53 protein-coding genes and 1 other RNA gene (1 of these 54 running past the window's edge) are annotated in these 57,671 nt (G+C 39.9%); 22 read left to right on the plus strand and 32 right to left on the minus strand.

The genetic code is table 11. The features are described 5' to 3' along the window. The 8 genes from G6Q00_RS05245 to flhA all read right to left on the minus strand — a co-directional run. The coding region (locus tag G6Q00_RS05245) for a hypothetical protein (protein WP_163532318.1) at nt 1–221 on the minus strand (221 nt) is incomplete at its 3' end. Between the two features lie 395 nt (nt 222–616). Then, a complete protein-coding gene (locus G6Q00_RS05250; protein ID WP_163532319.1) occupies nt 617–1,441 on the minus strand; it encodes a 4-hydroxy-3-methylbut-2-enyl diphosphate reductase in 825 nt (274 codons plus the stop codon). Then, the gene (aroA, locus tag G6Q00_RS05255; RefSeq protein WP_205426526.1) at nt 1,431–2,750 is read right to left on the minus strand and encodes a 3-phosphoshikimate 1-carboxyvinyltransferase; all 1,320 of its coding nucleotides are present in this window, start codon (nt 2,748–2,750) and stop codon (nt 1,431–1,433) included. The genes G6Q00_RS05250 and aroA overlap by 11 nt, the downstream gene beginning before the upstream one ends. Then, nucleotides 2,747–5,032: a YtpR family tRNA-binding protein gene (gene ytpR, locus G6Q00_RS05260; RefSeq protein ID WP_163532320.1), complete on the minus strand. Its 2,286-nt coding sequence runs from the start codon at nt 5,030–5,032 to the stop codon at nt 2,747–2,749. Before ytpR ends, aroA begins: the two co-directional genes overlap by 4 nt. Continuing rightward, nucleotides 5,033–6,025, minus strand: coding sequence for a phenylalanine--tRNA ligase subunit alpha (gene pheS / locus G6Q00_RS05265; protein WP_163532321.1), 993 nt, complete (start codon nt 6,023–6,025; stop codon nt 5,033–5,035). A gap of 10 nt (nt 6,026–6,035) precedes the next feature. Beyond that, entirely contained in the window at nt 6,036–6,719 is a 684-nt protein-coding gene (locus tag G6Q00_RS05270) for a hypothetical protein (protein ID WP_163532322.1), read from the minus strand. 25 nt (nt 6,720–6,744) lie between these two features. Continuing rightward, nucleotides 6,745–7,836, minus strand: coding sequence for a DHH family phosphoesterase (locus G6Q00_RS05275; protein ID WP_163532323.1), 1,092 nt, complete (start codon nt 7,834–7,836; stop codon nt 6,745–6,747). Between the two features lie 8 nt (nt 7,837–7,844). Continuing rightward, entirely contained in the window at nt 7,845–10,040 is a 2,196-nt protein-coding gene (gene flhA / locus G6Q00_RS05280; RefSeq protein WP_163532324.1) for a flagellar biosynthesis protein FlhA, read from the minus strand. Nucleotides 10,041–10,152: 112 nt separating this feature from the next. On the opposite strand from flhA, the gene rpsO reads away from it, so the two are divergent. Further along, nucleotides 10,153–10,425 (plus strand): 30S ribosomal protein S15, encoded by a 273-nt coding sequence (gene rpsO, locus G6Q00_RS05285; protein WP_034376968.1) that lies wholly within the window; start codon nt 10,153–10,155, stop codon nt 10,423–10,425. Next, nucleotides 10,425–11,696, plus strand: coding sequence for an O-antigen ligase family protein (locus tag G6Q00_RS05290; RefSeq protein ID WP_240331004.1), 1,272 nt, complete (start codon nt 10,425–10,427; stop codon nt 11,694–11,696). The genes rpsO and G6Q00_RS05290 overlap by 1 nt, the downstream gene beginning before the upstream one ends. On the opposite strand, the gene G6Q00_RS05295 is transcribed toward G6Q00_RS05290, so the two are convergent. Genes G6Q00_RS05295 through G6Q00_RS05305 form a run of 3 tightly spaced genes read right to left on the minus strand, consistent with a single transcriptional unit; the run spans nt 11,658 to nt 15,148 of the window. After that, complete coding sequence (locus G6Q00_RS05295) at nt 11,658–12,386, minus strand: fumarate reductase iron-sulfur subunit (protein WP_163499336.1); 729 nt, start codon at nt 12,384–12,386, stop codon at nt 11,658–11,660. The two genes, G6Q00_RS05290 and G6Q00_RS05295, sit on opposite strands and share 39 nt — an antisense overlap. Beyond that, nucleotides 12,383–14,368, minus strand: coding sequence for a fumarate reductase flavoprotein subunit (locus tag G6Q00_RS05300; RefSeq protein ID WP_163532325.1), 1,986 nt, complete (start codon nt 14,366–14,368; stop codon nt 12,383–12,385). Before G6Q00_RS05300 ends, G6Q00_RS05295 begins: the two co-directional genes overlap by 4 nt. 12 nt (nt 14,369–14,380) lie before the next feature. Continuing rightward, a complete protein-coding gene (locus G6Q00_RS05305) occupies nt 14,381–15,148 on the minus strand; it encodes a fumarate reductase cytochrome b subunit (RefSeq protein WP_163499338.1) in 768 nt (255 codons plus the stop codon). Nucleotides 15,149–15,266: 118 nt separating this feature from the next. On the opposite strand from G6Q00_RS05305, the gene G6Q00_RS05310 reads away from it, so the two are divergent. The 7 genes from G6Q00_RS05310 (at nt 15,267) to G6Q00_RS05340 (ending at nt 21,375) form a co-directional block, all read left to right on the plus strand. Then, on the plus strand, nt 15,267–15,995 hold the full coding sequence (locus tag G6Q00_RS05310) for a triose-phosphate isomerase (RefSeq protein WP_163532326.1): 729 nt from the start codon (nt 15,267–15,269) through the stop codon (nt 15,993–15,995). Next, on the plus strand, nt 15,992–17,008 hold the full coding sequence (lpxD, locus tag G6Q00_RS05315) for a UDP-3-O-(3-hydroxymyristoyl)glucosamine N-acyltransferase (RefSeq protein ID WP_163532327.1): 1,017 nt from the start codon (nt 15,992–15,994) through the stop codon (nt 17,006–17,008). Before G6Q00_RS05310 ends, lpxD begins: the two co-directional genes overlap by 4 nt. Then, on the plus strand, nt 17,008–18,264 hold the full coding sequence (locus G6Q00_RS05320; protein WP_205426528.1) for an MFS transporter: 1,257 nt from the start codon (nt 17,008–17,010) through the stop codon (nt 18,262–18,264). The genes lpxD and G6Q00_RS05320 overlap by 1 nt, the downstream gene beginning before the upstream one ends. 24 nt (nt 18,265–18,288) lie before the next feature. Continuing rightward, entirely contained in the window at nt 18,289–19,830 is a 1,542-nt protein-coding gene (locus G6Q00_RS05325) for a phospholipase D family protein (RefSeq protein ID WP_163499341.1), read from the plus strand. Between the two features lie 36 nt (nt 19,831–19,866). Beyond that, nucleotides 19,867–20,189: RNase P RNA component class A (rnpB, locus tag G6Q00_RS05330), an RNA gene on the plus strand. Continuing rightward, nucleotides 20,180–21,058 (plus strand): 16S rRNA (cytosine(1402)-N(4))-methyltransferase RsmH, encoded by an 879-nt coding sequence (rsmH, locus tag G6Q00_RS05335; protein ID WP_163532329.1) that lies wholly within the window; start codon nt 20,180–20,182, stop codon nt 21,056–21,058. The genes rnpB and rsmH overlap by 10 nt, the downstream gene beginning before the upstream one ends. Continuing rightward, nucleotides 21,058–21,375, plus strand: a complete 318-nt coding sequence (locus tag G6Q00_RS05340) for a hypothetical protein (protein ID WP_163532330.1) — start codon at nt 21,058–21,060, stop codon at nt 21,373–21,375. The genes rsmH and G6Q00_RS05340 overlap by 1 nt, the downstream gene beginning before the upstream one ends. On the opposite strand, the gene G6Q00_RS05345 is transcribed toward G6Q00_RS05340, so the two are convergent. From G6Q00_RS05345 to G6Q00_RS05430, 18 genes are all read right to left on the minus strand, one after another. Then, nucleotides 21,372–23,270: a 6-hydroxymethylpterin diphosphokinase MptE-like protein gene (locus G6Q00_RS05345; protein ID WP_163532331.1), complete on the minus strand. Its 1,899-nt coding sequence runs from the start codon at nt 23,268–23,270 to the stop codon at nt 21,372–21,374. The two genes, G6Q00_RS05340 and G6Q00_RS05345, sit on opposite strands and share 4 nt — an antisense overlap. Continuing rightward, the gene (locus G6Q00_RS05350; RefSeq protein WP_163532332.1) at nt 23,267–24,691 is read right to left on the minus strand and encodes a Do family serine endopeptidase; all 1,425 of its coding nucleotides are present in this window, start codon (nt 24,689–24,691) and stop codon (nt 23,267–23,269) included. Before G6Q00_RS05350 ends, G6Q00_RS05345 begins: the two co-directional genes overlap by 4 nt. Before the next feature lie 57 nt (nt 24,692–24,748). Continuing rightward, the gene (locus tag G6Q00_RS05355; protein ID WP_205426529.1) at nt 24,749–26,224 is read right to left on the minus strand and encodes an amino acid permease; all 1,476 of its coding nucleotides are present in this window, start codon (nt 26,222–26,224) and stop codon (nt 24,749–24,751) included. A 74-nt stretch (nt 26,225–26,298) separates the two neighbouring features. Then, nucleotides 26,299–26,736, minus strand: a complete 438-nt coding sequence (locus G6Q00_RS05360) for a CopD family copper resistance protein (protein WP_205426530.1) — start codon at nt 26,734–26,736, stop codon at nt 26,299–26,301. Between the two features lie 177 nt (nt 26,737–26,913). After that, nucleotides 26,914–28,239: a DNA repair protein RadA gene (gene radA, locus G6Q00_RS05365; RefSeq protein WP_163532355.1), complete on the minus strand. Its 1,326-nt coding sequence runs from the start codon at nt 28,237–28,239 to the stop codon at nt 26,914–26,916. Continuing rightward, a complete protein-coding gene (ftsY, locus tag G6Q00_RS05370) occupies nt 28,232–29,110 on the minus strand; it encodes a signal recognition particle-docking protein FtsY (RefSeq protein ID WP_163532334.1) in 879 nt (292 codons plus the stop codon). Before ftsY ends, radA begins: the two co-directional genes overlap by 8 nt. Then, entirely contained in the window at nt 29,110–29,670 is a 561-nt protein-coding gene (locus G6Q00_RS08595) for a hypothetical protein (RefSeq protein WP_240331005.1), read from the minus strand. The genes ftsY and G6Q00_RS08595 overlap by 1 nt, the downstream gene beginning before the upstream one ends. A gap of 1 nt (nt 29,671) precedes the next feature. Continuing rightward, nucleotides 29,672–31,549 carry a methyl-accepting chemotaxis protein gene (locus G6Q00_RS05380; RefSeq protein WP_240331006.1) on the minus strand — a complete coding sequence of 626 codons (1,878 nt, stop codon included), beginning with the start codon at nt 31,547–31,549 and terminating at the stop codon, nt 29,672–29,674. Between the two features lie 85 nt (nt 31,550–31,634). Then, complete coding sequence (gene bioV, locus G6Q00_RS05385) at nt 31,635–32,186, minus strand: pimelyl-ACP methyl ester esterase BioV (RefSeq protein ID WP_163532335.1); 552 nt, start codon at nt 32,184–32,186, stop codon at nt 31,635–31,637. Further along, the gene (locus G6Q00_RS05390) at nt 32,186–33,835 is read right to left on the minus strand and encodes an AAA family ATPase (protein ID WP_205426534.1); all 1,650 of its coding nucleotides are present in this window, start codon (nt 33,833–33,835) and stop codon (nt 32,186–32,188) included. Before G6Q00_RS05390 ends, bioV begins: the two co-directional genes overlap by 1 nt. Then, nucleotides 33,822–35,081 (minus strand): tRNA (N(6)-L-threonylcarbamoyladenosine(37)-C(2))-methylthiotransferase MtaB, encoded by a 1,260-nt coding sequence (gene mtaB / locus G6Q00_RS05395; protein WP_163532336.1) that lies wholly within the window; start codon nt 35,079–35,081, stop codon nt 33,822–33,824. Before mtaB ends, G6Q00_RS05390 begins: the two co-directional genes overlap by 14 nt. Beyond that, nucleotides 35,078–36,631, minus strand: coding sequence for a mechanosensitive ion channel family protein (locus tag G6Q00_RS05400; protein WP_430750790.1), 1,554 nt, complete (start codon nt 36,629–36,631; stop codon nt 35,078–35,080). The genes mtaB and G6Q00_RS05400 overlap by 4 nt, the downstream gene beginning before the upstream one ends. Nucleotides 36,632–36,802: 171 nt before the next feature. Then, entirely contained in the window at nt 36,803–37,381 is a 579-nt protein-coding gene (locus G6Q00_RS05405; RefSeq protein WP_163499351.1) for a hypothetical protein, read from the minus strand. A gap of 79 nt (nt 37,382–37,460) precedes the next feature. Further along, entirely contained in the window at nt 37,461–37,952 is a 492-nt protein-coding gene (locus tag G6Q00_RS05410) for a flavodoxin (RefSeq protein WP_163499352.1), read from the minus strand. Nucleotides 37,953–38,007: 55 nt separating this feature from the next. Next, nucleotides 38,008–38,559 (minus strand): DUF2393 family protein, encoded by a 552-nt coding sequence (locus G6Q00_RS05415; RefSeq protein WP_240331008.1) that lies wholly within the window; start codon nt 38,557–38,559, stop codon nt 38,008–38,010. After that, nucleotides 38,543–39,631, minus strand: coding sequence for a prohibitin family protein (locus G6Q00_RS05420; protein ID WP_163532337.1), 1,089 nt, complete (start codon nt 39,629–39,631; stop codon nt 38,543–38,545). The genes G6Q00_RS05415 and G6Q00_RS05420 overlap by 17 nt, the downstream gene beginning before the upstream one ends. 11 nt (nt 39,632–39,642) lie before the next feature. Next, nucleotides 39,643–40,536: a branched-chain amino acid transaminase gene (locus G6Q00_RS05425; protein WP_163532338.1), complete on the minus strand. Its 894-nt coding sequence runs from the start codon at nt 40,534–40,536 to the stop codon at nt 39,643–39,645. A gap of 8 nt (nt 40,537–40,544) precedes the next feature. Next, a complete protein-coding gene (locus G6Q00_RS05430) occupies nt 40,545–41,936 on the minus strand; it encodes a DEAD/DEAH box helicase (RefSeq protein ID WP_205426531.1) in 1,392 nt (463 codons plus the stop codon). A gap of 81 nt (nt 41,937–42,017) precedes the next feature. Here G6Q00_RS05430 and G6Q00_RS05435 point away from each other — a divergent pair, with 81 nt between their 5' ends. The 12 genes from G6Q00_RS05435 to G6Q00_RS05490 all read left to right on the plus strand — a co-directional run bounded on the left by G6Q00_RS05435 (nt 42,018) and on the right by G6Q00_RS05490 (nt 51,902). Then, nucleotides 42,018–42,749 carry a cytochrome c biogenesis protein CcdA gene (locus G6Q00_RS05435; protein ID WP_163532339.1) on the plus strand — a complete coding sequence of 244 codons (732 nt, stop codon included), beginning with the start codon at nt 42,018–42,020 and terminating at the stop codon, nt 42,747–42,749. A gap of 9 nt (nt 42,750–42,758) precedes the next feature. Next, nucleotides 42,759–44,009, plus strand: a complete 1,251-nt coding sequence (locus G6Q00_RS05440; RefSeq protein ID WP_163532340.1) for an amidohydrolase family protein — start codon at nt 42,759–42,761, stop codon at nt 44,007–44,009. Continuing rightward, nucleotides 43,999–45,255 carry an aminofutalosine deaminase family hydrolase gene (mqnF, locus tag G6Q00_RS05445; protein WP_163532341.1) on the plus strand — a complete coding sequence of 419 codons (1,257 nt, stop codon included), beginning with the start codon at nt 43,999–44,001 and terminating at the stop codon, nt 45,253–45,255. Before G6Q00_RS05440 ends, mqnF begins: the two co-directional genes overlap by 11 nt. Nucleotides 45,256–45,280: 25 nt before the next feature. After that, complete coding sequence (locus G6Q00_RS05450; protein WP_163499358.1) at nt 45,281–45,523, plus strand: HP0268 family nuclease; 243 nt, start codon at nt 45,281–45,283, stop codon at nt 45,521–45,523. 3 nt (nt 45,524–45,526) lie between these two features. Beyond that, nucleotides 45,527–46,834, plus strand: a complete 1,308-nt coding sequence (gene miaB / locus G6Q00_RS05455) for a tRNA (N6-isopentenyl adenosine(37)-C2)-methylthiotransferase MiaB (RefSeq protein WP_163532342.1) — start codon at nt 45,527–45,529, stop codon at nt 46,832–46,834. Continuing rightward, nucleotides 46,828–47,448, plus strand: a complete 621-nt coding sequence (locus G6Q00_RS05460) for a lysophospholipid acyltransferase family protein (RefSeq protein ID WP_163499360.1) — start codon at nt 46,828–46,830, stop codon at nt 47,446–47,448. The genes miaB and G6Q00_RS05460 overlap by 7 nt, the downstream gene beginning before the upstream one ends. Then, a complete protein-coding gene (locus G6Q00_RS05465; RefSeq protein ID WP_163499361.1) occupies nt 47,449–48,456 on the plus strand; it encodes a hypothetical protein in 1,008 nt (335 codons plus the stop codon). After that, the gene (locus tag G6Q00_RS05470) at nt 48,440–48,967 is read left to right on the plus strand and encodes a hypothetical protein (protein ID WP_240331009.1); all 528 of its coding nucleotides are present in this window, start codon (nt 48,440–48,442) and stop codon (nt 48,965–48,967) included. Before G6Q00_RS05465 ends, G6Q00_RS05470 begins: the two co-directional genes overlap by 17 nt. Then, a complete protein-coding gene (locus tag G6Q00_RS05475; RefSeq protein WP_163532343.1) occupies nt 48,967–49,542 on the plus strand; it encodes a hypothetical protein in 576 nt (191 codons plus the stop codon). Before G6Q00_RS05470 ends, G6Q00_RS05475 begins: the two co-directional genes overlap by 1 nt. Then, the gene (locus tag G6Q00_RS05480) at nt 49,539–49,916 is read left to right on the plus strand and encodes a YkgJ family cysteine cluster protein (RefSeq protein WP_163532344.1); all 378 of its coding nucleotides are present in this window, start codon (nt 49,539–49,541) and stop codon (nt 49,914–49,916) included. Before G6Q00_RS05475 ends, G6Q00_RS05480 begins: the two co-directional genes overlap by 4 nt. A gap of 67 nt (nt 49,917–49,983) precedes the next feature. Next, nucleotides 49,984–51,267 (plus strand): ATP-dependent nuclease subunit B, encoded by a 1,284-nt coding sequence (locus G6Q00_RS05485; protein ID WP_163532345.1) that lies wholly within the window; start codon nt 49,984–49,986, stop codon nt 51,265–51,267. Between the two features lie 50 nt (nt 51,268–51,317). Further along, a complete protein-coding gene (locus G6Q00_RS05490; protein ID WP_240331010.1) occupies nt 51,318–51,902 on the plus strand; it encodes an indole-3-glycerol phosphate synthase in 585 nt (194 codons plus the stop codon). 21 nt (nt 51,903–51,923) lie between these two features. On the opposite strand, the gene G6Q00_RS05495 is transcribed toward G6Q00_RS05490, so the two are convergent. After that, nucleotides 51,924–53,573: an alpha-keto acid decarboxylase family protein gene (locus G6Q00_RS05495; protein ID WP_163532346.1), complete on the minus strand. Its 1,650-nt coding sequence runs from the start codon at nt 53,571–53,573 to the stop codon at nt 51,924–51,926. A 175-nt stretch (nt 53,574–53,748) separates the two neighbouring features. Here G6Q00_RS05495 and G6Q00_RS05500 point away from each other — a divergent pair, with 175 nt between their 5' ends. Further along, entirely contained in the window at nt 53,749–54,252 is a 504-nt protein-coding gene (locus G6Q00_RS05500) for a phenolic acid decarboxylase (protein WP_163532347.1), read from the plus strand. Nucleotides 54,253–54,810: 558 nt separating this feature from the next. Here G6Q00_RS05500 and queF read toward each other — a convergent pair. Both queF and ileS read right to left on the minus strand, forming a co-directional pair. Continuing rightward, a complete protein-coding gene (queF, locus tag G6Q00_RS05505; RefSeq protein ID WP_205426532.1) occupies nt 54,811–55,248 on the minus strand; it encodes a preQ(1) synthase in 438 nt (145 codons plus the stop codon). Continuing rightward, nucleotides 55,236–57,671: the 3' portion of an isoleucine--tRNA ligase gene (gene ileS, locus G6Q00_RS05510; protein WP_163532348.1), read on the minus strand. Its footprint extends 390 nt past the window's final position; the window shows 2,436 of its 2,826 coding nt (coding positions 391–2,826); its start codon lies beyond the right edge, outside the window; the stop codon is at nt 55,236–55,238. Before ileS ends, queF begins: the two co-directional genes overlap by 13 nt.

Consider the following 57,671-nt stretch of genomic DNA (forward strand, 5'->3'; position numbering starts at 1 on the left):
CTTTTAGTGATGTCAAAGTTGCCCATATGCTTTAATACATATTGTCTAACCTTGCGCTCCTCTGCTTGGTCTCTCCACTCCCCAGCGTGTTTGCCTTTAAAATAAATGAATGATAATTTTGTTAGGCGGGGGGTATGTTTAGGTGTTGCATTTGAAAATTGCACCGGCTTAGATCGAATTAGATTAGCTAGTTGCTCTTGTGCAAGTTCGGGTATTTCCAAGTGCTCCCCTTAAATACTTAATCTTGGGGAAGAGCACAAAAAATAGCCTTAAAATGCGCTTAGCACCCACTGCACCAACAAAACGATCGCTAGTTTGGCATACTCTTGCTAGGGGCTTTAGGGCGCAAGTTGTAATTAACAAGGCCTACAATGCGGCTATTTTAAGCACCTAACCTTTTGGCTAATGCCTTTTAATGGCTTGGCTAAAGCTAAGTACTTCACAACAAAAGCTACAAAAAGCTACAGGTTGTAAAATACTTAATTAGAGGTAAAGGCTTACACATTATAAACGCGCTACAAATAATTACCACTATTAAAAATTTTAGACTAGCACTCCAACCTAAGTATACCTAGCTTTTAAAAAAGATATAAATCCTTAAAAAGCATAATAGCCCCTAAACCTCCAAAATCTTTTCTCTCACTCCCTCAATGATCCAATCAGGAGTAGATGCCCCTGCACTAATACCACAAAGCTTTTTACCCACAAACCAAGATGGGTTTAAATCTTTAAAGTCCTCTACTAAATAGCTATCTGCACAAAATTCTTTAGCGATGTTAAAAAGCTGTTTGGTGTTTGAAGAGGTTTTACCCCCTACTACAACCATAATATCTACCTCTTGGCTTAGCTCTTTTACAGCTTCTTGGTTTTCAAAGGTGGCATTACAAATCGTATTAAAAATACGCACTTCAGCACAACGGACAATTAAAAAAGAGGCAATTTCTAAGAGCTTAGGGGTTTGTTTGGTGGTTTGAGAAACCAGCGCGACTTTTTTAGAAAGTTTTTGGGTGTAAATCTCTTCTAAAGAATTGATCACTAAAGGCGGGGTGTGTGCATAACTAATCACCCCTTTAACTTCAGGGTGATTCGCATCACCAAAGATCACAATCTGATAGCCTTTAGCACTCATTTTTTCTACAATTTGCTGGGGTTTGATCACATAAGGGCATGTTGCATCAATGATATGCGCGCCCTTTTCTTTAAGCAAAGCCAAATCATTTTTAGGAATGCCATGGGTACGGATAATCACATGGCTATTAGATTCAATAGCGCTTACATTTTCTTGTACCTTGACATTAAAATTTTGCTCAAGTCGTTTAATTTCTTTAGGATTATGAATCAAAGACCCTAGAGTTACACTATTTTTATTCTTTTGGGCAATCTCAATCGCCCGCTTCACGCCAAAACAAAAACCATAATTTTTAGCCATTTTAACTTGCATGTACTGCCTTAATGGGGGTGATTTGGTTTAAAATCTCTTGAAAATTAGGGAAGGAAATAGCCACGCACTCTGTATTTTTAATCTCCCCTCCGCAGACTAAAAGCGCTATTGCAAAACTTAAAGCAATTCTATGATCATTAAAACTCTCTAAGGGTTCTTGAGGGCTTTTTAAACTCCCCCCTTGAATGCTAAAGCCATCTTGTAAGGCTTGGCATTTAATCCCCATTTTTTTTAGATTAGCTAGGGTAGTTGTGATGCGATCGCTCTCTTTAACGCGTAGTTCCTGTGCATTTTTAACCACACTCACCCCCTTAGCCACCGCCATAGCCACCGCTAAAGCGGGCAATTCATCAATTAAAAAGGCAATGTTGCTATCTAAATTAATGGCTTTTAAACTGGCATGTGCAACATAAATATCTCCTATCTGCTCTGCGCCCATGTATTCTGTGGGCATGTAATTTATCTGTGCGCCCATTTTTTCTAAGACTCTAAAGGCTTCTATGCGTGTGGGGTTTAAAAGTACTCCTTTTAAAAGCACTGCACTTTTTGGCACAAGCATAACCGCTAAGGCAAAATAAAAGGCACTAGAAGGATCGTTTGGAATGCGCCAAGAAAAGGATTCTAAGGGTTTATCTAAGGGTTCTAAAAAGATTATCTGTTTACTAATTTTAAGATTAGCCCCTAAAGTTTGTAGCATTAATTCGGTGTGGTTGCGGCTCAAAGATGGCTCGCTTAAGGTGCTAGCACTTTTAGCCTGCAAAGTAGCAAATAAGAGGGCGCTTTTAAGCTGGGCGGAGGCAAGAGGGCTAGTGTAGTTAATCCCTTGCAAAGGCGTACTTAGAATGCTAAGCGGGGCTAAAGTATTCTGTGCTCGCCCCTCTATCTGAGCGCCCATTTGCTTTAAAGGCATAATTACGCGCCCCATAGGCCGCTCACTTAAAGAAACATCGCCTATTAAAATATAATGGTTTTGTTGGGTAGCGCTACTACTTAATAGACCGCTTAAAAGGCGCATGGTTGTACCTGAGTTATGGCAATGGAGCACTTTTTTAGGTTCGTTGAAGTGCAAGAATTGTTTAGGAGGGGTGAGTTTAAGTGTGTTGTGCGCCTCTTTTTGCACTCTAAGCCCTAAGGCCCTCACAATGCTTAATGTACTCAAACAATCCTGCCCCATGAGTAGGTCTTGCACAAAACAAGGTTTACTAGTAAAAAGGGCGCATAAAAACACGCGATGACTCAAAGATTTATCCGGGCTAAGCTCTTTTAACTCTAATTCAAAACTTTTAGCCGGGCTAATCTGCAAGATCATTTAAGTTTAGCCTGAAAGTGTTGTTCAAGTACATACAGAGCATGCCTAACTACTTCTTCTATAGCAACATCGTTTAAAGCCTCTTGAGATTGGATTTTTAGGCGCAAACTTAGGGCTATTTGATTAGCATTTTCAGGATAAATATCTAAAGCAAAAACTTCTTGTAAGTGGGCAATGTTTGCTTCTAAAAGTTTATCTTTAATCTTTGCAAAGATACAACCTTTATCCACTATCACCGTTAAATCCCGTAAACTGGTAGGCATTTTAGAAAACTCTTGAGCTTGATAGGGCTTAGGATAAAGTAGGGTACTATTGATCTCAGCAATAAAGCCCTCTAAAAGATCTTCTTGTTGGATCATTGCCGGGTGAATCGCACCTAAAAAGCCTAAAGAGCGCCCCTCTTTTATAATCTGTGCGCTTTGGTGGGGGTGGTAGGTGGTGTTTAAAAAGGGGTACTCTTGGTACTCTTTTATGCTAAGGGGTTTAAGATCAAAAGGGCCTATGATTTGAGAAAGCGTACGCGCAAAGCTATAAAAATCCCAAGAGAGCCCTCTAGGGTGGGGATAGTGGGGCAAAATCTGTAGCCCACTGGCTAGAAAAGCCAAACTCTGCCCTTCCTCTCTTTGTGCGCTATATACACTACCTAATTCAAAAAGAGCGATGCTTTTAAAGCCCAAATTTTTATTGCGTTTGCTTGCTTCTAAAAGCCCGGGGATTAAAGAAGTGCGCAGGGTGTTAAGATCGCTACTAATAGGATTAAGTAAATCTAAATGTTCTTGTAAAACGGGATAGCCTAGCTTTTCTAAATTTTCTCTTTTAGTAAAAAGATAATGCACCACTTCAACAAATTGCAGAGCTAGGGCTTTGTTAGCTAGTTGGCGCTCAAAGAGAAAACGGGTGTAGTGGGGGTTATTAATTTGCTTTTCAAAGAGAGGCAGGGGAGTAGAGGGGATTTTATCTAGGCCTAAAAGGCGCAGTACTTCCTCTGCAATATCCTCCTCAAGCATAATATCATGGCGATCAAGCGGAATTTGTACAACTAAATTAGAATTTTTATGCTGCACTATAAAGCCCAAAGCCTCTAAGACATTTTGGATTTTCTTACTAGAAAGCCTTAGGCCTAAAATCTTGGCAATTTTTAAAGCGCTTATCTCTAGGGTTTTAGGATTTAGTGGGGGGCTTAAAAAGCGCAAATGCAAAGAAAAGGGGATTTTAAAACGCTTTAAAAGAGTCTGCAAAATTCCAAAGGCTAAACCCACATGGGGGTTGCTCCCACGGGTGGTACGCTGGGTTAGGGCGTTATGTTCTAGGTTGTTTGCGTGTAATCTGGTGGCTATGTAGTTAGGGTCTAAAAAACTCGCCTCTAGTAGGCAATTTAGATCTTCTATCTGGGATGAGGATACAGCGATGTTAGAGAGCTCTTTTTGCGCGTTGAAAACCCGCACAAAACCTAAAGAATCTTTTTGGATATGTAAAGAGACATGCGCAGGGTAGGCATGCACAACAACACCGCTTAAATAGGTGGTGTACTCTAAAAGATTAGAAAGGGGGCTTTTTTGTAGGTTATTTTGTAGGGCTAAAGTGAGCAAAATTTCTAAGGGTAGATGTGGTTTTTCTAACTCAAAAGAAGCATAGCCTAAAGCAAGGGGTAAGTCTTGTGGAAGGTTCAAGGAAAGCGGGTTTTGCAAAGGGGGGTTTTGGGGTAGAGTGAGTTTTAAAGAATACAAAGCTGCGATCTCTTTAGCTAGACCTAGTACACTTAAACAATCCCCGCGATTAGGCGTAATAGCAATATCTAAAAGCGCGCCTTGAAAAAAATCAAGTTGATCAAGAGCTATACCGGGAGTTAGAGGGCTTTTATGCAAACTATCATCTAAGATTAAAATCCCCTCATAAAGGGAAGGCAAACCTAATTCTTTGGCTGAGCAAATCATGCCAAAACTTTTTACCCCGCGAATTGTGCTAGGTTTAATATGCGTATTAATAGCCGGCAGACACGCCCCCTCTAGCGCTAAGGCCACAAATTGCCCCGCCTCTACATTATGCGCCCCGCATACAATTTCTAAAACCTGCGATCCGCTATCAACCTGACAAAGGCTTAATTTCTCGGCATTGGGGTGTTTTTGCTTTGTAAGTATCTTTGCAACGAGCACATTTTGCCAGCTAAAAAAGCGCTTGCTTTCTACCTCTAACCCACGCGCGGCTAAATCCTCGCTAAGTTGCAAAACATCTAGTATCTTTGTATCTAAAAAATAATCTAAGTGGGCGGTGTGTAGCAACATTTAAAAAGCCTTTAAAAAGCGCAAATCTGTTTCAAAAAAACTACGCAGATCATTAATCCCACAAGAGAGCATAGCAAGCCTCTCTATTCCTAGCCCAAAGGCATACCCGCTAACATTCTTTAAACCTACATTTTTAAAAACAGCAGGGTGTACACAGCCTGCCCCTAAAACCTCCAACCAACCGCTTTGTTTGCACACCTTACACCCCTTTTGCTTGCAAAAGACACAGCTAATATCTACCTCAGCGCTAGGTTCTGTAAAGGGAAAAAAGCTTGCACGCCAACGCACTTTAATTTCTCCAAAAAAAGCCTGCAAAAATTCCTCTAAAATGTGCTTGAGATGCCCAAAATGCACCCCTTTATCCACAACTAAGCTTTCCATTTGAGAAAACATAGGCGTGTGGGTGGTGTCGTGATCGCGCCTAAAAGTATGCCCAATGGCAATTATTTTAAGCGGAGGGTTCTGGCTTTGCATGGCATGAATCTGCGCGGGCGAGGTGTGGGTACGCAAAAGCTTAGAATCTTTAAAATAAAAAGTATCTTGCATGGCGCGGGCGGGGTGATGGGGGGGGATATTAAGCGCGCTAAAATTATAAAAATCATCTTCTATAAGCTTTCCTAAATGGAGTTTAAAGCCCCGCTGGGTGAAGTGTGTGATAATGCGATTCTTTGTGTAGTTAAGCGGGTGGCCTAAACTCGCATTAAAATGAGTATTTGCTAGGCTAGGATCAAGCCTTTCAGAGAATAACCTTTGCTCTAACTCTAAGGCCTGTAATTCTTGCTTTCTTTTAGCATGCAGGGTAATAAAGCTCTCTTTAAATTGGTTAAGCTTAGCAGCTTGCTTACTTTTTTCCTCAGAGTTAAGGTTTTTTAGATCGCTAAAAGCCTGAGCCAAGATTCCCTTTTTGCCTAAAATCTTTAAGCGCAAATCCTCAAGGTCTTTAAGAGAATCAACTCTTTTAAGATATTCTAATTGCTCTTTTAAATTTTGCAAAGACTTTCCTTTAGCGTACATCTAGTTTAAAGGTGTGTACTTCCCCCTCTAAAGACACCTTAATCATGACAACTCCGGGCATGATCGCCCTAGGGTTAATCACCACAAAGCCACCCTTTGCCTTCCCATTTACTCTTAGAGTGGAGCGTTTAAGGTAGTTAATTGCCATGATTTTAAAAGCCTGTCTTTCCTCTTGCATAATCTCTTGGGTTTGTACATCATCCATCATCATAAAGGGCCCAAACATCATGTCATAGGCTAAAAAACCCCCTTGTCCATAATAAAACATAGAGGGACCTATGCCACTTGTTGCAATATTGCTATCTGGGGTGGCAATATTATAACTTTGTAAAATGGGTTCAAAATCATAACTGGATTTAAACATTTGTTGGAAAGTTAATACCGGTAACTCCACCCCATTTTCGCTCGCAGAAATATTAGAAGTGTCAAAATCCACCGGGTTACCCCCTATAACTTGCGCCCCCACATATATAACTAAGGGCGGGTTATCTAGCCCTTTGAGTTTCTTTTGTGCAACTTCAATTTGTACCTTAGATTTAGCCTTGCCTGATGTGAGAACTTTAATCCCATTATTATAACTGGTAATGTTCTCTGGCCTAAGCTGATAACTCACACACCCAGTCAAAAAACAAGCCCCTAGCAAAAAAGGCAAAAAAACAGATAAACGCACCATCTCTCCTTTCTAAGGTTTAAAAAGCTCAAAAGTTAAAGCGGTTGGTGAAAAACCCTTTACTCTCTTTTTCTTTGCTAAAAGCCCTTTCTAGTTGCTCCTTAATATCATAGTAACTAAAACTCTCTTTAAAATCCTCAATTTTTCCTCCACTAGCATTTTTATGCCCCCCGCCATTAAAATATTGCTGGCTTAATTGACTCACATCGCATTTCCCATTGGAGCGCAAACTCACCGAACCCTTAAACCCCACATCAATATAAAAATCAAACTCAGGATTTTGGGTTAAAAAGAGATTGGCTAGCACGCTAATACCCCCCATCGCATAACTCATAAACCCTACTTTATCCCCACAAGAGACCTTGCACTCCTCTTTTTTACGCGAAAGTAAAGCCACCTGCGCATTAGAGGCAATATCATCCATGATTTCTTTATCTGGATCGCCCCCTAAAGCCTCTTTTTTTAATTTAAATAGATCGTTATCAAAGAGTACAGCGCCGTTATCTTGATCTAAATAACTAAGCACCTTTTCTAAGAGAATAAATTTATAAACGCGGTGTTCTTGATCAAACATGAAGCGATTAAGTTCATGGGTGCTAGCAATCATGCGCATGCACACCTTGCCTAAATCAAAGCCAAATTCCCCCTCTTTCCAAATATCAATAGAATTAATCATCGCCACCAATAGTTCTAATTTTTCTTTATTACTCCCCTCTTTGAGTGGGTATTGCGCCTTTAAAGTTTCCCAAGTGATCTTAGAAGCGCTGCGCTCTGTGTCTAAAAAATACCACGAATAAGCCTTAGAGGCCTCTAAACCTGTGGCGTGGTGATCAAGTAGTAATACTTGGATTTTTTGATCAGAGAGGCGCAAGGCATCGCTTTGTTCTTGCAAAAACTGCGCCTCATTTAAAGTCAAGTTTAAATCTGTGATTAAAATTAAAATATCTCTCTCCCCTTGAGCGATAGCCTTTTTGGTATCAGCGATGATTTCATGCAACCTAGCCCCTACCTCGCGCCCATAATTAGCGTTATAAAACTTGACTTCACTAAAAAAACAACGGCTAACAAACTGGCAACCATAGCCATCTAAATCAATGTGGGATAAATGAAAAACCTGCATGCCATTCCTTAAAAGTTGATATTAATTGTACCCAATACCTCATACTTAGCGTTGGTGTCTAATTCAGCATGGCTAAGCACCACAATATCAATCTTAAATTGCTCCATTTTAGAAGAGAGTGGGCGGCGCAACTCTGGATCGACAATTAAAATAACTGGGGCAATGCCGCGCTGTAAAATCTTCATGGATTCAGCTGAAACATTTTCTATTAATTGTTGCATTTCTGTTGCGTTTAAAAGCAAGAATTTCCCGGAGGGCTGATCTTTTAGCTTATTGAGTAAAAATTGTTCGGTAGCTGTGCTTAAAGTCAGCAGTTTAAGCGTTCCATCTTCAGATTTAAAAATATTAGTGATCACGCGCGAAAGTCTAGCGCGCACCTGTTCGGTTAAAATGCCAATATCGTTTTGCACACTCGGGGCAATATCGGTAATGGTTTCTAAAATAGTGAGCATGTCTTTAATCGGGATTTTTTCATGCAAGAGTTCTTGCAGGACAGATCGAATCACTCCCGTAGGGACTTTTTTAGCCTCCTCTACAATGGCCGGGTAGTCATTGCTTAAACGATCTAAAAGCGATTTAACCTCATCTTTAGTAATAAATTCCTCCGCGTAATTTTTAACTAGTTCGCTAGTGTGTGTGGCAATCACGGTAGAAGGATCAATAATAGTATAACCCTGAATGATCGCCTCCTCTTTATCCTTAGGCTCGATCCAAAGCGCATCCATTCCAAAGGCCGGCTCTTTAGTAGCAATACCCTCTATTTGCTTGCCTGCAAAACCTGTATTCATTGCAAGAAAGCGATCTGGCATCACGCTCCCATCTCCAATTGTAATTCCTTTAAGTTTGATCTCATAGTGAGTAGGTGGGAGTTGTAAATTATCACGGATACGAATCTGGGGCATTAAAAAGCCATAATCGCTTGCAATTTTCTTTCTAATGCCTCTAATGCGCTCAAGCAAATCTCCGCCTTGCTTGACATCGGCTAAAGAAATGAGTTGATAACCTAAAGCAAGCTCTAAAAATTCAATTTTAAGCACCTCATTAATGGCCTGCTCTTCTTCTTTTTTAATCTCCTCTGCGCTCTTTTGGGTACGCGCGGGGGCTTGATCAAGGGGGGTAGATTCTTTAGGCGCTAAGTCTATGCCTGTTTTTTTACCCAGCCACCTTTCAAACTTAGCAAAAAGATTGTCCTTACCCTCTCTTGAGATGAGCCATGCAATGCATAAAAACAAACTCCCCACAAAGGCCATAGAAAAAGTAGGTAGCCCGGGGATACTAGCAAAAAGCAAAAGAACACAACCCACGATCACTAGGGTTTTGCTTTTATCGGTTAACTGGGTGATAAGCTTACTAGCAAAATTTTCTTCTTCATGCTGGGTGGTACGCGTCGCGACAATACCGGTTGCGGTGGCAATAATAAGGGCAGGAATTTGCCCTACTAGCCCATCGCCAATTGTTAAAATCGTAAAAGTAGAGGCGCTAAAACTCACACTCATATCTCTTTGAAACACCCCCACTAAAAAGCCCCCGATGATATTAATCAGCGTAATAATAATAGAGGCAATTGCATCGCCTTTAACAAATTTACTAGCCCCATCCATTGCGCCGTAAAAATCTGCCTCTTGTGTTAAGCTTGCGCGTCTTCTCTTAGCCTCTTCGCTATCAATTAATCCGGAGTTTAAATCCGCATCAATGGCCATTTGTTTACCCGGCATTGCATCTAAGGCAAAACGCGCGCGTACTTCTGTAACACGGGTTGAGCCATTAGTAACTACTAAAAGATTAACCAGTACCAAAATACTAAAGATGATCGTACCAATGACATAATTCCCGCTAACCGTGAATTCTCCAAAGGCGCTAATAATATCACTCACCGCGCTAGGGCCTTTATAGCCTTGTGTTAAAATCATGCGCGTGGTAGCCACATTAAGAGCAAGGCGGTACAAAGTTACAATTAAAAGCAAAGTAGGAAAGGCGCTAAAATCGGTGGGTTTGGTGATATACAGCCCAATAAGAATAATAAGCACAGAGAGGGCAATAGAAATGGTGAGTAAAAAATCTAATAAAAAAGGGGGTAGGGGCACGATGATGATGCCTAAAATGGCGATCACAAAAGCCACAACCGTTAAATCTTTAGACTGGGTGAGTTGTCTTAAGAAAGGAAAGGTTCTTTTAAGAATGCTCTTTTGCTTATTGCTAGCCACAGACTATCATCACCTCTAATTTTTAAGAAATGAAAGCCATTTTACAATCTTTCATATAAAATTTGACTTTTTAGGTTATAATGGGCGCTTTATTTATTTTTAAGGAGTAGCTATGGCTTTGAGTATGGAGAAAAAACAAGAGATCACTAAACGCTTTGCAAGACAGGAAAATGATACGGGTTCTTGTGAGGTACAAATCGCGCTTTTAAGCCAAAGAATTGCTGATTTAACTACGCATCTAAAAAGTAACCCAAAAGATCATTCCAGCCGTTTAGGTCTTTTAAAAATGGTAGGGCAACGCAAAAGTTTATTAAATTATTTAAAACGCACCCACCACGATCGCTACACCGATCTAACTAGCGCCTTAGGCATTAAAACCCGCTAATGCAGCTATGCGCCCTTAACCGGGTAGCCACCCTCTTTTTTGCTCTCTTTTTTCTCACTTCCTTTAAAAAGCCAATGGCACAGATTTTATTGGTGCTTTTGGCATTAGCATCCTTAATCTATTATCTCAAATACAAACCCCCCTTAGCATTGAACAAACCTCTTAAATGGCTTGTTATTGCCCTTTTGCTTTCTTTTCTTTGTGTTCTACCTAATTTATTTGTACAAAGCGATCTACAAACTTGGCGCTACAATTTGCGTATACTTAACATGCCTTTGATCTATTTACTTGGCGCAATAACTCTTATTTGCTTAAGCGGAATCTCTTTAGATCTTAATTACAAACCTATCTTTTATAGCATGGCCTTTACCTGTGCAATCAATGGTGTTATTGCGCTTATCCAACGGCTTATATTTGCTGTGGCACGCACCGATGGTTTAAGCACTATTGTAGGTTTTGTAACCCTTAGCTCTGTTGCAATCTTGGGCTGTTATATTTATGCTATCTACTATGCTAATAAAAATGAAAAAATCGCCTTCACTTTAGCCATGTTTTTAGGCTTTTTAGTACTGCTTTTTAGCGCGACTAGAAGCGCATGGATTGCTTTTATTTGTACTTTTTTAATCCTCTCTATTTTTATTTTAACCCTGCAAAAATCCTTGCATGCTCTGCCCTATATGTTTAGCCTCACTCTTATTTTTACCGGTATGTTTTTTTGTAACCAAGCCTTAGAAACCAAACATCTTATCCAAGCCCCAAGAGAAATTAGCCAATCTTTTAAACAAGATTTAGAGCTCTATGAGCATAAAAACCCTGATTCTAGCATTGGGGCACGGCTTGCACGCTGGAGGGAGGCCATCGCTATTGTGCGCCTCTCACCTCTCTTTGGCATGAGTTTAAGCACCAAATGCAAGCATTTAGAAGAAATTGTAAAACTAGCCCACTCTTATAGAAAAACAAATACCATTGATTGTACCGAAAAATACGATAACCAGATTTTTAACACCCTTGCGCGCACTGGGCTTTTTGGACTAGGGGTACTTTTGCTACTTTGGGGGGTTATTTTTACTCTATTTTGGCGTGCTTTAAAAACCCAGCCTATCTTTTGCTTACTCATGCTGAGCATGCTTTGTTTTTATATTGTGCTAGGGATCGGCTTTGATCCCTTTTCTTTCTTTATTGAGGGGAGTTTTTTTGTAGGGTTAGTGGTACTGGGGGCTTTGCATGTTAAATCAGCGGCTACGCCCAACTTTAGACATACGGTTGCGTAAATCGGCTAAAGTACCTTGTAAGGGCAATTCTTTAGGGCAAGTGTCATGGCAACCAATCAAACTCATGCACCCAAAAACCCCATCATCATCGCCTACTAATTCATAAAAATCCTCGTCGCTGCGCTCATCATGCGAATCAAGCATAAAGCGCACCGCGCGATTCATTCCTGCTGCCCCAATAAAATTAGGCCGCATAAGTTTAGTCCCACAAGCTGCAATACAACACCCACATTCAATACAGCGATCAAGTTCAAAAACATTCTGCGCTTCATCTGGATCGATGCGCTCCTCTGGGCGGGTAATATCCACCTCTTTTTTATGGTGTGCCCAACTTTGCACGCGTGCATCCATTTGTGCAAACCATTCGCCAGTATTCACGCTTAAATCTTTAATCAGAGGAAAAGAGGGCATGGGCATAAGCGTAATTGTATCCTCGCTAAAATTAGAAGTGAGGGTTTTACAAGCTAGGCGCGGACGGCCATTAATCATCATCGCACAGCTCCCACAAATCCCCGCGCGGCACACAAAATCAAAGCTCAAATCCGGATCCATCTTTTCACGGATTATACCTAGCGCAATAAAAAGCGTCATAGAAGGGATTTCCTCAAGTTTATATTCTTTAAAATGGGGTTTAGACACCGCGCTTTGGGGGTCAAATTTTAAAACTCTAATGGTAATGGTGCGACTCATGACTCTTCTCCTAGTCTGATATTTCTAGCTTTATATTTTTCCTGCAACTCAAAGGGCATTAATGCTTCTTGTAAATCGTAGCGATTCCCCCCCTTAGCCTTGATTTCCTCTGTAATCTGGGCAATTTCTGCATCTCTTTTCTCTTTGAGTGGGTGGGGGATAAAATTACCCTTTGCGCCATAGCCCCTAAAATCTGGGCTAATTTCCATTTTCATAATGTCTAATGGCTCATACTCTAGTGTGGGCAAGGTTTGGTTAGGATCAGGCCAAGAGGCTAAGGTGCGATTAAGCCAGTTAGCATCATCTCTTTTAGGGTGATCAATACGGGTATGCGCCCCGCGGCTTTCGGTGCGATCTAGCGCGCCTTTGGCAATACAAAGCGCGATTTTAAGCATTTTTTGGGTGCGGTAGGTATCCTCTAGCTCGGGGTTATTATGTAGTTTTTTGTTTTTCACTTGGATATTTTTAGAGCGTTTATAGAGATCTTCAAGTTCATTTAAAGCCTCCTCTAAAACTTTACCCTCTCTAAACACGCCCACTTTGTCGTCCATGATTTCGCGCATGCGCTCTCTAATGACATACACATCTTCCTTACCCTCATTGTGCAACAAGCCATGCAAATAATCCTCACTTGCGCGGATAAAATTCTCTACGATGTGGGTACTAATATCTAATTCTGCACTTTTACAGTGCTGGGCAAAATAATCCCCAATGATCATTCCAGCCACCACAGCCTCGCTCACCGAATTACCCCCTAGCCTATTAAACCCGTGTAAATCCCAACATGCCGCCTCACCGGCACAAAAAAGCCCTTTAAGGTGGGTATGCCCCTTACAATCGGTACGCAAACCCCCCATTGAATAGTGCTGCATGGGCTTAACAGGTACCCAACCCTTGCTCCCCTCATCGGCTGGATCGATCCCTGCAAAGGTTTTAGCAATGCCTTGTACATCGCGTAAGTTCTTTTCAATATGCGCACGCCCTAGAATAGAAATATCTAACCATAAATGTTCCCCATAAGGTGAGGGTACGCCTTTACCCTTTTTGATATGCTCTAGCATGCGCCGACTCACCACATCGCGGCTGGCTAATTCTTTTTTCTCTGGTTCATAATCGGGCATAAAACGGTAGCCATCTTTATCGCGCAAAACTCCCCCATCGCCTCTGCACCCCTCAGTCATTAAAATTCCGCTGGGTACAAGTGCTGTAGGGTGAAACTGCACCGCCTCCATGTTACCTAGCTTAGCCACCCCTGTTTCTAAAGCGCTAGCTATCCCGGAGCCATCACAAATTACAGCATTTGTAGTGTGTTTATAAACCCGCCCATAGCCCCCTGTAGCTAGAAGTGTACCTTTGGAGACATAGCCGGCTAACTCCCCAGTGATTAAATCGCGCACCACCGCGCCATAACATTTACCCCCATGGTGGATAAGTGCGATCACCTCTTTACGATCTTCAATTTTGACATTATGATGCAAGGCTTCATTAGCCACAGTATAAAGCATGGTATGGCCGGTGGCATCAGCAGTAAAGCAAGTACGCCACTTTTTAGTCCCCCCAAAATCACGGCTCAAGATATAACCATGGCGATCTTCGCGCTCAGTAATGGTTACATGTTCGCCATTAATCACTGCTGGTCGATCGCCCTTTTTAATGCGAGTCCAAGGCACGCCCCAACTGGCTAACTCGCGGATAGCCTTAGGTGCGGTGGTTACAAACATGCGCGCTACTTGTTGATCACAGCCCCAGTCGCTTCCCTTAACCGTGTCTAAAAAATGCAGATCTTCATTATCCCCCTCACTCATCTTAGCATTGCCTAAGCTTGCCTGCATGCCCCCTTGCGCGGCGGCCGAGTGGCTGCGTCTTACAGGCACTAAACTAAGCACCACCACATCTAAACCTATTTGGCGGCAGGCAATGCTAGCGCGCAAGCCCGCTAAACCGCCCCCCACCACCAACGCATCACAATAAACAATTTTCATTTCAAATCCTTTTTAGTCTTTATGGAGTCTTTCATCGGCTTGTTTGGCTTGTTGCATCGTTGTAATGCCTGCCTCTTTTCCGGCTATGCCTTTTTTGATATAAGCTGCGTAGGTGAGTAAGCCTAGCACAATAAAAAACACACTCATGCCCCATTTGATTTTGCGTAATTGTTCAATGCCTAAATCTTTAAACCACCCCCATTTAATAGCCAAGCGGTAAAGCCCAATAGAGCCATGCAACTCTACAGAAATAAGCAAAAAGATATAAAGCAACCAAAAATGCTGGGTAACAAAACGATAAGAGGAGGCATGCGGGCCAATGCTGCTAGGCTGGGTGAGCATGACAAAAAGATGAATACTAGCTAGGAAAAACATCGCAAAACCCGTTCCTGCTTGCACCATCCATAAACTTGTATCGCCATGGGCCATGAGGTGTTTATGGGTTTTAAAAATCTGGTATTGGCGATAATTAATAGGGAATTTGCGCATGGCTAAAAATGCGTGGGCAACTAAAATCACAATCACCCCCGCGGCTACGATACTTACAATTGCTGGCTCCCCTGCCTTAATTAAAAAGCTCCCCTCAAAAAACTTAGCCACCGTCTCCATTGCCTTATCGCTAATTAAAATACTACTCACTAAAAACATATGCGCGATCATAAAAAGCGCTAAGATAAGCCCGGTGGCGCTTTGTAAAAAATCTAGTTTGGCATAGATTCCGCTTTTTTTGCGCTCTGCACTAACCCCATAATACCCCTCAATGATTTCCTCTTGCTGCATGCCTGCCTCGTATTTTGAAAAATTTTGCCCAAATAGTAGCGCATTTATGATATTTTTGAGTAAACTTTGAATTAGGATTTGTAGGTTAAGATGTTTGAGAAACTTTTTGGAGTGTGGTGTGAAATATGTTTTGGCTAATTTAAAGGCGTATACATTAGATGTTTTGCCCTATGTAGATTATTTGGAGCAAAATTTAGATTCTAAATTAGCCCCCTTTATCACGCTTTTTCCTCCCCTGCTTACACTAGAAAAATTTAGCTCTTCAAAGCACTTCCAACTAGGCGTACAAAATGCTTACCCCGCTTTGGAGGGCGCTTTTACTGGGGAGATCACACTAAAGGCCTTACAAGCACAAAAAATAGAGACTCTTTTAATCGGGCATAGCGAAAGGCGCTTACTTTTACAAGAAAGTTTAGAAATGTGCCGTGCTAAGTTTGATTTTTATAAAGATCAAGGCTTTAAGATCGTCTTTTGTATAGGGGAGTCTTTAGAAGTGCGCCAAAAAGGTTTAAAAACACTTTTAGAGTTTTTAACCAACCAACTAGATGGTATTGATGTGTCTTATCCTAAACTCATTCTAGCCTATGAACCTATTTGGGCCATTGGTACGGGGGTTAGCGCGCAAATTAAAGAGATTAAAGAAACTTTAGAGGGGTTAAAACAAAGCTTAAAACATGTACACGGTAGCATTGCACCTATTGTTTATGGCGGGAGTGTACAACTAAACAATGTAGAGGAAATTTTGAATTTATCCTCTGTAGATGGCGTGCTTGTTGGCAAAGCCTCTTTGAAAGCCAAAGACTTACTTGAAATTATAAAAATCAGTTCTACTAAGGAGTTTGCATGACCTTGCAACATTTACTTAAAACCTATGCGTTAGAAGTTACCCCCCCCTCTAATTTTAAAGATTTTGAGGTGGCTGGGGTTGCGCCTTTAGAATTAGCCACTTCTGAATATATTAGCTATGTGGATCAAAAATCCTATGTTAAAAAACTCAAAGATACTAAGGCTGGGGCTGTTTTTATCCGCGCTGAACATGCAAACAAAGTCCCCTCAATTAGCCAAGCCCTTATCGTAGAAAACCCCCACCTTGCCTTTGCTCTTATCTCAGATGCCTTTAAAACAGAGATGTTTGCAAACCCGCATGCTCAAAATAGCCCAAAACTAGGCGAGGGCGTTATTTTAATGCCAAATGTGGTGGTGGGTGAAGGCGTAGAAATTGGCGATCATAGCGTGATCATGGCTAATGTCGTGCTAGGCGATCATGTCAAAATTGGCGCGCATTGTAAGATTTATCCTAGCGTTACTATCTATCAAAACACCACTATTGGTAATCATGTCTATATCCATGCTAATAGCGTAATTGGTAGCGACGGCTTTGGATATGCCCACACTAAACAAGGCACGCATGTAAAAATTGAGCATACCGGCTGTGTACGCATTGATGATTGGGTAGAAATTGGGGCAAATACCACTATCGATCGCGCTGTCTTTGGCATCACCCACATTAAAGAGGGGGTTAAAATTGATAATCTTGTACAAGTGGGGCATAACTGCGTTTTGGGCGAACATTCTATTATTGTGTCTCAAGTAGGACTCTCAGGTTCTACGACTATGGGGCGCAATGTTGTTTTAGGCGGGCAAGTAGGCACAGGCGGGCATATGCACATTGGCGAGTTTAGCCAAATTGGGGGTAAGGGGGCTGTGGGCAAGGATTTACCCCCCCACACTAACTACGCCGGAGCCATTCCAGCAATGGAAATCCATGAGTGGCATCACTTTTTAGCCACGCTGAGGCGCTTTGTTAAAAGGCAAAAACCTAGCCTGCTTGAGAAGGCTAGAGGGTTGTGGAGACGCTAATGCAAAATCTCAACCGTGCCCAAAAAATCCGATCGATTGTTGCAGCCGCTAGCGGAAATTTAGTTGAATGGTTTGATTTTTATATCTATGCCTTTAGCGCTACTTATTTTGCCCATTCCTTTTCAGAATCAAGTAACCCTATTATCCAACAAATCCAAGTTTTTGGCATTTTTGCAGCCGGCTTTTTTATCCGCCCTATCGGTTCTTGGCTCTTTGGATCGCTAGCTGATAGAATCGGGCGTAAAAAATCCATGATTTTATCTGTATGCTTAATGGCTGCCGGGTCTTTTCTCATCGCGGCTTTGCCCACTAAAGAAAAGGTAGGCGATTTAGCGATTTTGCTTTTATTATTAGCGCGCATGATTCAAGGCTTAAGCGTAGGTGGAGAATATGGCATTGTTGCCACTTATTTATCTGAATTAGGTTCTAAAGGCAAACGCGGGTTTTACTGTTCTTTCCAATATAGCACGCTAATTGGAGGGCAGTTTTTAGCGGTGGCCTCTATTGAACTAGTGTTATTGTTTTTTAGTGTGGAGCAAATGGGGGCTTTTGCGTGGCGCATTCTCTTTGTGCTAGGCGGACTCTTGGCTTTGGGCTCTTTAATCGCGCGGCGGGTAATGGATGAGAGTTCTAGTGAATTAGAAGAGCATAGCGATCGCGGGACTTTAAAGGGTTTATTGCCCTATTGGAATTTATGCTTAATTGTCTTTATCATTAGTGCCGGTGGGTCTCTAGCCTTTTATACTATCACCACTTACGCTAAAACTTACCTAGAAAATGCGGGCATGGCTAAACCTATAGTGAATCAAATTTTTATGGGAGCACTCTTTGTTTTAATGGTTATCCAGCCGCTTTTTGGAATCATAGGGGATAAAATCGGGCATAAAAACGCAATTCTAGTCTTTACTATTCTAGCCTTCTTTGGCATTTACCCCCTCTTTAAACTCTTGCCTACCTACGCGCATAGTCCGGTTTTAGCCTTTTGCATCGTGATCACACTCTTTTTAATCTTGAGTTTTTATACCTCCATTGCGGGTATCTTTAAAGCCTCACTCTTTCCTGAACATGTCCGCGCCTTAGGCACGGGTTTTAGTTTTGCTTTGGGTAATGCGCTATGTGGGGGATCAACCCCTTATGTGGCTTTGCAGTTTAAAAACGCCCATATGGAAAATGGTTTTTTTGTGTATGTGGCGGTTTTAATGGTTTTAATGTTTATTGCGGCGTTGTGTTTGCCTAAAGAGAAGATGCTAGATTAATAGGGGTAAAAATAGGCTAGCTAGTTGTGGCGTTTTTTATGTATCTGTATAAGCCTTTTATTAAGTGGCTGTCTCTCTCTTAAAACATTAAAAGAACCCTACAAAAGCCTAGAAACCTATGACCCTTTGCAAACTCCCTTAGGCCAGATTTATGCAAAGACTTTGCAAAAAGACCCACTTAAAAGCTTAGGCTTTATTTTACAAGAGGGGGATAAAGCCCTTTTGCAGCGCATCGCATTAATTCGTTTAGCCGTGCACAATATAGATATCCAAACTTATTTATATAAAAACGACATCTCTTCGCGGGTGATGATGTCTGAGCTTTACAAGGCGGCTAATAGAGGCGTGAAAGTGCGGCTACTCATTGATGATAATGGATTAGATTCAGACATGTCAGATATTATCATGCTTAATACCCACCCTAATATTGATGTTAAAATCTTTAACCCCTATCATATCCGCAATAGAGGCCTGCGCTATTTTGAGATCATGGCCAATTACGATCAGATTGAAAAACGAATGCACAACAAGATTTTTATTGTGGATAATGTGGCTTTAGTTATCGGGGGGCGTAATATCGCTGATGTTTACTTTGATAATGATTTAGAAGAAAACTTTTTAGACACCGATGCGCTGTTTTTAGGGGCTGTGAGTTTGCAGGCTAAGAAAAGTTTTTTAGACTACTGGAATTTTAAAGATGCTGTCCCTGCTAATATGCTGCCTAGCCATGCCAAATTGAAAAAATACGCCAAGACCTATTACCAGAGCCTTTCTAAATTACTTTTAGGCGAGCAAAATAGCTATGATGAGCAAGTGGAAGCCTTTATAGAAAAACTCATTCATAAGAGAAATAAAGCTTATGAGGGTAAAGCCTCTTTTATTGCTGATAGCCCCTTTAAAATCCACGATCTTAAACCCCATTCACCCATTAATCAAGCCCTCCAAGATATTCTCAAACAAACCACTAATTCTTTATACATCGCCTCCTCCTATCTTATCCCGGGCCCAACTCTTCTAAAACTTCTAACAGAAAAACTTGATCAAGGTTTAGAGGTAAATATCTTAACTAATTCATTAGCCTCCACAGATGCCATTGTGGTTTATGGGGCATGGGAGCGGTATGCTAAAAAACTAGTTAAGGCGGGGGCTAATGTTTATGAGATTAAAAGCGATTTTTTCCACTATGTCAAATACACCCGCAAGGGGCTTAAACCTAAAATAAAGGGCCGTTTTAAAAATTCGTTGCACAGTAAAACCTTGATTTTTGATGGGCAAAAAACTTGGATCGGTAGTTTTAATTTAGACGCGCGCTCGGCTAATATTAACACCGAATCGGTGGTGGTGTTTGATAATAGCGATTTTGCTGCCTATTTAGAGCAGCGCATGCAAGATCAAATGCGCGCTAGTTGGCATTTACTCTTAGAAAAACATGCACTCCATACGCGCTTAGTGTGGGAGGGGGTGGAAGGCGGGCAGGTGGTGCGCCATATCAAGCCTCCGGACACTTCGCCTTTTTTGCGCTTTATTAAAAATTGGTCTAAAATTTTGCCAGAAAGTGAATTATAGGCTTGTTTTCTAAGAAATTTTACTTTATAATGCGCCTTGCATGGGCGGTGGTTGCTTTGGGTCAAACCAAAGAGGAAAGTCCGAGCTACTCAAGACAGGATTCCATTTAACGGATGGCTAGCGTAAGCTAAGGGAAAGTGCCACAGAAAAGAACCGCTCTTTTTAGAGTAAGGGTGAAAAGGTGGGGTAAGAGCCCACCGCACCCCAAGCAATTGGGGCTGGCTTAGGTAAACCCAATCCGTAGCAAGAAGTGCATGGTAGAGTCTTAAATGCGGCACTTCGCAAGAGGTGGGTTGTAAAACCCACCCATAGATAAATAACCACCCACGACAGAACTCGGCTTATGCCCATGCAACCCATAAAAGGAAAGTTTCTGCACCAAAGTGTTTTATTAGAAGAAGTTGTTGCTATTTTCCAAGAAGTGATTAAATCTTATTTAAAGCCTGTTTTAATAGACTGCACCTTAGGTTTAGGCGGGCATACCCTAGCCTTACTCCAAACTTACCCAGATCTGCGTATTATTGGTATAGAAAGAGATAAAGAGGCTAGCAAGCAAGCCTTAGAAAAGCTCACACCCTTTATACGCCGTTTTTCTTTAAAAAGTGGGAATTTTGCAACTATTTTGCCCTCTCTTTTAAAGGAAAATCGCGTTTGTGGGGTTTTAGCAGATTTAGGGGTGAGTTCTTTACAATTAGATCATTTAAATCGGGGGTTTAGCTTTAACGCCCCCACTTTAGATATGCGCATGGATATGAATCAGAGTTTAGACGCCTCTAAAGTGATTAACACCTATAGCGTCTATGCCTTAGAAAAGATTTTACAGGCAGGAGAGGTGTATGCGCCTAAGAAAATGGCTAACTTGATTGTGCAAAATAGACCCTTTTATAGTGCAAAAGATTTTGCAGATTTTATAAGCCAGCATAGCCGCCATAGCAAGCACCACCCTGCAACTTTGATCTTTCAGGCTATTAGAATGGAAGTTAATGCTGAAATGCACAATTTAGATCAGCTTTTGGCGTGTGTGCAGAGTTTAGAGGAAGCGCTTGTATGTATTATCTCTTTTCACTCTTTAGAGGATAGAAAAGTCAAGCACGCCTTTAAAGAGTGGGCACAAAGCAGGGGGGAGTTGCTCTTTAAAAAGCCCATAGTCCCTAGCAAAAAGGCAATTCAAGAAAATAGGCGTGCGCGCAGTGCTAAAATGCGCGCGTTTTATTTTAAGAAGATTTAATGGTAGAGCCGCATTTAGAGGAGATGGAGGAGAGGCGTCTTAGAACTAGTAATAAGGAACGAGAGGCTTTATTTGCACATGAACAAAAAGAGAAACAAGGACTCTCCCCTGCTTCTTTAGCTATGGTTTTGGCTATGTTATTTATTGCTTTGATTCTTTTTACCCCCAAAATTTATTTGACCAATAATATTTATTACACTAGCCGCGTGATTCAAAAATTATCCAGCCAAAAAGAATTACTTCAGGAGGAAAAACACCGCCTTGAGCTTGAGTTAGAAAAACAGCGCTACAAATACAATATTGAAAACATGCCCTAGACCTTGCTTTGGTGTTGCAAAACTTGCCAGCGGTAGCGCCCTATCATTTTTTCTAAAGTGGATAATAAAATTTCTTTAGCCTGCATATAAAAGTTAGGAATATCGCTTTGTTTGAGATGCAAAGAAGAGACTAGCATGTGTAAACACATATGCGATAAAGAGCCCTCTAAAAGAATACCGGCTAAAGGTTCTTCTTGGATACTTTTTACACCCAAAGTACTAATACAATCTATTAAGTGGTATAAGTCTTTTTTACTTGTAATAGAGGTTTGTAGGAGAGTGTTTAGTTTTGTTTGGAAAGTTTCTAGGGGAGTTGTACTAAGAGTGGGGGTTTGATTTTTTTTAAAGGCTTGCTTGATGTGCCGGATAGCTTCTAATTTTTGATAGGGTTTAAAATGTAAATCTTGTGGGCGAGTGGGGATTGTGTGTTTAATAAAAGCCCCACTAGAGAGATTATAAACCCGTGTTTTTTGTTTAGCAAATAGCATAGACATTTGCATTTGAGAGAGCAAAAACAACCCATCGCTAAATACCCTTGTATCTTTAAAATTAGAGAGTACTTCTAGGGTATCAAAAGGGATAGAGGGCTTTTCAACCCCATAATAAGAGCCTTTGGCATGTTTGCTCTGCCCTTCTATATAGCCACAATCTAGCCCGCATAAAATTAAAGTAGAGCTAAATAGGCTAGCTAGCGCTACTCCGGCATTGCCTACAAAGGGGGCGCTATACTCTATACTTAAATGAGGCCAAATATACCCGCTAGCACTACCCCCACGCATGAACATGTAAGATTCTTTAGCCAATAAAAAAGCTTCTGGATTAATCATATTCGCACACATTAAAGGCGTATCACCTAAGGGGGCGTTTAATAACACTTCTTTTAAATAACCAATGCGTTCAATTTCAACTTGAAAATCTACTAAAACCCCATACGATTTAAGTACCTTAAGCGCTGTACCGCAGCTAAAGATCACCATTTCTTTAGCATGCTTTTTTAAAAAGGGGAGTAGATTATTTAAACTAGGCCCATTACCCACAACACAAATAGGCATTTCTATGCGCTTGATTCTTTTTGGGTGGAGTAAAAAAGGGTTGTATTTAAAATTTTCTAAAGTGTTGTTTAAACCTAACATTTCATCTTCAAAGCTACCCCAACCTCTCAAGGCGCTTTTTTTAGCCATGTTAAAGCGGTGGGCTGCTTCTTGGCTTATTTTATTTTTATAAGGGTCAAATTCTAAATGTAAAAAACTATGGGTGATTTTCTTATGGATAAAAATATGTTGTAAAAGGTTTGTATTAAGCTTTTCAAGGCTAATCACGCAACTATTAGGTGGGGTTGCATTAAACAAACATCTATAATCAATAAAGTAACAACTAATGCGCAGTAAATCTATGTGTTCTTCAAAGAGATAGAGCGCATGGAAAAAAGCCCCCTGTTCTAACAATAAGGCCAAAAATAGCCCTCCAGCTAGCCCATAAATAGCTGTAGGCGGGTAAAAATTTTGTCCTAAGCGGTACTCTTGGCTACAAGGGTAAGTACTAACCATTTCAATCATAGCTTGACAAGCCTGATTAGTTAAAGAAAGCGTACTTGAATCTAAACTCACCCCATTATCATGGAGTTGCCATTTTGGGTTATTTAAAATGCGTTTTGCCCAGTCTTTTGAGATGGCTAACATCTGGTGTTTGCCCTCTAAACAGGGGAAGAGTAAAGTAGCATTTGTAAGATTAAGAATATTGATCCCGCCTGCATCATAAAGAAGATTATAAAGAGTGGGCGGGGGTAAAAGTTTGTTATAAAGCTCAGGTAAATGTGCTTTAAAGAAAGTTAAATTATCTCTAAAACACGCCCCTATTTTTTTCTCAGAAATCCCCTCCCTAGCTAAAACACTCACTTAGCCACAATTTGTTTATAGCCTCTATTTGGATCAAAGACTAAGAAGCGTTTGGTTATATTTCTATAGCGTGTGAGCGCGCGGTTGAAATCCTCAATATTTCTAATGCTGACATTTTCAATTTGCATGATCACATCTCCTTGTCTAAAGCCTAATTCTTGGGCTTTAGAATTATCCTTGACATCTTGGATAAACACGCCATGGATATTTTCAGGAATATGCGCTTCTTTGCGCAATCTAGGTGTGAGGGTTTCAACTTTAATACCGCTTAATTGGCCATTTACGCCCTCATGGGTTGTACTGGTTTCTCTTCTATTGGGATTTTTGCGCTCAGCTAATACAAGGCTTGTTGTGTACTCTCTTTTGTTGCGTATGTATTTAAGGGTGATATGCTGGTTAGGTGCAAGAGAGCCAATGAGATTGCGCAATTCAGCCGCATTTTTAACCTTTTTGCCATTGACCTCTGTGATTAAATCCCAGATCATCAAGCCCGCTTTTTTAGCCGGTGAGTCTTTTTCAATGCTAATCACAACAGCCCCCTCTTTACCATTGTAACTATCTTGTAATTCGCTACTCACATCTTGAATCCCTACACCCAAATAACCCCTATGGATAGTGCCGGTTCTAATAAGCTGGGTTGCAATGTGTTTAACGGTGTTAGAAGGAATTGCAAAACCCACACCGTGATTACCCCCCGTGCGAGACAAGATAGCCGTATTAATGCCCACTAATCCCCCGCGGCTATCAATCAAAGCCCCGCCGGAATTACCCGGATTAATCGCTGCATCGGTTTGGATAAAATTTTCATAATTATTAATCCCAATCCCGGTTTTATTCAAAGCTGAGACAATGCCTTGTGTTACAGTTTCACCCACCCCAAAAGGATTACCAATAGCAAAAACTAAATCCCCTACTAAAGTGGTGCTACTATCTGAGAATCGAATCACAGGTAGATCTTCTTTATTGATCTTAATGACGGCTAAATCGCTATCTGCATCTGTACCAACTAAAGTAGCTGAATATTCTTTATTGCTCCCCGGAATGGTTACAGAGATTTTATCCGCCCCATCAATGACATGGTTATTAGTAACGATGTAGCCATTTTTAGAAATGATCACCCCGCTTCCTAAAGCCCTTTCTATGCGATCCTTAGGAATTGCGTTGTATAAATCCCCAAAAAATTGCTGGAAGAAAGGATCGTTAAACATTCCTCCGCCCATAAAATTGCTCTTGATTTTCTTTTGGGTAGAAATATTTACAACAGCCTTAGTTGCCTCTTTTACAGAATCGTGGTAAGAATAGATAGTACTATTCCCACTATCTGCACCTACGCGTTTTTGCACCGGTGGCATGCTTTGGATATTAATCGTAGCAGCCCCTAGTGCTGTGGCTAACGCTACACTTAATGCCATAAACCTCATAGAACTTCCTTTAAGTTATTTTTACACACAAACCGCTCCAGTATAGCTAAACTTTGTTTAATCTAGCCCCATTTGAGGGCAGTATCCCCATTTATTTTTGGTTACATAATAGGCAATATAACAGAAAAACACATAGATTAAAGCTGCATAAGCTCCAATACGCTGTTCAGGGTCTATATAAGCCCCAACCACCCCCACAATACACCCGCTAATCCCTACAAATTGAATCAAGGGTAAAAATGGAGCGCGGTAGGGTAAATCTTTTAAAGATTTGCCTGAAGCGATAAATTGTTTGCGGAAATTATACTGCGCCACACTCACACTAATCCAGACAATAATAACAGTAAAACTAATGAGGTTAATAAGCGCTTCAATGATTTTTTCGGGTGCATAAATTTTAGTGAGCATGCCTAAACAAGTAAATGCCATAGAAAGATAAACCGCATAAACAGGTGTTCCTTTGTTATTGAGTTTGGCAAAAAGAGGGAAAAACATCTTTTTTTGGGCTAAGCCATAAATCATGCGGCTAGAGGCATAAACACCGGAGTTAGCCGTAGAAAGAATAGCAGTAATGATGACAAAATTCATAATATCTGCAGCATAAGGAATACCTGTACCTAAAAAGGGCAAAGGGATACGCTCTAGCGTGCTAACAAAGGGGCTTTGTGAAATACTTGAATCAGTCATGGGTAAAAAAACAGAGATAATAAAAACAGAACCCAAAAAGAAAAAGACAATGCGCCATAAAGTAGCTTTAATTGCCTTTGGCATCACAGAACTTGGATCTTTAGTTTCGCCCACAGCTACGCCAATAATTTCTGTGCCTGTGTAAGCAAAGATCACGGCTAAAACCACCCCAAAAATGGCATAACTCCCTTTAGGAAAAAATCCGGGGCTAAGGTGGCGTGTTGGATTAGCACTAAAATAAAAATTATGTAAAACACTGCTTAAGCCATGCAAATAGGCTTGGTATAAAATCCCGATTATTCCTAAGACAATAAAAATAAAGACGGCTAAAACTTTAATGGAGGCTAAAAAAAACTCCCCTTCGGCAAAAATACGCACAGATAAAGAGTTCAGTACAAAGATGAGTACAAAGCAAACGCCCACCCAGTAATAAACAGGGACATGGGGAAACCATCTTTGCATTAAAAACCCTACCGCGATGTACTCCACAGCTACAGAGATGATCCAACCCACCCAATACACCCAAAATACCATGTAGCCTGTTGCGGGCCCAATAAAACGACTCGCATAATCCCCAAAACTTCCGGTTGAAGGGTAGACACTGGCTAACTCCCCTAAAGATAAAACAATGGAGTAGACAATTATACCCCCTATTAAATAGGCAATTAAAGTCCCTAAAGGTCCAGCATTAGCAATATTGCCCCCCGTCCCTACAAATAAACCCGTTCCAATCGTCCCGCCTAAGGCAATCATGAGTAATTGGCGCAGTTTAATATCGCGCTTTAAAGTTTCATTTTCCACAACTTTCCTTTCACCCTCTCCTCTCACACCGCCACTAAAAACCATTTAAATACAGCGCCTCAAAAACGCGTGGATAGAGAGTTTAAGATATAAGGGGAAAGCTGTGTTAGTAGAGTACATCAAACAAACCACATGAGTTTAGCACAAATGATGATCAAAGCGCCTAGAGTTAAAACCGCTGGGTGGATAATTGAACCTAGAGGATTTGGCTTACCTAGAAATTTGCAGGTAAGGGCGATGCCTACCATGGCAAAAATCAAGCAAGCTAGAAAGATTTTAAGCATCAAAAGTTTTTGAAAGGGAGTATCTAAAAACCCCTTATCCCCACCCATGTACTGACTTACCATCATGCCCCCTGTTATTAAAAGCAATAGCACGCAAATAGGCATGATTTTAATGGCTCGCTGGTTGATTCCTTGATTTGCCTTTTGTGCAATTTCCTCGCCAAAAAGCCGTTTAACATTAGGGAAAATCACCACATCAAAAAACAAATAGCCAATAAAAATAATGGCACAAATTAAATGGACGATCAAGACATAAGGATAGATAGCAGCCATCAATCACCCCTAAAACAAGATCAAATATTATAACTTAATTTAAGCTAATCTGATTTCTCATGCATTTACCAATTGTGCTATAAAGCCACTAAAGGTTTTGTGCTACAACAGAGCCAAGCTTATCAAAGAAAGAGTAAACTAGAAATAAGCGTAGTTTAGGATTAAAGATTTAGACTTTTACATCCATTCAATGATTTTAGAAACATCTTTAGCCTCATAGCAGGCAATGGGGGTTGTGATATTAGGCCTTTTAGGTACAATGGCCTTTAAAAAGCCATAATTTTCCATTTCTTTCAAACGCACATTTAAATTAGGCACTTCTTGTAAGGATCCAGTTAAACCCACTTCCCCAATAAAGGCTGTTTTGTTGCTAATGGGGCGGTTTCTAAAACTAGATAAAATACTTGCAATCACGGCTAAATCCGCGCTTGTTTCGCTAATTTTAATCCCTCCAGAGACATTAATAAAAACATCGTAACGATTAAGCGGGATTTCTAGTTTTTTCTCTAATAAAGCTAAGAGCATATGCAAGCGGTTAGTATCAAAGCTAGTAGCCAAGCGTTTAGGGTTATTCAAAGAGCTTTCGCATACAAGGGCTTGTATTTCCAAGATAAGCGCGCGCGAACCCTCTAAAACAACGCTTAATGCACTCCCTGCTAAACTCTCTTTTTGTGAAAAAAAAAGTTTAGAAGCTTGCTTAGCGCTGATCAAACCCTCTTGGTGCATTTGGAAAATGCCCACCTCACTAGTTGTACCAAAGCGGTTTTTAAAACTGCGTAAAATGCGCAATTCTCTACTTGGATCGCCTTCAAAATACAGCACACTATCTACCATGTGTTCAAGCACCCTAGGCCCAGCAATAGAACCCTCTTTGGTGATGTGTCCGATGATAAAAATTGCGATTTGTTCTTGTTTGGCTAAGCGCATAAGCTCAAAGGTGATTTCGCGTACTTGAGAAATAGAGCCCGGGGCTGCACTAATAGCACTTGAATAGAGGGTTTGAATTGAATCAATCACACAAATAGCATAATTTTCAGCGCATAAACTAGTTTTGATCACATCTAAATTAATTTCATTGAGTAAATACAGCTTTTCTTGCACGCATTGTAAACGCTCCGCTCTTAAACGAATCTGTCCTGCGCTTTCCTCCCCACTCACATACAACACGCGGTAGCCCTTTTTAGCTAGCCCGCCGGCTACTTTTAATAATAAAGTAGATTTACCCACCCCCGGACTACCCCCAATTAAATACAACCCACCGGGTACAATCCCCCCGCCTAAAACAATGTCTAATTCTATTTGAGTCGAGCTAAAGGCGCTAATTCTTTCATGTTCTACACTAGCAATAGAGATAGGTACAGAATTCTTAGAAGGGCTTTTAATTTTCTCTGTGCTGTGTTCTATAAAGCTTTCCCATTGGTTGCAATTATTGCATTTACCTAGCCATTTAGGGCTGATAAACCCACAATGTTGGCATTCAAAGACACGGGATTTTTTAGCCATCGGTTTTAAAGATTGCATCTAAGAGGCTTTTAATATATTCTCTCTCTTCAAAGGCAATTAAATCATCTTCTTTCTCCCCCACACCTAAATACAAAATGGGTAATTGCAATTCATAAAGGATACTTAAAATACACCCCCCCTTACTTGTGCCATCAAGCTTAGTTACAATCACCCCGTCTAATTCTAAACTTTCATGGAAAATTTTAGCCTGCTCTAAAGCCGAGCTACCTTGCGTGCCATCTAAAATTAAAATTTTATAATAAGGCGCGCCTTTTAAAGCCTTAGAGCAAACTTTAGAGATTTTTAATAACTCGTTTTTAAGATTGGTTTGGTTATGTAATCTCCCAGCAGTATCAATAATAATTTGATCCATGCCTCTTGCTGTGCCGGCTTCTATGGTGTTATAAGCCAGCGCACTAGGATCGCTATTTTGCCCCGCACTAATCACTTCTAATTGTAACTTTTCCCCCCAAAGTTGGAGTTGTTTAACTGCAGCCGCTCTAAAAGTATCCCCCGCCCCCAAAAGCACTTTTTGCCCATTTAAAAGATGTTTTTTAGCCAGTTTAGCAATGGTAGTGGTTTTGCCCGCTCCATTAACCCCTAAAATTAAAGAGACTAAGGGTTTACCCTCAATAGGTTTTAAACTAACTTTATCATAATGGCTTTCTTTGCGCAAAAAACGCATCAAGGCCACTTCTAAATGGTTGCGTTTGATTTGCTCGGGTAGGTGTTCTAGTAATTTTTCCACTAAATCATACTGCACATCAAAGCCAATTAAAATTTCTTCTATACTTTCCTTGCTAAAGGTAGCGTCTTTATTTTTGAGTAAAGAGGCGACATTTTGGATTGTCTTTTTAAAAAAGTTAAACATTATTTTTCCTCAGTGTCTAATAAATCTTGGAGGTCTTTAGATAACATTTCCTCCACAATAGCCCCATGGTAATTTTGTAAAAGTTGCCCCTTAGCATTGTAGAGTAAAAAATAGGGTAGTGGCCAAGAAAAACGCGCGCTAAAAGAAGTTGATTGCATGGGATTAAGTAAAGGAAAATGCAAGCCAAGTTTTGCAACATAGCTATCTAATTGATCTTGAGGATAGGCTTTATTAAGGATAGCTAAAAAGCGCACCTGCTTAAAATGGCTTTGTAAATGCTCTAATAAAAGGGTGTAGGGCGACATTTGCGAGCTTAGGTCTAAAACCATGATCAAAGTTGGCATAGCTTTAGAGGGCTTAATTTCTAGGATCGAGTCGTTTATTTTAAACTGCATTTCTTGGTGTTGTTGATCTAAAAAGTGGAAAGTGGGCGGGGTTTGTTTTTCTACTTTTTGCTGTGCTGCTTCTTTTTTCTTTTTATGATCTGAGCACCCCCCTAAGATGAGTACCAACCCAACCAAAACAACGCACAAATAAGCCACAGAATTTTTTACATACACATTAGACCTTAAATTTACCCAGTTCTGTATCAAAGATTTTAGCCATTTCATTTAAAGAAGTGCTAGCCTTGCTTACATCTTGTACATTTTCATAACTCAAACTAGCTAATTTATTAATCTCTGAAATTTCATTGACAATCACTTTAGCCGCACTAGCCACCCCTTTAAATTCCTCTACATCTTGAGTCGTGGCATTAATCACCGCTTGGATATTTTTTACATTAGAATCGACCATTTCTTGTAAAGAATGGGTGAGTTCAGAAGTTTTAAGGATTTCTTGGGAGTTGGTGTGTAAATTTTGGCTAATATCGCCCACACTTTGCACCACTTCATTAATGGTGCTATGGATTTCAGTTAAGCTTTTTTGGGTTTTTTCGGCTAACTTTCTGACCTCATCAGCTACCACTGCAAACCCGCGCCCGTGTTCACCCGCTCTTGCGGCCTCAATTGCCGCATTCAGGGCTAATAAGTTAGTTTGATCGGCAATATCAGAAATGATTGTTAAAACTGCCTTGATATTCTCAGTATTCTTAGAAGTTTCTTCTAAGTTATTAGAAAATTCTACACTGAGTTGGGCGTTATTGGCTAAGTCTTTACTTAAGATTTGGATTTTAGATCGAATCTCCTCTAAGGTGTTATCGGTTTGTAATAGATTTTTATTGTTATTATCTGCATTTGCAACACTGGTTAAAATCGTGCTAATGATATTATTGCTATTTTCCATAGCCACTCCGATAAGTTTACTTTCCTCTTGGGTTTGTTTTTGCACACTTACCGAGCTTGCGTGTAAAGTATTAGCAATTTTAGTGTTCTCAGAACTCACCTCTTTAATCTTAGAAATAATCCCCTGTATCTTAGCCAAAAGTTTATTGACATTTTCAGAGATAGTTGCAATTTCGCCCTTTCCCTTAACCGCTAATCTTTTGGTTAAATCCCCCTCTTGAGATGCTAGTTCAACAACGAGATTACGCAAGTTGACTAAGGGTCTAAACAAAACTTGAATCACAGCATAAAGGATAGCCAAAGCGATGATTAAAAAGATAAATGCAGAGGTGAGCATAGAGGATTGAATCGCGGATAAATCCTGAAGCGCGTCTTTTTTAATAACGGTGGTGATAAACTTCCAATTTAAACCATTAATCGTATCATAGATATAAAATTTTCTCTCTCCTCCCTTTTCTTCTTGTTCAAAAAAACCAGATTGGGTGGATAAAATGCGCTGTAAAAATTGTGGATCGCTAGCGTGGTATTTTGTGCCCTCTTTATAAACAGAGGAGCTTAAAATAGTGCCATTTTGATCGATGAGGTGTATTCGTTGGTTAGGTCTAAAAGATCGACGGATAGAGTGAAACACACTGCTTAAATAAATATCAGAGGCTAAAACACCTTTAAAAACTCCATGTTGAATTAGCGGCAGGGCGTAAGTGATCACAATTTTTTTTGTAAAAAGCTCCATATAAGGCTGGGTAACAAAAAGTCTTTTATGCTCTTTGGTGTATTGATACCATTCTCTAGTTCTAGGATCATATCCTTTAGGCGCTTCTCCAACAAGTTTAATAATACTCCCATCTTCAAAGGCCACATGTACATCTGCTGATCTCAGGCCATCTTGTACAAAAGTTAGGATTTTTTTAAGCCGTGGTGTATCGCTTAAATCCACATTGTTAAAGGTTTTGGCTGTTCTTTCTAGGGTTGTGCGGATATTATTATCCCATTCTTCTAAAGAGTTAGAAAGAATATGCGCTGTCATAGAAAGAGATCGCTGGGTGCGTTGCATGATGCCTTTTTGTATTTGATAAGTGGCAACGGCGGTAATCACGATAGAAGACAAAGTTACAAGAACAACTAGCGAAAGAATAATTTTGCTCTTAAAAGTCATGAAATTCCCTTAAAACGAAAAATTCATAAAAATCCATATCACAAAAAACAAAAAGGCAAGAATTGTAGCAAAAAAATAAGATAGCCTAGTAAACAATTAAAGGCTTTTGTAATAAATGATTAGCCCCCTTAAGCTGCCACACACTTGCATAAGGTTTAAAACAATGCAAGGCTTCTTTAATATCTAGCAAATTGTCTTCTAGCCCTAAAAACACACTAATAGAGACCCCCTCATCGTATAAAAACGCTAGTTTTTCTGCGCTATAGGTGTATTCTAAAAGAATTTTTAAATCCTCTAAACTGCCTAAATGTGTGAAGCGTGCTAAATTAGGGTTTAAATCAAGTAAGCTATTCCAACCAATGTTTTGCAAAAAAGAGCGCACATAAAGGGCTGGGTCTTTTTGATAACTTAAAATTTGTAGCCGCTTAAAAGCTTTAGGTTTGAAAGCTAACATGCAAGGTGAAATTAAAAAGAGTTTTTGTACCCGTAAACCCTGTTTAACTTGCTTATAGGCAAACTCAAGGGCATTAATCGCCCCATAGCTAAAGCCAGCAATGTTATAAAGCCCATAAGGTTTTAAAATCCAATCAAATAGCCATTTTTCCCCTCTAAAACAAAAGCCACTAAAGTAATGCATCAGACAAAGGAACGCAAAATTTCTTGCATTTGGGTTTTAGAGAGTTTTTCTTTTTCTAATAAAATCTTAGCCATAGCCTCTACTTGCATTCTAGAATTACTCAGAAAATCTCGCTGTTCTTTATAAAGTGTGCTTAATAAAGCCTCCATATCTGCCCTATCCCCGATAAACTTATCCCCCATGCCATATTCCTCACACATGCGTTTGGCTATCTCAAGGGCATGTTTGAGATCGTCTTTAGCTAAAGTGTAGTGTTCTTGGAAGAAAAGTTCTAAAATGATCATGCCACTTAAATAGACTTTGATATTATTATTCATTTCACTTTTGCTTAAAATCCTTTGATCGCTAGCGATGAGAAAATCCCCCACTAATAAAACCTTATCAAATGCCACCTCTAACCAATAAGCACTAAGCGCCTTAGCACTCTGATAAAGCGCATAGAGATTTTTTTCTTGTTCGCTTAGAGCGACATTTTTCTTTTTACCAAAGGCGATCTTATCTTTTACTTCTAAAATATCTCTCATGGTAATCACCTGCGTATTATGCCTTAATGCATTAAGCGCGCTTTCATTCACCAAAGAGGCTAACATCGCCCCGCTAAAGCCCACACAGATTTTAGCCACCTCCATGCAATCTAGGGTGTGGTTTTTATCTTTCAAATAAGATTGTAAAATCTGAACTCTTTCCTCTAAATCGGGTAGAGAGATGAAAATGCGCCGATCAAAACGGCCACTTCTTAAAAGCGCTTCATCAATCACATCTATTTTATTAGTCGCCCCAATCACAATCACTTGCGCGCTTTCCTCAAAGCCATCCATTTCTGTTAAAAGTTGGTTGAGCGTGGCTTCTCTTTCATCGTTGCGCTGGTGTCCTCTGGCCTTACCCACTGCATCAATTTCATCAATAAAAACAATGGAGGGGCTAAAGGCTTTGGCTTTGGCAAATAATTCGCGCACCCGCTTAGCCCCCACACCCACATAAATTTGTACAAATGCGCTCCCGCTATGATAAAAAAAAGGCACTTTGGCCTCAGAGGCTAAAGCCTTAGCAATCATGGTTTTACCCACACCCGGAGGGCCCACTAAAAGTACGCCTTTGGGCAATTTGATCTTAAGCTCTTGGTACTTTTTAGGATTTTTCAAATAATCCACAATTTCATACAATTCCTCTTTAACTTCTTTAGTGCCGGCTACATCTGCAAATCTTACATTAGGCAAGGTTGCGTGTAAAGAGGGTAGGGGGGTGTTTTGTAGCTTGGGGGTTTCATAAGAGGGTTGGAGCAAAGTTTTTCTACTCCACACAAAACGCAACAAAATAGCTAAAAGCACCAAAAAGAAGAAAATAATCACCAAATCTAATAATTGCTCTGTTGTCTTACTTTCTTGTAACACTTCAATAGGGATATTTGTAGGAAATTGCATGGAATCTTTCCACCCTAGCCGTGCGGTTTTATAAATCTTAAAATTGATCTTAAGATAAATATAGTGGCTATCAATTTTGATACTTTGGATTTTATCAGAATGCAAAAGCGCGTTAAAATCGCGGATACTCACAAGTTCTGTTGGTTCTCTAAACAATAAAAAGGCAATAAAGATCACCCCCACTAGTAAAGCAAACCCCCCAATCAAAGCTTTTTTAGAGCGTGGCATAGTTAGCATCAGCTCTCACTTCATAGGTATTTAGACACACAAGCCCTTTTAAATTTTGCTTAGAGAGGATTTTAACCGGGTTAAAATACTGATCATAGCCACGATAATAGGGGGCTTTAAAACTTTCTACTATCACCTCTAAGACCTCTTTATTCTCTCTAAGTTGTTGTCTAAATGCCAGATTTTGCATAGCTACATGGGTTTTGATTTGATCTAATCTAGTTTTAGCAATATCACCCGGAACGCGTACACTTAAGGGCATTTTACTAGAGGGGGTGTTGTTACGCACGCTGTAGATAAAGGGGTGGATATGGGTTAACCGGAGTTGTTTAAAATTTAATAGCGCCTCTTGCCAAGTTAATTCATCTTCATAAGGATGGCCTACAATAAAATCTGTACCAATTGCAAAACCTTTAGAGGCTATTTTTTCTAAAAGCTTAATATCGCTACTAACGCGGTTACGCCGCCGCATGCGCCTTAACATGTTGTCATGGCTGTGTTGGAGTGCGATATGCAAATGCCGCTCTAAAATGGGGTGATCTAAAAGGTCTAAAAATTCTGTATTGATTTGGCTAGGCTCTAAACTGCCAATGCGCACCCGTTTAATAGAAGTTGAATCTGCAATTTTAAGAATTAAACGGGCTAAATTAGTGTTTCTATCAAGCCCATAACTGCCTACATTAGTCCCTGTAAGCACCACCTCTAATACGCCTGCTTGAGACAACATAGTAATTTGTTTTAAAACATGATCTTGATTTAAACTCCTAGATTGTCCTCTCACGGTTGGGATAATACAGTAACTGCAGCGAAAATCACAGCCCTCTTGAATCTTGACAAATGCCCGCGTCTTACCAACAAAATTAGATAAAAGGATTTGATCTAAGTGTTCTTGTTTATCTTCATGGAAAAACCCCTGTTTTTCTTGGAGTAAGGCATTAATTTCTTCTTTATGATCATGCCCAAAGACTCCAAAAACATGCCCACTTTGAAAGAGTTGTAGCCCCTGTGTATTTGCCCCACAGCCGGTAAAATACACCTTTTTACCTAAACGGGTGGCTTTTTTAGCATAACTTCTAGCGCTATAATCTGCATCATTGGTAACCGTGCAAGAGTTAAGTACCACAATTTGGGCTTCTTCTTCATGATCTGTACTTTCAAAATCCTTTAAATGCGCTAACATAACCTGAGTATCAAATAAATTAGTGCGGCATCCAAAGGTTTTAAAATAGACTTTTTGTTTCATCATAAAATCCTATGCTCTTTATTCCCAAAACCATCTCCACCTTCTTTAATAAACTTAATTGTGCTGTAAGCTACAAAAATATCAGGTTCTTTAAGGAGTGCATCTAAAATGTCGGCTGAAATCTTAGACTTGAGTACTAAAGTGGCGTATGAATTTGTTTGATACCATATACTGATATGTACCCCATCTTTTTCTAAAGCCATGAAGACGCGCGGGTTGGCGCTGGTGTTGCGCAAAGAGTACCTAGTGCGCATGTTACTCATTTGTTTATAGGTCATCTCGGTATATTGCTTGGCATGGACATTAGCAATACTAAGGGCAATTTCCATAGCCTTTTTATAATTAGAATCAAAGGTAACAAAAAAATCAATCCCGTCCCACACCGTTTTCATGCCAGCATGGCTATAGTTTGAAAGTAGATTAGTGAAAATATAATTATTAGGGATAAAGATAATGCGCCCCGCGCGATAACTATTTTCTTTAGAACTTGTAAGGGTTACTTCCTCTAAGATTGTGATATAAAGCGCAGAAATATCTAAAACATCGCCTACATAGGTGTTTCCATCTTTAGAGACTTTGATTCGATCGCCTACATGGATATTGCCATCTATAATAATTGTAAACCACCCTAAAAGACTCATGAATAAATCGCGCATGGCAATGGCCAGCCCAGCACTAGCAAAACCTAGCACAGTTACTAAATAAGAAACATTTTCAAGATAAGCAAAGAGAAAAATTAGCACCACAACATTAGCGTTAACAAAGTTAATCGCCTTATTAATGGTGTAGGCGCGTTCGTTGCTATGGATATATTTATGGCTAACGATCTTTAAAGCCCAAGCTAAAACAATGCTCACTAAGGCGATTAAAACAACATAAATTAATTTAAGGATTTGATCTTTAATTTGGGAGTTGATATTTAAACTCGCCTCTTCAATATCCTTAGCAAACACATCAATGCTGATTTTTAAAAGATTTTGCGCGCCTTGTAATTCGATCTTTTTGATCTGTTCTTGGTAGATTTGCTTAGCAAAACTTTCTTTCTTAGAAGCTTCGTTTTGGGATTCTAATTGGGTTAGAATGTCTAATTTTTGGTTGATTAAGGCTAAGATGTTATATAAACTCTTTTGATGCGACTTCATGGTGCTATACTGGGCTTTGATTTTCTTAATAAAGGAAATCCCCTCCACGATTGCAATAGGGTTTGTGATATTAGGGATATTAGGGATACTAGGTTTTTCTACAAGGTCTTTAAAGGGATTCATCTTATAGCGTTCTAATAATTCCTCTTGGTGTTTAAGGGCTTGTAAAACATGCTTTAGTGTGTTAATTTTAAGCGTATCGCTATCCTTTTTGTTATTAAGAGTTTTAAGCTGGTTTTGGACGCTTTGAATCTCTGTATAAATTTCCTCATAACTTTCAGCATTGCTAAATTTTTTTAACCAAATATTATTACTAGAATTAATCTGATGCTCGATACGCTTATATGCCTCTTTAAGGTGTTGTATTTGCAAATCATTAGCCCCAGCCCACCCCCAAACAAGCAAAATCATAGACACAACCCGCGCATACCACGATTTTAAAAACAACACACCCTCGTTTAATAAACTAGGGGGTAGTCTAACATAGGAATAACTCAATTTAAGTAATAAAGCATTGCTTGAATCAAATCTAATCGCGCCTTGCTAAATAAAACCCCTAAACACCACCGGGTAGTGCCTTTTTTACATGCTTTGTGGAACCTTAACATCACCATAATCTATGGCCTCTTTAAAGATAGTTTTTACAGCTTGCACAATATCTTTAACAGTTTGTGTACTTAGGGTGTTTATTTTTTCAAGTCTATCTAGCAGACGGCCGGGACTATAGCCATCTACTCGCATGAGCATAAATACCTCTTGGTTATTAGGGTTAATATATTCCCCTAATTGTACCCATTTATCAAAGCTAGCAGCAATTGCCTGCGTGATCTCTGAAAAGACCTCACTATCATAGGATTTTTGATCAGCATTTTGATCTTTAGTATAAATTTCCTTAATTTTATTAGCAATATGTTCAGCTACACGGAAACGCGCCCTCTCTCTAGCTATTCTCTCTGAGCGCTCCACTTGTCCATCAATAACATGGGAGCTATCAATGCCTTGAGTAACAAACATGCTGCGATCTTCTACCATCCAAGCTGGCATGTTTTGCAAGAAAACATCTCTTTTATGAGGAGGATTAGAACCACAAGCGCAGAAGCCCAAAACTAGCAGGGCTGAGAAAATTATTTCAGGGCGTAAGTAACACCATCTAGGTTGCATAGGTTTCCTTATAATGAGATTAGATTGTTATATGCGCTCATGATAAACAAACCTAAAAGACCCCCCCTTTTTTAAAGACTTAAGATAGCTGCCCCTTAATTTCATTAACCCAAGCGTTAATGCGCTCATCTGTTAACTCATCTTGGTTATCCACATCTAGCACAAGCCCTACAAACTTACCACCCACTACAGATTTAGACCCCTCAAAAGTGTACCCATCTGTAGAAGTAAAGCCCACAACTTTACCAGCCTTAGCTTTTTCATAGATGTGAAAAATGCCCTCAGCAAAGGTTTCAGAGTAAGTATCTTGATCACCCAGACCCACAAGCGCAACGGTCTTATTGGCAAAATTAGACGCATCTAGCGTTCCTAAAAATTCCTCCCAGTCGCTTTGTAAATCCCCAGCCCCTGCAGTAGGCGCAACTAAAACCACAGAGCTAAAGCCATCAAAATCGCTTTTGCTAGCCTTACTCACATCTAAAACTTTTGCGCCGCTTAAATGTGTTGCGATTTTATTGCTCACTGTTTCTGCATTCCCGCTATCTGTGCCATAGAAGATACCAACTGCCATGCCATATCCTTTAAAAATAAATTTGGGCTATTCTAACTAAGTTTAGTTAATAAAACTAGTGGCAGGCACTAGAAAGTTTGAAAGAGGCTTGTTTATAAGGATAGGGTTCTATATTCATGACTAGACTTTGTTCTTTATGGGGGGGTAAAGAGAGTTGGAAAGTTTGGATATAAGAGTGTGCAAAAACCCACTGGTGTAAAAAACTTTGGAATTTATTAGCAGAGGGTAACAACACATCTAGGCGTAAAAAACATTTATGAATGGGTAAATAACCCTGATTTTTAATATGTACCTTTGCAACAAAGGCACTTGTATAAGTAAAAGAAAAAGCTTGTTGTACGGTGGCTTGGATTTTAAAAAGCTGTTGTTCTAAAGTGTAGCGCACCCCAAAGGGTGTTGCGAACAAAAAGACAAGAGCGATTAAATGAAATAGAGTAGATGCCAACCCTCTAAAAGACAAACCTAGAATAAAAAAGCAGAGAAAAAAAGCACAATGCAACCCAAAGATCACCAAAGCAAAAAGGCTAGCTTGTTCCCAAAATATCTTTAGGTGGCTTAAAACTGTTTGTAAAAGAGCAGTTAGCATGTAATCAGTGTTGACTTCCATGCCCTGCTAGGGCTTTTTGCTTACTCTTTGTATCTAGCCAAATATTAGGCACTGCTCCCCCGGGGGTTAATAAAATCTGGGCATCTTTATTAGCCTTAAGCGCTTCATTAAATTGCCCTTGTACCTCAATTTGGCGCAGTTGTAAAAGCCGGTCATTTAGACTTTGCCCAACACTTAAATTAGCCGCCGATTTAGCCTTAGCCTCAATCACAATTGCATCAGCTACCCCCTGTGCTTTAATGCGGTTAGCATCAGCCTCTCCCTTAGCCAAAGCCGCAAGCTTTTGGGCTTCTTGTTTGGCGCGTTCTACCTCGTATTTAACCCGCTCAGACTCTTGGCGCGCAATTTGTACCTTTTCAATTTGTTCTTTAATTTTTTGGGGTAGTACAATTTCTCTAAGTTGAATCGAACTTAATTCTACCGGAGAATTGGGTAACTTAGAAACTTCTTTATTAATATCAGTATTAATCAGAGTAGCAATTTCATTGCGCTTAATAGGCAAATCCTCAGCTGGATAGCGCCCCACTACCGATCGCACCACATCGCGTACTACTGGATTAATGATCTTTTGCTCCCAGCTTAATCCATAGGTGGCGATGGTTTGGGGGGTGGTTTTAGCATTTAGACGATACTGCACAGTGAGTTCAATAGAAACCGTAAGCCCTCTAGAGTCCATCACATTGATCGCATCGTTTCTAAAAATCCCCTGATTTTTGCCCACAATGCCCATGTCTTCTGTGCGTGAAAAGTTAATGGTGCGTACGCGTGTGTCAATGACTAAAATATCTTGCACAATGGGGACAAAAAAGTGAATGCCCGGTTGTAAAGGAATGGGATCGTATTTACCTGCCGTGATCTTAATTCCAATTTCCCCGGATTGAATCACCGTAAAAGGTTTGGTGATCAATAAAAAAGCTAAGAGAATGAAAAAAATAATTATATAAGTGATTTTTCTGGATTGTAACACGGGAGGAAATGGGGGTTTAAGCGGAGTATTTTTGGGAGGAATCTTAGGGGGTTCTGATTGGTTGGATTGTTTCTTTTTCAAATGCTCGTTTAGATCAATGGGCATGTATTTTTCCCCTACACCTTGGTGATATGGTGTTTGAGTGCGCTAAGCTCGCCTCTAACTAATTGCATATACGCCTCTGCTAAAGCCTGAGTAATGGGTTTTTCTTGGCCACCTATAAGTCTACAATCTAGGGATTTAATGGGCAAAATCTCTGCCCCTGTACCTGCAAAAAAGGCCTCTTGGGCGTTATAAATTTCCTCCCGTGCTATGTGGCGCTCTATGATGGGGATTTGTAAATGCGCGGCTAATTCTAAAACGGTTTGGCGGGTGATAGAATCTAGGGCATAATCTAGGGGAGGAACGATGAGATGATCGCGCTGTACCATAAAAAAGCTCTCAGCAGAGCCTTCAGCCACAAAACCCTGATTATCTAGCAATAAAGCATCTTCAAACCCACACAGAAGTGCCTCCTGTTTGGCTAGCTGGGAGTTAAGATAATGCGCGCTAGCTTTAGCTTTATTGGGGCTAGATTGTACATCGTTTTTTCTAAAAGAACTGGTTTTAACCTTGATGCCCTCTATTGGGTTGTGTTTCCATGTTACTGTGGCAATTATAGTATGGATAGGAGGATTATTACTACAAATCCCTAAACTACCAAGCCCCATAAACACAAGCGGGCGGATATAAGTATCCTCTTTGCAGGCATTGGCTTTTAAAAGATCTAAAGTAGCTTGTTTTAGCGCCTCTAAAGTATACACTTGATTAAGCATTAAAGTTTTACAAGAATCTAAGAGTCTTTGCATGTGATCGTGTAATCTAAAAACATACAAACCATCGCTACCTTTATAGGCGCGGATACCTTCAAAAACAGCGTTTGCATAATGCAGGCTATAACTTAGCACATGGACTGTAGCCTTATCAAATGGAACAATGGCGTTATCTTGCCAAATGTAGGGGTGATTCATATCCAACCTTAATATCTGCGTCTAGGGTCTTTAGAGCGCCCACTTTTATAAGTTTTAGAGGCATATTTTTTAGGGCGCGTAACTGGCTTAGGTTCTACTAAAATCTGATCTAAATCAACTTTATAGCTTTTAAATTGCAAACTCAAGAGCTTAAGTACTAATTGAGAGGGTTCAAATTGTTCGGTGAGTTGTTCGTATAAGCTCACCACTTCCGCGTCCACTTCTACCTTAGAGATAGCTTGAATCAAGCGATCTTCATTCATATTAGGGATTTCATAAAGCTCAATAGAAGAACCGATGTCTTTTTGCATGCGTTGGAGTTCTTTATACTCTAAAGGCGTTACTAGAGTAATAGCCACACCCTTTTTACCCGCGCGCCCAGTACGCCCGATACGATGGATATAACTCTCTGTATTTAAGGGTAAATGGTAATTAAAAACATGGCTGACATCACTAATATCTAAACCACGACTGGCCACATCAGTAGCCACTAAAACATCAGCTTGTTTAGATTTAAAAGCCTTAATAGATTCGCGGCGGGCGCGTTGTTCCATATCGCCATGTAAGGGCGTGGTTTTATAGCCCTTAGCGCTTAAAAATTGGTGTAATTCATCTACTTCTCTTTTCATGCGCATAAAAATAATGCTTTTGCTGTGATTTTCCTTGTCTAATAAGCGCATGATTGCTTCATTTCGTTCATGTTCATTGATCACATAAAAACGCTGGGAAATATCAGCATTAGTTACATGGGTAGGGGCGATGTGAATAGAGATAGGGTCTTGTAGTATTTTATTAGCCAAGTCTTTAATGGGAGCGGGCATGGTTGCTGAGAAGAGTAGAATCTGGGCATCTTCGGGCAAGTAATTAAAAATCTCCTCAATATCATCTAAAAACCCCATGTCTAGCATTTCATCGCTCTCATCTAGTACCACCACTCTAGGGGCAAAACGCTTAAGGCGTTTATTTTTTAGATGATCTAAGAGTCGCCCGGGGGTAGCAATCATGACTTGCGGGTTTCTCTCTAAAAGATCGCATTGCTTTTTAATGCTTTGCCCCCCATAAACACAAATAGTACGGGTGCGCGAGCTCTTGCCTAGCTTAAAAATTTCATCGCTAATTTGCATGGCTAACTCACGCGTGGGGGTGATGATAAGCGCCTCTATACTTTTATCATTTTGCAAGTTTTGGATAATGGGCAAAGCAAAAGCGGCGGTTTTGCCGGTACCGGTTTGGGCTTGGGCGATCACATCTTTGCCTTCTAAGATAACAGGAATAGCTTTTTCTTGGATAGGGCTAGGGCTAGTAAAACCCGCATCAGCAATGGATTTTAAGATTTTAGAGTGCAAACCCAAATCTTTAAAAGAACAAACGGGGGATTCTTCAGGGTTATTTGTTAGCATGTGGTGTATGTCAGTGTCCTTAATTTTCTAAGTATGCTTAAAGATTTGTTATTATAGCAAAAAACACTTAGGATAACTGAAATGTTGGAGGATACCCTATTATCTATTTTTGATCACATGCCACTAGTGGCCTCATTTTTTGCCGGGATTTTAGCCTTTTTAAGCCCCTGTATTTTACCCCTCATTCCAGCCTACATGTCTTATATCTCCCAAACCTCCCTAGAAGACCTTAAAAATGGCCAAGCTAGCCGTTTTTCTATCTTGATTAAGGCTAGTTTATTTGTACTAGGTTTTGGGTTGATCTTTTGGCTCATTGGGGTTTCTATGGCTAAGATCATGCACGCTTATTTAAATGGTACATGGGCACGGGTAATTTCTGGATCTTTAGTGATTTTATTTGGGCTGCATTTCTTAGGGATTTTACCCATTAAATTACTCTATCAAAGCAAAACTTGGGACATGCATCTGGAGTTTAAAAACCCGTTTTTACAGAGTTTAGTACCCTTAGTGCTTGGAATGAGTTTTGCGCTAGGGTGGACTCCTTGTATTGGGCCTATTTTTACTAGCATTGTATTATTAAGCGGAGCCCAGCATGTCTATGGCATGGCATTATTAGGGGTATTTGTACTAGGCTTTGGTGTGCCCTTTTTAATCGTGGCTTTAGTGATCAACCAAGCTTTAGGGTTTCTTAAAAAAATTAGACAATATGCTTACTGGATTGAAAAAATTTCAGGGTTAATCTTACTTTTAATGGGGATTTTAATTATAAGCGGGCAGATGGATCGTTTGGGCGCTTTTTTATTGCGATTATAGGAGATTTTTTTGCTATTAAAAAATGCAAGATTAGCAGAGGGGGAAAGAGTAGATGTGCGGGTAGTGGGCGATTATATTGAATCAATAGAAAATTTTTTAAGCCCTAGCCAGCATGAAAGCGTGATAGATTGCCAAGATCATACCCTCTTGCCTAGTTTTATAGATTTAGGTGTGTTTTTACATAATTTGCAAGCAAAAACCTATCTTAAGCTTAAAAAGCAGGCTTTAAAAGGGGGTGTGGGGACTTTAATGGGCATCGATCTAACCCCCTTATACTCTTTGAATGAACCTGATATGCAACCTCTAAGTTTAGAACAACAAGATATTGCTAGCCCCTTAGAAGCCGCATTAGAACAAGCTATTGCCTTTAAAGACCCTATTTGTTTTCACCCTTTAAATGCAAAAGAGCGGTTACAAAATTTAGCCATGTTACATGGACAGTTGCCCCCAAATAGCCCGGCTTGTTTGTATATTTACAATTTGGAGGGGCAAAAACTCTTACCCGCTTTAGATTATGCCAAAATGCTTAGTTTGCCTTTGGTGTGTGGGGTGCGTGGCTATGAGGGGCGGCCTACTCTTGCTATCATGGACTCTAGTCCTTTAGCTTATGAATTAGGTTTGCCCAGTGTAAGCCCTTTGATTCAAATTAAAGAAGTTGGCAAATATGCAGCTATGGCTTTACACACCCAAATACCTACTATGTTAGATAGCATAGTAGAATTAGAAGCGCTTAAAATCACGCAGGCTTTTAAATCTTTAGGCGCGCCTCTTTTTGTACAAACCCCTTTACACCATTTGATTTTAGAAGAGCAAATTTATAAGCGCTATGATTCGCGTGCTAAAATTTTGCCACCTCTAAAGGATAAAGAACAACAAGAAGCCCTCAAACACGCCTTGCAAAATGGCCAAATAGACATGCTCACCTCGCTACACTACACCCACACGCCCTCTTTAAAAATATTTGAAGAAGCCCCCTTTGGCATGCAAAGTATTGATGCTTTCTTTGCACTTGCTTATACGCATTTAGTTAAAACACAAATCATTAGCCTTAAACAACTCACTATCCTAATGGCAAGCAATCCCGGGCGTTTTTTAAAGGGCAATTATGGGGAAATAGCTATAGGTAAAGAGGCGCGTTTAATGCTTGTAGATTTAAACAAAAAAACCCAAGTGAATAACCCTTATAGTATTTATCACCAACATATCTTAGAGGGTTCTGTTCTTTTTGTAATAGCAGGGGAAAATATTTATGAACACTAAAATTATTGGCGCGCGGGCGTTGTTATTGTGTAATGCTAATTTTGACATGCTCAAAGATGGGGGAGTGGTGGTGCAGGGGGGTGAAATTATAGATGTGGGCGATTTTGCTTTTCTTAATAGAAAGTATAAAGGGGCTAAATCTCATTTTGATAAAAATGGCTTACTCTTGCCAGCCTTTGTTAATCCCCATATGCATTTAGAATTTTGCGGGCAAAAAAATAGCTTTGATTATGGGAGTTTTGAAAATTGGCTAAGCAGTGTCATGCAAAATAGATTGAAGGTTTTGAAAAGATCAGTATTACACATGCAAAGAGGTATACAAACCCAGCTATTAAGTGGTGTAGGCAGTGTGGGGGCTATTAGCAGTTATGGGCTAGATCGAGATTGTCTTAAAAACTCGCCTTTGCGGGTGGTGTTTTTTGATGAACTCATTGGAGGGCAGGCCACTTCCTCTAATTTTAAAACTTTTAGCCAGCGCCATGCCCTCACAGAGCAGCTTAAAGGTGCGCGTTTTATCCCGGCTATTGCTATCCATGCGCCCTATTCGGTGCATAAAGATTTAGCCAAAAGGGTATTAGATACTTATAAAAGCCCTGTGATCTCCACCCACTTTTTAGAATCGCAGGCTGAGTTAGAATGGTTAGAAAACCAGCAAGGTTGGTTTTTAAAGTTTTATAAAGAGATTTTAAAAACCACCCCTAGCCCCAATTATAACAATGCCTTAGAATTTTTAGACCTCTTTAAAAACCAACGCCTATTACTCGTACATGCCTTATTTGCAAATCGCCAGCATTTAGAACATGCTAAACACATCGCACAAACCACTCTTATTACATGCCCGCGTTCTAATCGCCTTTTAAGTGGCAAAATCTTAGAGAGAAAGTTAGCTGAACAGTTAAATATTGCTATAGCCATTGCTACCGATGGAGAGAGTTCTAATTACAATTTGAATTTTTTAGAAGAGTTACGCATGGCTTTGTGGGCATTTCAAAAGCCCTTATTAGAGTTGTTACCAGAGATTTTACTAGGTGCAACTTTGCATGCTAGTAAAGCCTTAGGGCTTAATGGGGGGAGTTTAGAAAAAGGCAAGTTTGCAGATTTAGCTTTATTTAGCTTTAGGGGTGAAGTTAAAATCAGCGGTATTTTAAATTGGCTTTTACATGTACGCCGCGCAAAGGATTTATGGGTGCAGGGGGAGAGGGTTGTAGCGCTAAAAACGCTTTTAAGCCAACATGCGCTAAGCTAGAGGGCTAGTTTATCGGAGGTGTTTTATGCAATTGCACTTAGCTAAAATGGATAGAAAACAAAGTAAACTTTATAGCATTAGCCTAGAGGAACTCTACCAAAAAGCCCTTAAAAAAGAACATATTTTTTACTTTGCACCCACTAACGCCCATAAGGATATGCTACAAGCTCTAGCCTTTTTAGAAAAGCAAAATTGCCGCGTACATTTATCTGAGGTACGGGTTAGTTCAGATCAGAAGGATTTTATTTACCAACTCCACATTATCTAAACCATGCAAAACCAAAAAGTTTATATAGAAACGATGGGCTGTGCGATGAATACGCGCGATAGCCAGCATTTAGTAGGCGAGTTAAGTAAAGTGGGTTATGTAGAAGTAAAAGAGGCTAAAGAAGCTGATTTAATTTTAATTAATACTTGTAGTGTGCGCGAAAAACCAGAAAGAAAGCTATTTTCTGAGATCGGGCAGTTTGCCAAGATTAAAAAGCCCCATGCCAAAATTGGCGTGTGTGGGTGTAGCGCAAGCCATATGGGCGCGCAGATTTTACAAAAAGCCCCGAGTGTGGATTTTGTTTTAGGGGCGCGCAATATTTCTAAGATCACAGATATTATTAAGCAAGAAAAAGCTATTGAGGTATCTTTAGATCATGATGATAGCACCTATGTTTTTAACACCCATGCCCCTAGCCAAGTTAAAGCCCTTTTAAATATCTCTATTGGTTGTGATAAACATTGCACCTATTGCATTGTACCCCATACAAGGGGTAGAGAAATTTCTATCCCTATGGATTTGATTTTAAAAGAGGCAGAAAAACTAGCCAAACAAGGGGTTAAAGAGATTTTACTCTTAGGGCAGAATGTGAATAATTATGGGGTGCGTTTTAGTAGTGATCACTCTAAGGTTAATTTTAGCACCCTTTTAGAGGCGCTAAGCCAAATTGATGGGTTAAAGCGTATCCGTTTTACCTCCCCCCACCCTTTGCATATGGATAATGCCTTTTTAGAGTGTTTTGCTAAAAATCCTAAGGTGTGTAAGAGTATTCATATCCCTTTGCAGAGTGGATCAAACACCATTTTAAAGGCGATGAAAAGAGGATATAGCAAAGAGTGGTATTTAGATCGCATTGCGCGTTTAAAATCTCTTGTACCAGATGTGGGGATTAGCACAGATATTATTGTGGGTTTTCCGGGTGAGACACAGAAAGATTTTGAACAAACTTTAGAGGTATTAGAACAGGTGCGTTTTGATACGCTTTATAGCTTTATTTATTCAGCACGCCCCCTCACCCCCGCCTATCACTTAGAAAAAGTACCAGAAAACATTGCTCATAGCAATTTAAAACGCTTACAAAGCCGCCATAAAGAAATTTTAGAGCAAAAAGCAAAAGATGAGGTAGGCAAAATCCACTCAGTATTAATAGAAAATATCACAAAACCCCTAGCAGAAGGCCGTAGCGATAATGGACGGCTATTAAGCTTTGAAGCGCTAAATGCACAGGTGGGGGATTTAGTTAGCGTGCAGGTGATCGCGCATCATAAAGGCAGGTTAAAGGGGCGTTTAATGGGATTTAAACCTTGTTAAAACGGTTTAGAAATGGCTTTGTTTTGCGGGCTGTACCCGTGCTTATTTATTGGGTTTTGACATGTCTTTTTAAAACTTGTAGAAACCGCTTTTATTTGGCTCAGGGGTTAGAAAAACAATCCTTTATTGCTAGCTTTTGGCATGGAGAAATTGCGATGTTGCCCTTTGCTTATTTGCGTTTGAAAAAAAAGCCTAATTTATATGTGGTGGCTAGCCAGCATTTTGATGGGAGTTTAGCCGCAAGGCTTTATGAATGCTTTGGGTTTATGTCTATTAGAGGATCGTCTAAAAAGGGGGGTGTACGCGTATTAGTTGAGGGCATGAAACATTTAAAAGAGGGGGCAGATGTGGGGCTTACACCAGATGGGCCTAAGGGGCCTTATCATAGCATCGCTGATGGGGTGGTGGCTTTGGCACAAAAAACAGGAGTGGGGGTGGTGGTTTGCCGTGTAATTTTTACCAATGCTTTTACTTTTAACACTTGGGATCGCTTTAAACTACCCAAACCCTTTTCTAAAGTCCATTATTACATGTTAGAGCCTTTCTTTATTCCAAAAGACATGGGATTATTAGAGGCTAAGGCTTTGCTTGCCGCACATATGGAGATTACTTAAATGGGAATGTGGCAATCTCTTAAAAATGCTTTTTATGACAATATACGGGCTTTGTTTTTCTCTGATGTGTTTTTGTGCTTTAATTATGATAGCGATATTTTTTTAAGCCGTATTGAGCGGATCAAATGGAAAAAAACCCGTGAAGTTATTAACAAAGTCTACTCAGTTAAAAATGGTCTAGTTACAATTAGAGCCCTTAAAGATGCCAGTGATTTTTTTACAACTTATCCCTTTTCCTATTTATGTGGCATGCCAAAGAGTGAAGAACAGGGCATGTGTAAAAAAACAGATTTAGAGCGGCATTTACCCCCCCAAACCACTTATAAGGATTTAGTGATCCTTGAAATTGATGGTTATTGTTTTTTCATCACTAAAAAGGCTTTAGAACAAGAGGTTAACACCTTTAATTCTGATTTGCGCGAATTTGATTATCTCTTTTCCCCTTTTTTATTGATGTATAGTTTTATTAAACCCATGTTAGAGGATAATATTGTTATCTATGCCACTTTAGAACATGCGCGCTTTTTTGTGATGATTAGCAATAAAAAAGAGATTTGTTATAGCAAATATTATCGTTTTGAAACAAGCGCAACACTAGGCTTACAGATGCAACAAGAGGATAAAGAAATTTATGAACGAGAAGAGCACAAACTCCAATCTTTTTTAAAATCCATTGAGGCAAATTTGATGAATATGGATTTTGGCCAACCTGCTGCTAAAGACCAGCCCTCAGAAGATCCAGAAATGTTAGTAGATAACATGCTCCATGTAAATGATATTGTGCGCTTTTTACAAGAGTCTATTAAAGCGGTTTATGACGATCCTAGTTGTCATATTGATGATTTTATTGAAAAAGTTGTTATTTTAAACACTTATGAAATTTCTCACCAACTCATTGAGGCGCTTAGAGATGAGATCATGTTAGATGTGATAAATGTCCCTATGTCTCTTGTAGAACAAATGGGGATTTTGGCTAAAAAAGAGCAAAATCGTGAAGTTCAGTTATAGAGAGCCAATTGATAAACGCATGGTAAGTTCGCTTACCAAAGTTTGGATCTTTTATATTACACTCTCTGTATTGGCAATCTATGGTACAACTTATGCTTTACAAAAATACACTTGGCTAGTTGCCCGTAATGTAGAAATTTTAAAAGTACAAAGCGGTATTTATAGCCACGAAACTTTACGGCTTAAAGAAGACATTGATAAAACCATGCACACTTTGCAAGGTGTTCAAGATAAATCTAATTACATTATTAACATCAAAGAGTCTATTAGGGGCGTTTTGGAGATGATTCCAGATGATATTACAATCCAATCTATCACCATTGATTACTCTAGCCTCACTTTAAAAGGAGTTGTCCCCTCTAAACAATCTTTTGAATTAACTATCCAACAAAGATTAGATTCGATCTTTGAAAATAGCCATGTAGAGTTTTACCCACTCAGCAATGGCTGGTTTAGCTTTGTTTCTATTAATTCATCTGTTTTACCTTTTATTGCAAAAAAGGCTGATTAATGCAAGAAACACAAAAATTAGAAGCCCTCTTTAAAACCCACTACCATAAAGACATCGCCTTTCAAGGCATGGTTAAAAACCTCATCTTTGGCGCGCTATTTGTGATTGTAGCAGCTGGGGGGATAAGCATGGTGCTTTATCCTAGAATTAAAGATTTTAGAGCCCAAGATATAGAAGCTAAACAACAACGAATCATTGAAACGCGCCAGTTAAAGAACTTTGCTAGTGTGTTTCGATCTTATTACGCCATTAAACAAGAAAATAAAGACCTACTCAAACCCCCTAGCTATGAAAGGGTTGCTAGTGCCATTAGCGCTATTTTAAACCAACATTTTAGCCATGTACAAATCCAAGAGAAAAACCGCAAAATAGACCCCTCAGGGCATTCTTTCCATGAAGAATTGCAGGTTAAAGCTGTGGCAAATTATTTAGATGATTTGTATAAATTTTTAGACAGTATCGTAGGTATGAGCGCGCATGTACAAGTAAGTTTCCCCCTTAGTATCACTAAAACCAAAAAAGCCTTTGCACTAGCCTTTGGAATCTACATTGATTATGGAGCGATTGAACGATGAGATCATTTTCTTTTAATCCGGATGCGTGTACTTGCTGTGGGGCTAGGTGTTGTTTGGGCAAAAGGGGGTATGTTTTTGTAAGTGTGCAACAAATGCGCGCTATTAGTACCTTTTTAAATTTATCCTTTGAAACTTTTACTTTAAAATACATTAGAAAAGTCCAAAATGCTTATAGCCTTTTAGAAAAACCCGCCCATAATTTAAAAGACGGGTGGGCTTGTGTGTTTTTAGACGAACAAACCAAGCGGTGTCTTATTTATCCAGTACGCCCCAAACAATGCGCGGATTTTCCCTTTTGGGAGTGCTTTAAAACAAAAGAACAAATAGAAAAACTAGCCACGCTGTGCCCGGGTGTTGTACTTAATGGGTTGTAATGTGTAAAGAATACTCTTAATTAAAAAATTTATTATATACTTAATCAAACTTAGGAAGTGAGGTGTGATGCAAAAGCAGATGCGTAAATGGAAATGGTTAAATTTAGGATTACTCTGTAGCACCCTTTTAGCCCAAAGCGTTACAGAAGATCAACAGATTTTGATCGCTTCAGATGCTTTCCAGCGGGGGGATTTTGCGGCAGCTAAAAAAGATTATCTCCATTTGTATAAAGAAACCAATAATATCATTTATGCCAAAGAGGCGGCGATCTCTGCTGCTAGCTATGGGGATATTAACACCGCTGTAGAATTGGCCATGCTTTATAAGCGGGTTACTAAAAACAATAAAGACCTTTCTATCAATAAGATTTTAGTAGATGGCTATATTAAAACCGGTCAGCTTGATAAAGCGGTTACTTTATTAGAAAAAATCCGCAAAGAAGATAAATCGCTGATGTTAGATAATGTACTTGGATCGCTTTATATTAGCCAGAAAAAATACACCAAAGCCTTTGATGTTTTAAGTAAGCTCTATAACCAAGTACACGACGAGGATAGTTTAGAAAAACTCATTACCCTCTATTTGATTCAAAATAACCAGCAAGAGGCCGCTGATTTGATCGCCTCACATCTGGAGGAATATGGCTGTTCGCCTGAGTTGTGCCAAAAAAGTTTTAATACTTTAATCCAACTCCACCAATTACAAAAGGCTAAAGAAGCCTTTGCTACCCTCTATGAAAAAGACCCGGTGGTGCAAAACGCCCAACTTTATATCGGGATTTTGACCATGCTTAAAGAATTTGATAAAGCGGAGAAAATCGCTCTTAATTATCCCTTTGATAGACGGCTACTGCTTGATTTATACACCGCACAAAAGAAATTTGCCCTTGCTTCTAAACAGGCGGGTTTGCTTTATAATGAGCGCAAAGACCCTAAATTTTTAGCCCTAGAGGCTGTTTATTCTTATGAGGATATAAGCGCTAAAAGCCCCCCTAAACGGGCTGAAATTCTCCCCATAACCCGTAAGTTAGAACAAGCCATTACAGAGCGCCAGTACCAATTAAGGCGCAATAAGGGCAGTTTAGACGCCCAAGATGCTTTCTTTTATAACTTCTTGGGTTACTCTCTGATTGAATATAATTTAAATATCCGTAAGGGAATTGATTATGTCAAAATGGCCTTAAAAATAGAACCCGATTCGGTGTTTTATATTGATTCTCTAGCTTGGGGGTATTATAAACTGGGTAATTGCGCTGAGGCTAAAAAACTCTTTTTAACTATCTCTGAGGAGGCGATTAATTCTCAATCCGAGCTTAAAGAACATTCTAAATCTATTGCAAAGTGTCGCTAGAATATTTTAAGCAATCTCTTGAATTACGGCAAACTTTACGCCCCTTTGAGATGTTGGGCAGAAGTTTAGCCTATAACCCGCACTTGCCAAGACTAAATTTAGAAAGTCTTAAGCGCTTTGAAAAACCTCATAAAATTCTTACCCTCAACGCCACCAGCGATTTAGAAAAGTTAGTACAACAGGTACAAGAGGCTGAAAAAAGCAATTACTCCGCTCTTTTACTAGATTTTAGCCAAATCTATCAAAACCCCCCGTCTTTAGAAATGCTTGATTTATTAGGTTATATCCGCCGTTTAAGCAGTAAGCCTATTATCCAAAAAGATCTTTTCATGGATCGTTACCAAGTTTTAGAGGCGCTAGTGTATGGGGCTGATGCTTTGCTTTTAGAGGCACAACTCTTAGAAAAGAATTTAAAACAAATGGTGGCATACAGCGCGCATTTAGGTTTGCTAGCCATTGTACAAATTAGCAGTAGCAAGGATTTAAAAAGAGCTGTTTTAGCCAGAGCTAAGGTACTTTTCCTTGCTAGAGACTGTGAAAACCTACTCAAACTCACCCCCCAAAATTTTGTGATCTTAAAAGAAGCTAGCGCCTCAGAGTATGGCGCTGATGCTCTAATTTTTAGTGGGGCTTAAGTAGCGCCCCGCTATTAATCTTTATTGTTGGTTGTTTTTGGAGGCAATTTCGCCTAATTTCTTTAAAAGAATAGGGGCGTCGTCGCGATCCATAATCACCTCTATAAAAGAGAGTTTTTTAGATTTATCTGCTTGCTCTAGGGCGTGGTTGAGTTCTTCTACAGAGGAGGCAGTAGCGCTAAAAGCATGCCGCTTAAGGTGGACATCAAACACTTCAACTAATTTAGTGTAATGCCACATATTAATATCGTTGTATTTGCGATTGGGCCCATGGATACAGCGCTCTACAGTGTAGCCATCATTATTAATCACGATGATAATAGGCGTGAGGTTTTCTCGTAGCATTGTGGATAATTCTTGAGCGGTGAGTTGGAAAGAACCATCGCCAATTAAAATAATGTTGCGCCGTTCTCTATCTGCAAGACAAGTTCCAAGTAAAGCCCCAAAGGTAAAGCCAATAGAACCCCAAAGAGGTTGCCCTACAAAAGTAACTTTTTCGGGTAGATGAATAGCAATGGATCCAAAAAAAGAAGTCCCTGTTTCAGTGAGCAACACATCTTTAGGGCGCAAATGCTGTTCAATAACTTGGAAAAATTTATGCTGGGTGAGTTTACCGCTTAGTTTAGTGTGTTCGTGTTTTTCAGCGGGGGGCATTTTAGCGCTGTATTTGAGGGTGGCTAGTTTTTTAAGCACATCTGCCATTAAAATATCGCTATAAACTTTCTGGCCTATTTGGCTATAAAGAGGGTGGACTTCTATAACGGGCACACCAAAGTTTGGGGTTGTGTTGATATAGTGAAAACCGGCGGTTAAAAAGTCTGTAAATTTAACCCCTAAGAGAATTAAACAATCTTTCTCTCTTGCCATAGAAGTAACCCGCTCATCACTCAAAATACCGCTATAAATCCCTATAAAATTAGGGTGTGTTTCAGGAAAAGCCCCCTTACCCATAGCAAGCGTGGCGATAGGGAGATTAGCCTTTTGAATGAATTCAAGCAACTCATTTTGGAGTTTGTAGCGTTTGATCTCATAATCGGCTAGCACAAGGGGCGCTTTGGCGTTTTTAATGATTTGTTTGACCGCTTCTATAAAAGAGTCTAAGATTTTTTTATCACTCTTGGGTTTATAAAGCATGGGCGTAGAAACCTCAATAGAAAGGTGTGCTACATCAGCAGGGATACCAATATAAACCGGTTTTTTATGCAAAGCACACTCAGCCAACACGCGATCGATCTCGCTTTTAGCATTTTGTTTATTAAGCACTGTGCGGGCAACCGTGATAGCACGATACATGTCATAAAACTTCATAAACTCCCCATCGCCTAAGGTGTGGTGCATGTAGCGCCGATTAATAGAGGCATTTCTTGAGGGCATGCCTACAATCTTAACCACAGGTACACTTTCAGCATAAGAGCCAGCAATCCCATTAATCGCGCTAAGTTCGCCTACGCCAAAGGTGGTTACAAGGGCTGCCATAGAGTTAATACGCCCATAGCCATCGCTAGCATAGGCGCCATTAAGCTCGTTACAATTACCCACCCACTCTAAACCCGGATCATCTTCAATCAGATCTAAAAACTCCAAATTATAATCCCCGGGTACCCCAAAAACATGGCGTACCCCATAATCTTTTAGGCGATCTAGCAGATACTGGCCTACAGTTGTTGTCATCATAAACTCCTTGTTTAAAAATATTGCTGCAATCTCAACTTTGCTAACTTTGTTAGCTAGACTGAAAATACAAACTTACAACTTTAGCAAAAAATTACTAATCAATCATGTAAAATCTTTAAATTTGCCCACATTTAAAAGGCTTGGCTATAATCAAAAGAAAAAAGGGATCAAAATGGATTGTAAGACTTTAGAGGATTTTTTGGGTATGCATTTTATTTACACCTATGATAATGGGTGGGAGTATGAACTGTATGTAAAAAATAAAAACACCATTGATTATCGTATCCACGGGGGTATGGTAGCGGGGCGCTGGGTTAAAAATCAAGAGGTGGATTTAGTACAGCTAATAGAGGGCGTGTTTAAGATCACTTGGACAGAGCCTACAGGTACAGATGTGGCTCTGGATTTTATGCCCCAAAAAGGCCGCATCCATGGCATGATTTTCTTCCCTAAATGGGTACATGAACACCCTGAGATCACGGTGTGTTTCCAAAACGAGCACATTCCTTTAATGGAAAAATCACGCGACACTTATAAAACCTATCCTAAATACCTTGTTTCTGAATTTGCCACGATCACCTATGCCAAAAATAGGGGGCAAAATAATGAAGCCGTGATTAACAAAGCCCCTTACCCCGGTTTAACAGATATAATTCGTTCTGGAAAAGAATCGTAGGTTCTAAGGTAATAACCCGTATATCTTAAAAACAAGAGCTAGTTTTGGGTGTACCTTAAAAAATAATTTGTATAGGCGTTATACTTTAGTTAATGAGGGCGCGGGTTTGCAATATTGGTAATTTGGGATACTTTAAAAACTTTAGAGAATGAAAAAATTCCTTTGAGAATTGGTAAAGCTTTAGGAAAAAATGAGAGTTAGGGTGAGGGGGCGCGCTGAATAAATTTGACTAAACAGGCTAATATAGCTGTAGTTGTTACTAACAAAATTAAGGTTTTTGTAGTGGCTGATTTAGATTTAAAGAATGTGAAACATTGTTTGTAGTTTCTAAAGTTTTCTAGTGTTTCATGGAGTTTTTGAGTATTCATGAAATTTCATGGGGTTTTTTGGGTGGGAGAGGGGTTTTAGTTTAGCTTCTGCCCGTGTGTATTTATCATAAACGCTGTGTTCAATGTTACCCATTGCGCGCTAAAGCCCGCAAGTTTTAGCTATGGGGAGTATATCAAGCCCTAAAAAGTAAAAATTACTACATAGCTTGATAAAATCCTTAAGAAGACTCTAATAAATCCTTGTAAGTCTTTGTTGCTTTAAAGTTTGGTAGTCTTTTATTGCGTAACTCACAAAGGGTTCTAAGGCGATGCTCCCACGCTTGCTAAACTTGGCTTGCACCTCTAAATATTTGGGCTTTAAAAGAGCCACTAAATCATTTAAAATCTTGCCTGCACAATCCTCACCAAACATGCCCTCATTGCGGAAACTAAATAAATAAAGCTTGAGTGATTTACTCTCCACCATTTTTAAATGGGCGATGTAATTAATGCTAATGCTGGCAAAATCTGGCTGGGAAGTGATAGGACAAAGGCTTGTAAATTCCTCTGTGTAGAGGCGCGTAAAAATATCTAAATGCGGGTGGGGGTTGTCAAAGGCTTCTAAGAGGCTAGGATCGTATTTATCAATATAGGGGGTTTTATGCCCCAAATGGCTTAAACCTTGCATGCGCTTTTTTTTAAAACTTCTGTACAACGCGGGCAAATATTTTCTTGATTTACACTACTAAACTGCCAACAACGCGGGCATTTATGCTTGCTAGCAAGATAAAGGCTAAAGCCCTCACCCTCTAAAAGTGGCTCTTTTGTCTGCAAACCCCCCACCACACTCACCATAAGCCACTCCTCATAGTGGCAAAATTCTAGGTCTTTAGGGTCTTTAAACCCTAATTCTAACTCTAAAGAGGTTTTAATTTTTTTCTCTTTTTTAAGGCTATCTAAAGCCTCGCTAAAGAGGGCGCGCACCTCTAAGGGGCGTTTAAAATCCTCTAAAATTTCTAAGGCTTGATCCCCCTCAAATAACAACGGCCGCCTAAGATCAAACACCCCGCCTCCCTCTAGTGCCACCTCTTTAAACAGATGGCTAGCATGCGTGAAAACCTCCTCTATGGTGTAGGTCAAAATGGGGGCTAGAGTAAAACAAAGCTGGTGGGCAAGGTGTAACATTGTACTTTGAATCGCGAGTCGTTTAGGATCTTTTTCAAAAGCACAGTACAAGCTATCTTTACAAATATCTAAATAAATGCCACTGAGTTCATTAGCCATAAAAGTGAGAAGTTTTTGTAAGCCTTTTACAAAATCAAAGTTTTTAAAATGATCTTGTACTTGCGCACAAACCCTAGAGCTTAGCGCTAAAATCCAGCGATCAATTAAACCTAAATCTTGCAGGGGAGTTAGAGTTTGTAGCCCTTCCATGTTGGCTAGTAAAAAGCGCAAGGTGTTACGCACCTTTTTATAACTCTCAGAGGTTTGTTTGAAAAAGGCGCTAGAGACGCTTAAATTATCCTGATAATCATTCATCACCACCCATAGGCGTAAAATATCACTCCCATAGGTTTTAAGCACCTCCTCTAAGGAAAAGACATTGCCCTTAGACTTACTCATCTTATGCCCCTTAGCATCTACGGTAAAACCATGGGTGAGTACCGCTTTAAAGGGGGCTTTAGAGTGTTTGATACAACTAAGTAATAGCGAGCTTTGAAACCACCCGCGGTGTTGATCGCTTCCCTCTAGCACCAAATCGCTAGGATAAACCCCCAAACGCTCCTCACACACCGCCTTAAAAGTACTCCCGCTATCAAACCACACATCTAAAATATGCGTGTTTTTCTCTAAAGTTGGGGCTAAATGTTTAAACTCAGAGGGTAAAAGCTCTGCGATACTTAACTCCCACCACACATTACAGCCCTGCTTTTTAAAGGTCTGTTTAATGTGCTTTAAAATTGCCTCCTCTAACAAAGGCTCTTGGGTTTTCTTATCCAGAAAAAAAGCCATAGGCACGCCCCAGTTGCGCTGTCTGCTCACACACCAATCGGGGCGTTGTTCAATCATGGCTTTTAAGCGGTTTTTGCCTTGCTTGGGGTAAAAATCCACACTTTCTAATGCCTCTAGCGCCACCTCTCTTAAAGTTTTCAAACTCTTATCTGCTTGTAAAAAAGGCGTATCCATTAAAATAAACCACTGGGTAGTGGCGCGGTATAAAATGGGTTCATGCGTGCGCCAACAATGCGGGTAAGAGTGTGTGATGATCTTGTGGTGTAATAAATGCTCTCCTAAGAGTTCTAAGATTTGAGGCTGGCTTTTTAAAACATGTTTACCTAAAAAGGTCTCCGGCAAAAGCTTTTTTTGTAAAATCTCCTCATTATAACAACCCCTATCATCTACCGGCACTAACACTTCTAAGTTATAGCGCAAGCCTAAGTAATAATCCTCCTCCCCGTGCCCGGGGGCCGTATGCACCGCCCCGCTACCCTCCTCTAAACTCACATGATCGCCTAGCACCACTAAAGAAAAGCGTTGGTTAAGCGGGTTAATAGCGCACTTGTGCTCTAAAAGATCGCTACTAAAACTGCCAATAATTTCGCCCTCTAAAATATCTTGATTTAGCAGTTTTTGGGCGAGTTCTAAAGCGATGATATGCCCTTTAGAGGTAATAGCATAGGTGGTTTTAGGTTTAAGCGCAAGGGCGACATTGGCCGGTAAAGTCCAAGGCGTGGTGGTCCAGATCACAATAGAAAAATGGCTGGGGATATTTTGCGTGCTAAAATGCGCCTCCTCTTTTAAAAATTGCCCCGCCTGCTCCTCTAACTTAAAGGCCACAAAGATCGAATCAGACTGTTTATCTTGGTATTCCACCTCTGCTTCTGCTAGCGCGCTTTGACACGCCCAGCTCCAATACACCGGTTTAAAGCGCTGTTTGAGTAAACCCTTTTGTGCGGCGATACAAAGCATTTCATAAATGCTAGCCTCAAAGGCATATTGGTAAGTTTCATAAGGGTGATCATAATCGCCCACCACCCCTAGCTCTAAAAACTCAGTACGCTGGATATTAATAAATTTTTGCGCGTGGGCATAACAACGCTCTCTAAATTC

It is taken from the genome of Helicobacter suis (assembly GCF_902196125.1).
GTDB lineage: Bacteria > Campylobacterota > Campylobacteria > Campylobacterales > Helicobacteraceae > Helicobacter > Helicobacter suis_B.

Coding starts and splice junctions, on each gene's coding strand:
- G6Q00_RS05250 (WP_163532319.1), bottom strand. CDS start 1,441: ATGCAAGTTAAAATGGCTAAAAATTATGGTTTTTGTTTTGGCGTGAAG.
- aroA (WP_205426526.1), bottom strand. CDS start 2,750: ATGATCTTGCAGATTAGCCCGGCTAAAAGTTTTGAATTAGAGTTAAAA.
- ytpR (WP_163532320.1), bottom strand. CDS start 5,032: ATGTTGCTACACACCGCCCACTTAGATTATTTTTTAGATACAAAGATA.
- G6Q00_RS05270 (WP_163532322.1), bottom strand. CDS start 6,719: ATGGTGCGTTTATCTGTTTTTTTGCCTTTTTTGCTAGGGGCTTGTTTT.
- G6Q00_RS05275 (WP_163532323.1), bottom strand. CDS start 7,836: ATGCAGGTTTTTCATTTATCCCACATTGATTTAGATGGCTATGGTTGC.
- rpsO (WP_034376968.1), top strand. CDS start 10,153: ATGGCTTTGAGTATGGAGAAAAAACAAGAGATCACTAAACGCTTTGCA.
- G6Q00_RS05290 (WP_240331004.1), top strand. CDS start 10,425: ATGCAGCTATGCGCCCTTAACCGGGTAGCCACCCTCTTTTTTGCTCTC.
- G6Q00_RS05295 (WP_163499336.1), bottom strand. CDS start 12,386: ATGAGTCGCACCATTACCATTAGAGTTTTAAAATTTGACCCCCAAAGC.
- G6Q00_RS05300 (WP_163532325.1), bottom strand. CDS start 14,368: ATGAAAATTGTTTATTGTGATGCGTTGGTGGTGGGGGGCGGTTTAGCG.
- G6Q00_RS05305 (WP_163499338.1), bottom strand. CDS start 15,148: ATGCAGCAAGAGGAAATCATTGAGGGGTATTATGGGGTTAGTGCAGAG.
- lpxD (WP_163532327.1), top strand. CDS start 15,992: ATGACCTTGCAACATTTACTTAAAACCTATGCGTTAGAAGTTACCCCC.
- G6Q00_RS05320 (WP_205426528.1), top strand. CDS start 17,008: ATGCAAAATCTCAACCGTGCCCAAAAAATCCGATCGATTGTTGCAGCC.
- rsmH (WP_163532329.1), top strand. CDS start 20,180: ATGCAACCCATAAAAGGAAAGTTTCTGCACCAAAGTGTTTTATTAGAA.
- G6Q00_RS05340 (WP_163532330.1), top strand. CDS start 21,058: ATGGTAGAGCCGCATTTAGAGGAGATGGAGGAGAGGCGTCTTAGAACT.
- G6Q00_RS05350 (WP_163532332.1), bottom strand. CDS start 24,691: ATGAGGTTTATGGCATTAAGTGTAGCGTTAGCCACAGCACTAGGGGCT.
- G6Q00_RS05355 (WP_205426529.1), bottom strand. CDS start 26,224: ATGGTTTTTAGTGGCGGTGTGAGAGGAGAGGGTGAAAGGAAAGTTGTG.
- G6Q00_RS05360 (WP_205426530.1), bottom strand. CDS start 26,736: ATGGCTGCTATCTATCCTTATGTCTTGATCGTCCATTTAATTTGTGCC.
- radA (WP_163532355.1), bottom strand. CDS start 28,239: ATGGCTAAAAAATCCCGTGTCTTTGAATGCCAACATTGTGGGTTTATC.
- ftsY (WP_163532334.1), bottom strand. CDS start 29,110: ATGTTTAACTTTTTTAAAAAGACAATCCAAAATGTCGCCTCTTTACTC.
- G6Q00_RS05380 (WP_240331006.1), bottom strand. CDS start 31,549: ATGACTTTTAAGAGCAAAATTATTCTTTCGCTAGTTGTTCTTGTAACT.
- bioV (WP_163532335.1), bottom strand. CDS start 32,186: ATGCATTACTTTAGTGGCTTTTGTTTTAGAGGGGAAAAATGGCTATTT.
- G6Q00_RS05390 (WP_205426534.1), bottom strand. CDS start 33,835: ATGCCACGCTCTAAAAAAGCTTTGATTGGGGGGTTTGCTTTACTAGTG.
- mtaB (WP_163532336.1), bottom strand. CDS start 35,081: ATGATGAAACAAAAAGTCTATTTTAAAACCTTTGGATGCCGCACTAAT.
- G6Q00_RS05400 (WP_430750790.1), bottom strand. CDS start 36,631: ATGATTTTGCTTGTTTGGGGGTGGGCTGGGGCTAATGATTTGCAAATA.
- G6Q00_RS05405 (WP_163499351.1), bottom strand. CDS start 37,381: ATGCAACCTAGATGGTGTTACTTACGCCCTGAAATAATTTTCTCAGCC.
- G6Q00_RS05410 (WP_163499352.1), bottom strand. CDS start 37,952: ATGGCAGTTGGTATCTTCTATGGCACAGATAGCGGGAATGCAGAAACA.
- G6Q00_RS05415 (WP_240331008.1), bottom strand. CDS start 38,559: ATGGAAGTCAACACTGATTACATGCTAACTGCTCTTTTACAAACAGTT.
- G6Q00_RS05420 (WP_163532337.1), bottom strand. CDS start 39,631: ATGCCCATTGATCTAAACGAGCATTTGAAAAAGAAACAATCCAACCAA.
- G6Q00_RS05425 (WP_163532338.1), bottom strand. CDS start 40,536: ATGAATCACCCCTACATTTGGCAAGATAACGCCATTGTTCCATTTGAT.
- G6Q00_RS05430 (WP_205426531.1), bottom strand. CDS start 41,936: ATGCTAACAAATAACCCTGAAGAATCCCCCGTTTGTTCTTTTAAAGAT.
- G6Q00_RS05435 (WP_163532339.1), top strand. CDS start 42,018: ATGTTGGAGGATACCCTATTATCTATTTTTGATCACATGCCACTAGTG.
- mqnF (WP_163532341.1), top strand. CDS start 43,999: ATGAACACTAAAATTATTGGCGCGCGGGCGTTGTTATTGTGTAATGCT.
- G6Q00_RS05450 (WP_163499358.1), top strand. CDS start 45,281: ATGCAATTGCACTTAGCTAAAATGGATAGAAAACAAAGTAAACTTTAT.
- miaB (WP_163532342.1), top strand. CDS start 45,527: ATGCAAAACCAAAAAGTTTATATAGAAACGATGGGCTGTGCGATGAAT.
- G6Q00_RS05465 (WP_163499361.1), top strand. CDS start 47,449: ATGGGAATGTGGCAATCTCTTAAAAATGCTTTTTATGACAATATACGG.
- G6Q00_RS05475 (WP_163532343.1), top strand. CDS start 48,967: ATGCAAGAAACACAAAAATTAGAAGCCCTCTTTAAAACCCACTACCAT.
- G6Q00_RS05480 (WP_163532344.1), top strand. CDS start 49,539: ATGAGATCATTTTCTTTTAATCCGGATGCGTGTACTTGCTGTGGGGCT.
- G6Q00_RS05485 (WP_163532345.1), top strand. CDS start 49,984: ATGCAAAAGCAGATGCGTAAATGGAAATGGTTAAATTTAGGATTACTC.
- G6Q00_RS05490 (WP_240331010.1), top strand. CDS start 51,318: ATGTTGGGCAGAAGTTTAGCCTATAACCCGCACTTGCCAAGACTAAAT.
- G6Q00_RS05495 (WP_163532346.1), bottom strand. CDS start 53,573: ATGACAACAACTGTAGGCCAGTATCTGCTAGATCGCCTAAAAGATTAT.
- G6Q00_RS05500 (WP_163532347.1), top strand. CDS start 53,749: ATGGATTGTAAGACTTTAGAGGATTTTTTGGGTATGCATTTTATTTAC.
- queF (WP_205426532.1), bottom strand. CDS start 55,248: ATGCAAGGTTTAAGCCATTTGGGGCATAAAACCCCCTATATTGATAAA.